This is a genomic window from Pseudomonas sp. GW822-FHT03F08 (assembly GCF_058801265.1).
In genome coordinates this window covers 113,289-170,959 of sequence record NZ_JBXANC010000003.1, presented here as the reverse complement: position 1 = coordinate 170,959, position 57,671 = coordinate 113,289, and the positions used below count along the sequence as shown (strand labels likewise).

The window sequence follows — 57,671 nt, the reverse complement described above, 5'->3', positions numbered from 1 at the left end:
CTTGGCTTGTTTCTGAGCCGCGCCAGCGCCGACCCGGTGCCGGCATCGATGCGCATGACGTTGCACATCCCGGCCCAGGAACTGGCCCGCGCGCTCGATCAGTTCAGTCGCGCCACCGGCATGGCGGTGCTGGTCGACAGCCAGTTGAGTCGCGGTCGACGTTCCTTGGCGGTGGATGGCGAATTCACCGCCGCCGAAGCGTTGCGCCGGATGCTCGGCGGCAGCGGGTTGATGGCCAAGTACAGCCGCGACGACGCGTTCACCTTGCAGGTGGCGCAAGTCGAGGAAGTGCCATTGCCGGCGGAGAAACCAACCCCCGCCAGCGTCGCGGTCAACCGCAGTTACGCCACGGCGGTGCAGGCCGCGATTGAACGCAACCTGTGCCGTTCGCCACTCACCCGGCCCGGCAGTTTTCGCGCGGTGTTGCAGCTGTGGATCGGCCGCGACGGCGTGGTGCAGCACAACCGGTTGGTCACCACCACCGGCGATGTTCGGCGCGATGCAGCGCTGGTAGACAGTTTTCACACGCTCAGGATCGACCGGCCGACACCCGGCGCATTGCGCCAGCCAGTCACCTTGCTGTTGTTACCCGAATCGTCAGGAAAGCGCATGGAATGCACACAATGGGAAGGAGTTTCCGGGGGATGAAAGACGCCGGACAAAGTTCGATGGTCCAGCTGTTCCTGACGTCCTACGAGGACTTTCGGGTGCGCCTGCGACGCCGCCTCGGCTCGGAGGACCTGGCCAACGACGTGCTGCACGAAACCTACCTGCGGGTCGACCGCATGGAAGCGCCGCCAAACCTGCTGCGGCCCAACGCCTACCTCTATCGCATGGCCCTGAACATCGCCGCCGACCGCCGCCAGGCCGATGCGCGGCTGCTCACCGGCAGCGAAGTCGAAGAACTGCTGCAAGTCAGCGACGAAGCGCTGGACCCGATGCGCGTGGTCGGCGGCCAGAAGGAAATCCAGTCCCTGCTCAGCGCCCTCTACGAGCTGCCGGCCCGGCGCCGCCGGATCTTCATCGCCGCACGCCTGGAAGAAGCGCCACACCTGGAAATCTCCCAGCGTTTCGGCATCTCCACGCGCATGGTCGAGAAGGAAATCAAGGCTGCCCTCGGACACTGCGCGGCCAAACTGGAAAGAAAAGTGTTTCAGCGGTTCGGTCGCGGGGCCGGAAAACCGTCTAGTGAATGAAGCTCCCGATCAACCCGTCGAGTACCTGTGCGTTTGAACATCTTCCGTCTGACACCTGCCGAGCCCACGCCTGCCGAGCGTCTGCAAAGCGAAGCCCGCGACTGGCTGATCCTGCTGACCTCCGGCCGCGCCACGGTCGCCGACGCCCGAGCGCTGCGCCAGTGGTGCGCGCAAAGCCCCGAACACGCCCGCGCTTTTGAAGAGTGCAAGGCCTTGTGGCATCTGCTGCAACCGGCGGCCGAAGCGACGCGGGCGCCACGTCGGTTTGGACGTCGGGCGTTTCTCGGCGGCGCGATGGCTGCATCGGCGGCGTTCCTGCTGGTACGCGGCACGATTCCGGGCGGATTCTCCGGGCTCGGAGCGGATTACATCACCGAAGTTGGCCAGCAACGCCGCGTCGAACCGGCCGATGGTCTGAGCCTGGAATTGAACACCCAGACCCGCATCAACCAGCGTTCGGTGGATGAGGGCGTGCAAGGCTTTGAACTGGTCAGCGGCGAAGTCGAAGTGCAGACCGCGCGGTTGCCGATGGCGATGCAGGCCGGTGGCGGCTGGCTGCGGGCGAGCAGGGCGCGGTTCAACCTGCGCAACCTCGATCAGCAGGTTTGTGTGACGTGCCTGGATGGCGCAGTAGAAGTGGAAGTTGAGGGTCGTAGCCTGCGCCTGGAACCGGGTCAGCAACTGACCTACGACGCGCAACAGGTCGGGACGGTGCAAAGCGTCGATACGGCGGCGGTGATGAACTGGCGTCAGCAGGTGCTGGTGTTCAACGGTGCGACCCTGAGTCAGATGATTGATGAGATCAACCGCTATCGTCCGGGGATGTTGCTGCTGCTGAATCGCGATCTTGGCCAGCGCCGGGTGCAGGCGCGGTTCTCTCTCGATCAACTGGCCGGCGTAGGTGCACTGATCCGTGATGCCTACGGCGTCAAATGCACCGAGTTACCGGGCGGCGTCGTCGTCCTCAGCTGATCACTGCAAGGGCCCCATGACCTGCCGGTACTTCTCCGGCCCTTGCGGTGTCTGCCGAGTCAACCGCACCTCCACCCCCAACGGATCCTCCCGCCGATTCCCGCTCAACTGCCGCCACCCCTTATCCGCCTCCCAAACCCGCACCTGCAAATCACTCACCTCACCCAAAACCGCCACCCCTGCAGTCGGCGCCGGCAACGGATAACGACTACGCGCTGGCGCCACCGCGCGATACAGCGTGTCCCCCTTGAGCCACCAGCGCACTCGCTGCAAAGCCCCCGGCTGATCCGCCGCGCTACGAATAATGTCCAGCCGAAACCCCTTGCTGTCACTGCTGCGCACCGTAAGCGCAGGCGGGGCCGTCGCCGGTTCATCCTCCGTGCCGACCTTCTTCGGCTCCGTCAGCTCGATCCCGGCGCGCATCTCCACATCCCGCTGCATCTGATTCAACGCCCGCAACAGGCTGTCACTCTGCTCACCGCTGGCCTGCAAATGGCTGTCGGCGCGGGTGACACTGTCCAGCCCCTTCCAGGCAATCAGACTGACCACCGCCATCAACAGAATCGCGACCATCACCTCGATCAGCGTAAAACCTTGTTGTCTGTTCATTGCACGCTAATCCGGCCCGAAGCATCGCGCAGCACACTCAACCGATTGAGCCCGTCAGACAGCGTCAACTGCAGCGGCGGATTGATCCACTCCGCGTTGAGCACCACCTTCTGCTTCGGCTCCACCCGCACCTCCAGCTTCGGACTCTGCCAGGGACGCGGCCGCAACTGCGGGTCCCGATCGAAATGATCAAAACCCTTGCCACTGTCACTGCGCCGACTGAACCGAAACCCCTTGCCATCGCTCAACCACGCAATCGGCCGGCCATCGGCACGGGCCTCGGCCTGGGCAATCTGCAGCAACTGCGCCACGCGCTCGGCGTCCTTGCGCAGCAACTGCAACGGATCGGGCTTGATACTCAGACTGATCGCCGCACTGGCGATACCGATGATCACCAGCACCACCATCAACTCGATCAGCGTAAAACCCTGCTGCCTGCACCGGTTCATCGAATGCGCACTCCTTTGCGTCCAGCCCCGTCCCAAAAAACCATCCTGCACGGCCAACATGTAAGGCGTGTGAAATAAAACCGTGAGAATTGCCGCGTAGTCTGGTCACCGGGACTAAAAGGAGATTCAGCCCATGAGATTCACCGCACGCTTTTCACCCCCCCAACTCATCCAGGCCGCCGCACTGCTGGCCGCCCTGGTCGGCATCGCCACCTGGTCATCCCTGCTCCTGACCACCGCCGAATCCCACACCCCGGCCGCCACCCCGCAACTGCTCGCGGCGCGTAGCGATAACCCGGCGTTGCAGTGGTTTTCCAACCGCACGGCGCCGGTGGAAATCAAGGTCAGTGGTGTGATGGCGGGGAGTCGGGGGGCGGTGGCGATACTCAGTCTCAACGACGGGCCGCCGAGGAGCTTTTTGCAGGGGGAGCGGGTGAGTCCTGGGGTGAAGTTGGTGGCGGTGGAGGGGGATGGGGTGGTGATTGAGCAGGGTGGGGAGAGGGTGCGGTTGGGGGTGGAGAGGTTGGGGGAGGGGGTGGAGATGCCTAGGTTGGTTAGACCGTGATTTTTTTTGGTGGGAGGTAGTTATTTTGGCCTTTTAGTCGAGTGGCGGCGTACTGATCGTCGGGAATGTACTTGATTGTTTTTGACCAATCAGAGGAAGCATGTCGTAAATGCTTGCCTTCGGTCAGAAGCTGATGTTGGACATTGTGATGGCATATAGTTAGCATCACCGATGTTTTACTTGAATCGTGTCGTCTTTTGGGCAATGTCCTGCTATCGGGCCCACTGGCGACGTATGAGTGCCATACGACGCACTATCACAACAAAACGCAACTATGCGTATCTTCAAATATTATTATGCACTTTGAGACTTATCTGTGGACTTAAAATCATTTATTTTAAAAATTATTGAGATAATTAAAGGCACCCTTATAGGTAAGGTTATTTTAGCCTTGATTACTGGTGGGCTGAGCTTGATTGGCGCCTCTCCTTTTTTTGATAAGTATATATCGGCAATCCTGTTAAAATACTTATCCATTGAGGCTTCAGACCCTTCAGTGCCCATTGGCATATTTCTGATAATTGTTGCAGTTGCCTTAGCCATATGGGAACGTAAAAATCAGGTGCTAATCGAAATTAAAAAACTCGAAACGGCCTCCGACAAAACGCCAAGACCTACTATCGACCTTTGTCACAGAGGGATATCAGTTAAGGAAATTGAGCCACAGAAGATGTTTATTGATATTCCATACTGCTCAGGTAGAAATGCAAACGCTTACAACGTAAAGCTCGAAAGCGCAATTATCACGCCGCGGAAAGACGCTCTCGTCTATACTTCTCGTTTCGGTGATGCTTTTCCTGATGATATCACCCTTTCTTACGAGACAGGCAAGTCCATGCATTACTCTTTGCATCCTTTTTCACTAGAAAGCGCCTTAATCTCTTATGTTGTTGTAAAGGGGAGTTATAGCGATGCTGTTGGAAAAGTTTACAATGTTTTTGATGTGTTTAAATTCAGCAAGCCAACCAATAGCTGGGTGCGCACACTAGGAAGTGAAGACTTAAAAGTCAGAAACTTTGTTCAAGGTAGTGTAAAGTGAATTACTCCGGTGTTTCTAGATAAAACGACTGACTGCTTTTGGCCCGTTAGCCGCCTTCCGCGAAGGGCGGCTAAGGGGCGAGAGCAGTCCTTCGCAACCCGCAGCTTTCAATTCGCGCGACCCATACTAGCCGTTGCCACGCGGTTTCTATCAATTCACTGCGAAGATGCCGCGGAAGGTTCGTGAGTCTCCGGGTCAATTTCCTCCAAACCAATGGAATTGGGAACATCGTCCAAAGTTTCCAAGACATCAATCAATTCATGTTTAGCAGCGTCAGCTGTTAGCAATACCGAATCACTTAACTCAGCATCAACGTTGTGCACAATGATATCTCGAGACAGCTGAAGCTTTATCAACTCTTGGGCAAGTCCCACCGTAATCACAGACTGATTGACAAGTTTGTCGATTATCATCCGCGTAGAAGTCTTATTCTTGATGAGGTCGCGTGCTTGTACATGGTCCAGCGCGTTCATCGCTATTTCAATTAGCAATTGCTGTATTGAAATCCAGATGCCGATCAATTCGGCATGAGTGCTGTTCACCGTAGTGGCTATGTTTTCTGCCACTTCCTCTTTCTGTTCGGCAGACATATGGATGCTATCGAGCTTGTTCAACGCTTCGCTCAGTTTCTCTTTAACCTCGCCTGAAATTTTTAGGATATTTTCAAAATCCTCATGGCCGATAAAATTATTATGAGCCACCAAACAGCGCAGGTCATACAACCTTGCCCATCGAGTCTGCAGGTACTCGCTCTTACAACTAACGATGGGCTGAAAATATCTTTCCCAGTTTGAGGTCGGCACCAACTCCTTGAGCTCTTCTATATTGACATCGCTGGCTGAAAGTGCAGAGCGGAGTTTTTCCAAGAGCTTCGAAGAATTGGCTGTCGAATACGGCCTGAACAAAAAGTCGGAAAGCTGGATAAAGTCGGTCTCGAACAGATAATTATTCCCAGCCGAACTCTTCTTTGTTCGAATCGATTCGGAAACTTCTTTCGGTACAGCTTCTTTGGTCCAACCCAAACCAATTTTTGTGAGCATAAACTTGGTGATGAGCTTACGCATCATGTTCTCAATTTCATGAATAACCGGGTAAGCTGCGTACGACAAACTGCTGCTTACATCGTCCCACAAGACTTCAACCGGCTTTTCGGAAACTTTGGCCAAAATCGTCCGAATCGACTTCAGCAGAGACAGGAAGATGGAGATATCTCTGTCACTAGGACAGCCCAGTCGGACGTGATAAAAAAGATGGCTGTTATTCTGAATCTCCCCTCGCTGCACGTCATAATCAAACCTCAAGCCGTCAAAAATAATGTACTTATTTTTTATATCAACGCTGCCATAGGATTGAATCAAGTTATTAAAAGATGGGGTGGTATTGCAGAATCCTTCTTTGGAATTGATTATTGCGAGGTATTCAACTTTCAGGTTTTCCATGACCAAATATTCCAATTTTTATTGGCTCAATGATATCATTTTGAAATCAGCGTGTCAGTCTCATCTTCTTGGGTGAAAAGAGGGGGCGGGAGCAAAGGGGGCTGATTTATTTCAATCGGTCGCCTTGTTTCTTAACTCATGTCGCCGCTATTTTGCGTCTGAAGACGCATCCGGACATTCATAGGCCCATCGGGTAATCGTCATGTCTTTGAGTCGCTCACCAATGGTGTCGACGCGTAAGCAGGCGCCTTGCTTTAAATAGAACAGGATGCAGCGCGAGCTATCAAAAGAGGAGATCGACGGCGATGCCTGCTGGTCCATGCTTGTCGTTTGTCGCTTGCGAGCCATCGGCGAATAAAGAGAAGGGGACTGATTTATTTCCAAAATATAAATCAGTCCCCTTTTGGTTGCCCCCCCCTTTTTTACTAAAGCAGGAAGCGGTCAGAAGCAGGCGCTTATAGAGTACTGCTTTCGACCTATAGCAACCGCTCGCTGATGATGTATCGTTTAGGAGATCTAGGGATACATGATATAAATTGAGACTGGATCTGCGATTGAAAATTGCTACAGGGGATTAATTTTAGCTTTCATTTCTAGCAAGGATTTGGGTATAGCATACACGCGCATTCCTTCGCGAAGTTTAATTTTTTTTGAAGGCCACTTAAATCCGGCGGGGTCACCTGCAGTTGCGCTATTTACGTCGATGTTATTTACTTGGATTGACTTAATTTCGATCTCTTCAAAATATATGTCTCCCTCCACAGCCAGGTAATCACCTATGTCGACTCCATTTTCGAGGATATGCATACCAAAGACGTCGGTGAATACTTTTGATACGGTTCCGAGGTGCCTGTAATGTGTAGGTATTGCTGCAATTCTTTGGTGGTTATAAAGTAGCGGCTTAACCCAGCTTGATGACCAATCGTTCTTTTGCTTGTTTACTACCAATCGGTACAAGTCGAAAGTCGTTAGCAGTCCAAGTCGAGTCTCCCCCGCAAAATCTAATATTTCTTGGCGAAATGGATATTTATTGTCTCTTTGAAGAGGGGGAAGGTGTCTTTGTTGGTTGATTATCGATAAGCCTTGTATGCTGGTTTTATTAAGCTCTCTCATGTTTATCATCGCATGCTTGTTAGCTTGCATAAGGTCTTCATCGCCTGATTTACCGCCGACACCCTTAATGTCAATTATTAGAGTAGGTTCTTCATCCTCAATTCTTAAGTCCTCTCGACGACTTTTGCCTTCAGCGTCACGAATTTCATCGACATCGATAACTCGCTTAAATCCTAGTTCAGAAAGTGCATTTTTTACAGCATTAACCAGCTCATCACCGGTGCCAGTTATAAGGTCGTGTAGCCACCCGTTCGCAGAACGATGCGTGGCAATTTCTAGTTCGATCTTACTTAACTCCCTTTCTGCTTCAGCGATCACCTTGGATTTTCTAGCTTCTAACTCTATAATGTGTAACAGTTCGTACTCTGGTAAGTGAGTCCATTTTCCCTTTTCGATTTCAGGAAAGAGGCTAGGGGACATTTCAGGCAGCGCTACGTGCAATAGTTCCTCAATAAACATTGATTTGTTGGCAAGCTGTGGAAATATCATGATCAGACCATCGCCATACTCCGTGATTAGCGCTACATCGGAGCCGTATTTGTTGGTGGCCAATGATGTCCAAGTTGCATCGTTACTCCACTTTGGTGAGATGGTGCATGTGAATTCAGCATCATCTAAATATTTTTCTAAAAGCTTTCCTATGGGCGAATTGCTCGATACATTGATTACTGATCCGGACTCTGGAAGAATAATTAGACGATCTATAGGATCAGCTAAGTTCCACACTCCCCCTGAAACTGACCTTCCACCTACAAGCCCACGACTATTAGCTGATGCCCACTGGAACTCCATTGGACTCTCAGGTGCTGCAAATACGATAAGGATGCCTCCGCTATCTACTATTCGATTAAAGTCACTCTTGGCGCACAGAGAGGTCCGCGCTCTCGCGTCAATCCAGCCCTTATCACATTTTCCCCACAAATCTATTTCTTCTTCAGGCGTATGTTTCCCCCCTGTTGAATCCCGAGCCAAATTTTTCGATGAAAGATCAATAATAATTAAATCTGACTCTTCGAACTTGCCAAGTTTTTTATTCTGTATTACAGGTCGCCAGCTGCTGCTAACAGGTACTGAATATGGAGCACCCAGCGTGCCGACACCGATATTTGCCCAGTGCTTTTGAAGGGTTTCATGAACTGCTTTCTCGACATCAATCAAATAAATTTTAGGCTGCTGGTACATCGCTTGCTCCTACGCTCAGATGTGCTTCTAATTTGATGATTGAGTTGTCTTTATGATGGCTTGGCGCCATCAGAAAATTCATATAGTTAGCGCAAATTTTTATGCTGTCAACTGATGTGCTACCGGCGGAGTCCCCGTCTAGGTGTGTAATCATCTCGCGGGATATATAACGGCAGTAGAATCTCAAGGCTCTATAATTTCAGTCCGGTTGAATGAGCGCTTTTGGCCGATACCAGTCGCTGGAAAGGACCGAGCGGCTACCCAAGCTCAGGTTGGTACGAGGGGCATTTTGGTGCTGGAGAGCGGTGAGGTGTACCGCAAAATAGAAAAATGGCCGAGGTCGTCAGCTACAGCAGACAACCTCGGCCATTTTCTTTCCGGCTGTTGAGCTACAGCGCTCAGCCGATCACGTCTTCACCTCAACATGATCCAACGCCTGATTCACCGCCAACCCCGCCACCATAACCACCTGCGCAATACCCAGCGCAGTCTTGCGGTGCGCAGGCTCCAGGATCGCGGCGAAGTTGCTGAGCATTTCGCTGGCGGAATCGAGGGATTCGCTGGCGTTGGCCAACAGGGATTCGCTGTTGTAGGCGGGGTTGGCCAGGAACATGGGGTCGTGTTTGGTGTGGCTGCCCATGATGCGTTGTTGTGGGGTGAGGTAGTGGTCGAGGGCGCGTTCGGCGGCCTCGTTGAGGGTTCGGGAGTCGGGGAATTTGTAGGGGGAAACCGGGTCGGTTTCTGGTGGGTTGGGTGTTGGTTTGATCATTGATGTAACTCCAGTACTGATTAAATTGGAGTCAACCACTCTCGCTACCAAACGAGGGGGTGGCGACCATACGCAGGTTGGTAGACCGGAGCACTGGAACCGGCGCTTCCGAAGAAGCCCTGAGCATGGCCACCATAAATCCAGTCGCACGAATGCAACTGCATGAGGTGACGCAATGCGTCAGCGCTGCGGGCTACCAAACCCGATCACTGTTTTTCAGTGACCATGGAACGATAAGACCCGCGTACTAGACGCACAAGCCGGCGGATTCTGGCGTAGTCGTAGGCAATGACGCAAGGCGTTGTAGCCTTGAGGAAGTAACGGCGAGTGTTTTTAAACAGTATTCAAAAAGTCGATTAAACGGGGGGAGCAAAAGTGCTGAAAACGTGATTTTTTGACCTGCTTTCGGAAAGTGAAGGGGGGAACGCTTATAGGCTAGGGATCGAGCAAATCCCGAGGACTGAACTAAAATAGGTACCCACCACAGCTCATAAAGAAGAAGTTCTATGCTTCCTCCAGACTTCGAGTACATGTCCCTCGAGGAGCGAAGAGAGTTCCTCCGTCACAGTCCAGGCATGATTATCGCTAGGGAAGTAGGTGACATGGTTGATGGAGTGACCAAGCCCCTTACGGCAGAAGATATAGAAACGGCGGTGCCATTGATCAGCCAGGCTGCCCAGGCCATTACACCGATTCCGGGATTTATCTGGAAGCGAATCTTCAAGTGGTGCGCATTGCATTTGCATCCAGGCATTTTCACCATCGCAGCAATTCTTGCTGCCATCCCGCTTCCTATCTGGTTGTATCTCAATGGTCGTGCACTGGCTGATTTTCTTATCAGTCATGGGCTCTTCGATCTATTGGACTGGATTCGCGCATTTTTTTCGTATGGCTGAAGAACACTTCAATTCTGCGTCCGGTAATTACTCTGGCAACCTCGCTCATTCAGTCCTGAGGGCGGCTCAGTAACGTCTCCAGCCTCGCCAGCGGAGGCGCCTCCTGACTCCGATCAAACACCTGCACCCCCACCTTCAACAACCGCCCATTCTCCGCCCCCCCAATCACCTGCTCACACCGCAACAACAACCTCCCTTGATCACACTCCATCGCCTTAACCCCCATCGGCAATCTCCCTTCCAACCGAAGTTCTGCCATCCGACTCTGCGCCGCAATCATCGCAATCGAGCGATCCCGCAAAACCCCGCTGCTCTGCGTCATCAACCCCGCCACACGAACAGCGGCGGACATGGCGACGGCGATGATCGCCAGCGCCACGAGCACTTCAATCAGGGTGAATCCGGCTTGCGGGGAGGGGGTGCGCATCGGGGGCTCGGGCAGTCGGGCAGCCCTTGACGCTAACGCCCGTGCTTGACGGCTTGACGACGAAAACACCCGAGGATTTTCAACATCCCTGACATATCTTCTTGCAACACTGCGCGTCGAATCGAATCAAGCCAGGGAATGACGAGATGGATATCGCGCAATTCAAACAGCCCAGTCGACCGAGCCGGATGCCCCGTGGGCAGCAGGGTTTTACGCTGATCGAGATCATGGTGGTGGTGGTGATTCTCGGGATTCTGGCGGCGATGGTGGTGCCCAAGGTGCTCGACCGGCCGGATCAGGCGCGGGCCACGGCGGCGAAGCAGGACATTGGCGGGTTGATGCAGGCGCTGAAGCTGTATCGCCTCGATCACGGCACTTACCCGAGCCAGAGTCAGGGCCTGAAGGTGCTGGTGGAGCGGCCGGCCGATGCGAAGAACAGCAACTGGCGCTCGTACCTCGAGCGCCTGCCGAATGATCCGTGGGGTCGTCCTTATCAGTACCTCAATCCCGGTGCCAACGGCGAGATCGACATCTTTTCCCTCGGCGCCGACGGCCAGCCTGACGGCGACGGCGTGAATGCCGACATCGGTTCCTGGCAGTTGTAAGGCCGGTCATGAACAGCCAATCGAACCAGCAGGGGATGGCGATCATCAGTGCGCTGCTGATCGCGGCAGTGGTCGCGGTGATCGCCGCCGGCATGCTGACGCGCCAGAGCGTTTCGACCCGGGCGCTGGAAGCCGAGCAACTGCGCGTGCAGGGCCGTTGGCTGTTGCACGGCGGGTTGGAGATCAGCCGGCAATTATTGTGGGACGCGCGGCAGCGCGATCCGCTGACCCGACTCGATCAACCCTGGGCGCAGCTATTGAACACCCAGGGTTTCGAGGGGCGGCTGGAGGACGAGCAGGGCAAGTTCAACCTGCGCAATCTGGTGGCTAACGAGCGGATCGATGATGCGCAGGTGCAGGCGTTCGAGCGTTTGTGCGAGTTGATCGGTGTCAGCAGCGGTTTGAGCCGGCGCATCAGTCAGCGGGTGATCGGTTCTTATCCGCACCTGTTGAATGCCCAAGTGGTGGACAAGCCTGTGGCGAAAAACACTTTCGACAGCGGGCGCGCCACGTCGCCGTCCGCTTCGCGCAAACCGCAATCGCCGACCTTGCCGATGCTGCGCACGCTTGACGATTTGCGCAGTGTCGACGGGGTCAACGATGCGCTGTTGGCGAAACTGGCGCCGTACCTGACGGTGATTCCGGCGACCACCTGGCTCAACGGCAACACGGCCACGGCGCCGGTGCTGGCGGCTTATGTACCGGGGTTGTCGCTGGAGCGGGCGCAGGCGTTGATCAATGAGCGTGACGCCGGGCGCTGGTTCATCAATCGCGGGGATTTCGTCAATCGCCTGCGACTGCCGCAACTGGAGATCACCAGCGTCAAGGTCGGCATCACCAGCGACTGGTTTCGGCTGCGCGGGCAGGCGCGGCGTGATCAGCGGCGGGTCAGCCTCGATGCGTTGCTGCATCGCAGTCAGGATCGGTTGCCGCAAGTGATCTGGTCGCGGGTGGGCGTATGAGCCAGTTGCGCGTGAGTTTGCCGCCGCTGGCGGTGCTGAGTCTCGACAGTGAAGTGGATTGTGCTTGGCTGGATCGACAGGGGCAGGTCACTCGCCAGGAACGCGTGCGGCTTGGCGCGCTGCCGAAGCAACCGCTGGTGTGTTTTCTGCACCCGTCGGACAGCCTGCTGGCGAGCATCGATCTGCCGCCGCTGCCCGCCAATAAAACCGCTGCCGCTGTGCAGTGTGCGGCGCAGGCCTTGATGCTGGGTGACAGCGCCGAGATGCACATCGCCCACAGCACTCGCAATGAAAGCGGCCAGGTGCAGATTGCCTGGGTAGCACGCAAGGATTTGCAGCACCTCGGGCAGTTCGGCCTGAACCTCAAAGGCCTGTACCCGGCGGCCTACAGCTTGCCGGTGATGGCGGGTGGTGTCGGCTGTCTGCACGACGATCATCTGTTGCTGCGCCACGGCCCGAATGCGGCGCAGGTGCAGCCAATGATCGATGAAGCTTGGCTGCTGGAAACCGGTCTGCCGGCGCACTGGATCGGAGACGGCGCGCCCGAGGCTGTGCAATCGATATTGGCCGACACGCAACGCTGCTCCGGCCCGTTGCCGAACTGGGGCCTGCATGGCGGCCTCCAGCAACCGGGCACCGAACATCGCGGTTGGGGCAGGGCGATCGGTTGCTGTGCGCTGGCGCTGGCGGTGTGGGTGATCGGTTTGAACCTCTACGCCGCCCGCGAGGCCGGGCAGGGTCAGCAGCTCAAGGCGCAGATGGCGCAGCGGGTGAAGCAGGCGTTCCCCGAGTTGCCGGTGATCCTCAATCCGCTGCAACAGGCCCGCCAGCAAATCGCGGCGCGCCAGCAAGGCGCGGTGGATGCGCCGGGTCAGGATTTCACACGACTGGTGTCGCAGGCCGGCAGTGGCATGCCGTCCATGGCGGGCACGGTACAGCGTCTGGAATTCGTCGACGGCGCGCTGCAATTGAGTCTGCTGCCCGAGGCCCGGCGTTCAGGCAACGACAAGGACTGGCAAGGCACGCTGGCCCAGGCCGGCATCAGCATCAGCCCGAATGACGACGGCTGGGTCCTGCGCCCGGCCGGCGAGGCGACCGCCGCCACCGACAACGACGACAGCAGCGGAGCCGAAGATGAATAGCCCCTCGCTTGCGAAATACCGCGCCGGTTGGCAGCGCTTCAACGCTCAGTTGCAGGCTCGCTGGCAACCGTTGGCCCTGCGGGAAAAACGCATGGTCGGCGGCATGGCGGCGCTGTTGCTGGGGCTGTTTGTGTGGGTGGCGTTGATTCAGCCACCGCTGAAAAAGATCGCCGCCTCGCAAGTCGAAACGCCAAAACTGCGCGCCCAGGCCGAAGCACTTGAAGTGCTGTTGCGCGACGTCAGCGTGCGCCCGGACGGGCAGAACCTCGAGCAGTCGCTGCAACAGACCTTGCAGGCCAGCGGACTGGGCGGCCATTGCCAATTGGCGGCCGCGTCCGCCGGCTGGCAGTTGACCTTCGACGCGGCACCCGCCGACGCCGTGCTCGACTGGCTGCTGAGCCAACCCCGGAATTTTTCACTGCAAGTGGTCGAGGCTCGTCTGCAACGCACAGACGACGCCGCGACCGATGACACGGCCGGCACTCTGTCGGGCACCGTACGCATGGATCAGGCGCTGGGCGCTAAGGAAGCTTCATGAAGGGGTCAGGATCCAAACGCATGGCGTTGCCGATGCTGTTGATGGCATTGAGCGCGTGCAGCAACACCACACCACCGAATCAACCGCCGCTGCTGGTGGACAGCGAACTCGGCCGGCCGCTGGCCAACACCCAGCGCAGTGGCGACGCGGTGCTCGACCGCGAGCGCGCGCAGGCTCAGGCAAGACCTGCGCCGAAGCAATTGCACAACATCACCGAACGCGCTCGCAGTGGTGGTTCGTCCCGGGGCACGACGTTGCCGGCCAATCCGTTGGGCGATCAACCGGTGACGCTGAATTTTGTCGATGCGGATATTCAAGCGGTGGTGCGCGCATTGTCGCGTTCCACCGGTCAGCAGTTTCTGGTCGATCCTCGGGTCAAGGGCAATCTGACGCTGGTCTCCGAAGGCCAGGTGCCGGCGCATCAGGCTTACGACATGCTGCTGGCGGCGCTGCGCATGCAGGGTTTCAGCGTGGTCGATGTCGGCGGCGTGGCGCAGGTGGTGCCGGAGGCCGACGCCAAGTTGCTCGGCGGGCCGATCTACAGCGCCGACAAACCGGCCGGCAACGGCATGCTCACCCGCACGTTCCGCCTGCAATACGAGAACGCAGTGAACCTGATCCCGGTGCTGCGCCCGATCGTGTCGCCGAACAACCCGATCAACGCCTATCCGGGCAACAACACCATCGTCGTCACCGACTACGCCGAGAACCTTACGCGGGTCGCGCAATTGATCCAGGGCATCGACACCCCGACCGCCATCGACACCGACGTGGTGCAGATCCAGAACGGCATCGCCGCCGACATCGCGCCGATGGTCGCCGACTTGCTCGACGCGCCGGGCAATGATCCAACGCAGAAAATCGCGGTGATCGGCGACCCGCGTTCCAACACCATCATCATCCGCGCCGGCAGCCCGGAGCGCACGGAGCTGGCGCGCAACCTGATCTACAAACTCGACAACGCCCAGAGCAACCCGAGCAACCTGCATGTGGTGTATCTGCGCAACGCCCAGGCCGGCAAACTGGCCCAGGCGCTGCGTGGCCTGTTGACCGGCGAGAGCGACAGCGGCACCAGCGACAGTGCGCGTTCGGTGCTCAGCGCCATGGGCAGCTCTACCAACTCGAGTGGCGGGCAAAACGGCCAGAGCGGTACGCAAACCAACGGCTCGACTTCGACCACCAACAGCGGCAGCACCGGCGGCAGCTACGCCCAGGGCAGCAGCGCCACCAGCGGCAGCAGCAATGCGCAAAGCAGTGAACAGAACGTTGCCTTCAGCGCCGGCGGCGTGACCATTCAGGCGGACGCGACCACCAACACCTTGCTGATTTCCGCACCGGAGCCGCTGTACCGCAACCTGCGCGAAGTCATCGACCTGCTCGACCAGCGTCGCGCGCAAGTGGTGATCGAAAGCCTGATCGTCGAAGTCGGCGAGGACGATGCCAGCGAATTCGGCGTGCAATGGCAGACCGGCAATCTGGCCGGCAACGGCGTGATCGGCGGCGCCAACCTTGGCGGTTCGGGGATCAACGTCAATGGCAAGACCAGTGTTGATGTGCTGCCCAAAGGGCTCAACCTCGGCTACGTCAACGGCACCGTCGATATCCCCGGCATCGGTAAGATTCTCGACCTGAAAGTGCTGGCCCGGGCGCTGAAGAGCAAGGGCGGCACCAACGTGCTGTCGACGCCGAACCTGCTGACCCTGGACAACGAAGCCGCGAGCATTTTTGTCGGTCAGACCATTCCGTTTGTCAGCGGCAGCTACGTCACCGGCGGCGGGGGCACCAGCAACAACCCGTTCCAGACCGTGACCCGTGAAGAAGTCGGTTTGAAGCTCAACGTGCGGCCGCAGATTTCCGAGGGCGGCACGGTGAAGCTCGACATCTATCAGGAAGTCAGCAGCATCGACGAGCGCGCTTCGGCGGCTTCGACTTCGGCGGGGATTGTCACCAGCAAACGCGCGATCGACACCAGTATCTTGCTCGACGACGGCCAGATCATGGTGCTCGGCGGTCTGCTGCAGGACGGCTACAGCCAGAGCAATGACGCGGTGCCGTGGCTCTCGAACATCCCGGGGCTGGGCGCGCTGTTTCGCAACGAACGCCGCTCGATCACCAAGACCAACCTGATGGTGTTCCTGCGCCCGTACATCATTCGCGACAGCGCGGCGGGGCGCAGCATCACGCTTAACCGCTACGATTTCATGCGTCGCGCTCAGGGCGGTCTGCAACCGGAACGCAGCTGGGCGATGCCGGACATGCAGGCGCCGCAATTGCCGACCGCTGCTCAGGGGGTTCCGAGTTCGGTTCCGGCTTCGGGACCCCGCGCAATCATCAAGGCTGTGCCGATTGAAGCAGGCCCGCGGTTATGAGCAGCTTGCCCTACGCCTGGGCCAAGGCGCAGCGGATTCTGCTGCGCGACGGCGTGCTGACGGTGTGCCCGTCGACGCCGGGCTGGTCGATCAGCGAAGTACGCCGGCAGTTCGGACCGGCGAGGCTTGAGCGGGTACGCGATGACGAACTCGACGGCTTGCTCGCCACGGCCTACGCCGATACCGGCAGCGCAGCAGCGGTGGTGGGGGCGGCGGAAAACGAAGTCGACCTCGACCGCCTGATGCAGGACATGCCGGAAATCACCGACCTGCTCGACACCCAGGACGGCGCGCCGGTGATCCGCATGATCAACGCCTTGCTCACGCAAGCGGCGCGGGATGAGGCCAGCGACATTCACATCGAACCGTTCGAAACCCATTCGGTGGTGCGCTACCGGGTCGACGGTACGCTGCGCGACGTGGTCTCGCCGCGCAAGGCGTTGCACGGTGCGCTGGTGTCGCGGATCAAGATCATGGCGCAGCTCGATATCGCCGAAAAACGCTTGCCGCAGGACGGCCGCATTGCGTTGCGGGTAGCGGGGCGGCCGATCGACATTCGAGTTTCCACCGTGCCCACCGGTCATGGCGAGCGGGTGGTAATGCGTCTGTTGGACAAGCAGGCCGGGCGCCTGCATCTCGAAACCCTGGGCATGGACGCGCAGGTGCTGGCCAAACTCGACCACCTGATCCGCCAGCCCCACGGCATCGTACTGGTCACCGGCCCGACCGGTAGCGGCAAAACCACCAGCCTGTATGCGGCACTGGCGCGGCTGGATGCGAGCACCAGCAACATCCTCACCGTGGAAGACCCGGTGGAATATGACCTGCCGGGCATCAGCCAGATTCAGGTCAACGCCAAGATCGACATGACGTTTGCCTTGGCGCTGCGGGCGATTCTTCGGCAAGACCCGGACATCATCATGATCGGTGAAATCCGTGACCTCGAAACCGCGCAGATCGCGGTGCAGGCTTCGCTGACCGGTCACCTGGTGCTCGCGACCCTGCACACCAACGACGCGGTGTCGGCGGTCAACCGCTTGGTCGACATGGGCGTCGAACCGTTTCTGCTGGCCTCGTCGATGCTCGGCGTGTTGGCCCAGCGCCTGGTGCGGCGGTTGTGCAATCAGTGCAAACAGGAAGACCCGGCGACGCCCGGCACCTGGCGCCCAGTGGGTTGTGCGGCGTGCAATCACACCGGTTACAGCGGCCGTACCGGCATTCATGAATTGTTCTGCATCGATGACGACATCCGCACCCTGATACACCAAGGGGCAGGGGAACAGGCGTTGCGTGCGGCGGCGAGCAAGGCCGGGATGTTCAGCCTGCGCGAGGACGGCGAGCGCTGGATTCGCAGCGGTGCCACGGCGCCGGAAGAAATCCTTCGTGTGACACGGGACGCCTGATGAATCGCTATCGTTTTGAGGCCGCCGATGCCAGCGGCAAGATCGAATCCGGGCATCTGGAAGCGGAGAGTCAGGGCGCCGCGTTTGGCGTGCTGCGCGGTCGAGGTTTGACGGCGTTGTCGGTGGAGAAGGAAAGCAACGTCTCCCAGCATGGCGGCGGTGGATTGTTCAGTGCACGGCTGTCGGACAACGATCTGGCTTGGGCCACGCGACAGCTGTCGAGTCTGTTGGGCGCCAGCTTGCCGCTGGAGGCTGCACTGAGCGCCACGGTCGAACAGGCCGAGAAAAAGCACATCGCTCACACCCTCAGCGCCGTACGTGCCGACGTGCGCAGCGGCATGCGTCTGGCCGAAGCGCTGGCGGCGCGGCCACGGGATTTTCCGGAAATCTACCGGGCACTGATTGCGGCGGGCGAGGAGTCTGGTGATCTGGCGCAGGTGATGGAACGACTGGCGGATTACATCGAGGAGCGCAACAACCTGCGCGGCAAGATTCTTACCGCGTTCATCTATCCGGGCGTGGTCGGGCTGGTGTCGATCGGCATCGTGATTTTTCTGCTCAGCTACGTGGTGCCGCAGGTGGTCAGTGCGTTTTCCCAGGCGCGGCAGGATCTGCCGGGGCTGACGCTGGCGATGCTCAATGCCAGTGATTTCATCCGTGCGTGGGGCTGGTTGTGCGCCGGCGTCATGGCCGGTGCGTTCTGGAGCTGGCGCCTGTATCTGCGCAATCCGGCGGCGCGCTTGAGTTGGCATCATCGGGTGCTGAAGTTGCCGCTGATCGGGCGGTTTGTGCTGGGGCTGAACACCGCACGGTTCGCCTCGACCCTGGCGATTCTCGGTGGCGCCGGGGTGCCGTTGTTGCGCGCGTTGGAAGCGGCGCGGCAGACGCTGTCGAATGATCGTCTGAGCCTGAGCGTCAATGAGGCCACCGCCAAGGTGCGCGAGGGCGTCAACCTGGCGGCAGCGCTGAAAGTGGAGAACGTGTTCCCGCCGGTGCTGATTCACCTGATCGCCAGCGGCGAGAAAACCGGTGCGCTGCCACCGATGCTGGAACGTGCGGCGCAAACCCTGTCCCGTGATATCGAGCGCCGGGCGATGGGCATGACTGCGTTGCTGGAGCCGTTGATGATCGTGGTGATGGGCGGGGTGGTTTTGGTGATTGTGATGGCGGTGCTGTTGCCGATCATCGAGATCAACCAACTCGTGCAGTAGTTTTCTCAACTTTTTTTACCGGCGCCGGATCTCACCCGAGCGCCAAAAACAGCATCCTCGGGTTCTCCTTTCTGTCATCTGCAACGGCCCTTCAAGGGCTGTGGCCGATTCCCTCGAAAAGCTTGTCTTAGACACTCCGGATAACCACCAGAACACCCGAGAAAATCCCTCGATAATCAGCCTGCACCTCCCGAGGTTTTTTCCTTTATCTGTCACCGGAAACTGCGAATTTCTCAGTGCGACTTAACCACGGACCCCGCTTGCGAAGGTCAGCGGTGAGTCCTCCCAGTGTCATGCAAGCAATCCGAAAACCTGTGTTCCCAACCTAGTTGAAAAGGAGATTCTTCATGTTCAAGCGCACTCTGATCGCAGCTTCCCTGACCGTCGCTGCCCTGGCTTCCGCCCAGGCCATGGCCGCCAACGTAACCGGTGGTGGCGCGACTCTGCCTGCCGCTCTGTACAAAGGTTCTGCCAACAGCATCCTGCCAGCCAACTTCAGCTACCTGGGCACAGGCAGCGGCGTGGGTAAAGTGGCTTTCCTGACCAACGATTCGACGCAGTTCAAAACCACTGGTACGGTTCACTTCGCTGGCAGCGACTCGGTGCTCAGCGCTACCGAAATCGGTAACTACAACACCGCTTACAGCACCACTTACGGCCCGCTGATCCAACTGCCTTCGGTCGCCACTTCGGTTGCCATTCCTTACAAAAAGACCGGCCAGACCGCTCTGAACCTGACCAGCGCTCAGCTGTGCGACGTGTTCTCGGGCACTGCCACCAAGTGGGGCGACCTGCTGAACAACTCTGACGCCACCCCGATTCGCGTTGTGTATCGCTCCACTTCCAGCGGCACTTCGGAAATCCTCACTCGCCACCTGAACGCGGTTTGCCCAACCAAGTTCGCCGTCACCACCACGTTCGCCAACACCCTGAAGCCAGCCGGCACTCCACTGCCAACCACTTTCGTAGGCGTGGTTAACACCTCTGATGTCGCTGCTGCCGTGAACGCTGTTGACGGTTCCATCGGCTACGTGGGTCCGGATGGCGTGAATGCCAACAGCAATGCCGTCGTTTCGCGCGTCAACGGTGTTCAGCCGACCACCGCAAACGTCACTACCGCATTGTCTTCGGCCACACTGCCAGTCAACCCGGCTGATCCAGCTCAGTGGGCTCCGGTTGTTGCCAACCCAGCCACCGGTTACCCAATTGCTGCCTACACCAACTTCATCTTCGGCCAGTGCTACAAGGATGCATCCGTGGCTGCTGACGTGAAGGCCTTCCTGACCACTCACTACAGCGTTCCAGGCAACACCGTTGCGACCGTGGCTCACGGCTTCAGCGTGGTTCCGACCAACTGGAAAAACGCTGTGACCGCCAACTTCATCACCAACTCCACCGGCAACAACCTGGACATCAACAACGCCAGCGTCTGCAACACTGTTGGCCGTCCTCTGTAAGGTTTCACTTCAAGTCAGCGGTTTGAATGGCAGCCCCTTTTGGGGCTGCCATTTTTTTTGCCGGAACCGCGCGCAATTACTCCCCCAACATGAAGTTTGTGTGACATCCGTTCGGTCGTGCCCCTTGCCAACCGCCTATGTCCTAACAGCAGGTGGTTGCCGACCTGCAGCTCTTAAAAGGATCTCGTAGTGATGCTCGCTCGCCCATCCCGTCGTCGTACCAACGTCCAGTCTTTCAAGCGTGATGCCATGGACCCGGCATTGTGGCTGCTCAAGCCGCTGGCTCAGGCGGTGGCGTTGTGTCTGGTGGCAGGCAGTGCGCACGCGCAAACGGCGTTCAGCTCGGGCTGGTTTGCCGCCAAGGGCGCCGCCCAGCAAGCCGCCGCTGCAAGGCCCGGCACCGGTGGGTTACCGGGAATGACGCCGCCATTGGCGCAGCAACAGAAAGCCAATCAGCAATTGCAACGTTCGATTCAGACGTTGAACAACACCGTGGCCGCGATTGCCGCGCAGCAAGCGGCTCAGGCTGCCGGGCGTTCGGCGGCGTTGGGTACGGTGCAGTTTGTGCCGGATGGTCTGGGCGAGGGCGGGTTGAAGGTCGATAACAGCCTTGCCCAGGGTTGGCAGAATGCCAAAGGCCCGCAGCAGTCCCAGGCCGATGGCAAGACTACGGTGAAGATCGAACAGACCGCCGACAAGGCGATTCTCAACTGGGAAACCTTCAACGTCGGCCGCAACACCACGGTCGAGTTTGCCCAGCAATCGAATTGGGCAGTGCTCAACCGGGTCAATGATCCGAGCGCACGCGCCAGTCAGATTCAGGGGCAGATAAAGGGCGACGGCACGGTGATGCTGATCAACCGCAACGGCATCGTGTTCAGCGGCAGCAGCCAGGTCAACGTGCGTAACCTGGTGGCCGCTGCCGCCAATATCACCGACATCCAGTTCCGTGACCGCGGCTTGTACTTCGACAGCAACGCCAGTCAGCCGACCTTTACCGACGCTGCCGGCAAGGTACTGGTAGAGCGCGGCGCGGCGATTGCAACCCACGCGCCCGCGACGTCCACCGATGCCGGCGGCTATGCCTTGCTGCTGGGCAACGAGGTGCAGAACGACGGCAGCATCAACACCGCCAAAGGCCAGACCGTGCTCGGCGCCGGCGATCGTTTCTATATCCGCAAAGGCTCGGGTACCGAAGGCAACGGCTTCTCCACGACGTTCGGCAGTGAAGTCGTTCCGGGCTTCAAGGCTGGCAGCAGTGCCGGCAAGGTCAGCAACAGCGGTTTGATTCAGGCCGCCACGGGCGACATCACCCTGACCGGCCATGAGGTGCAGCAAAACGGTGTGCTGCTGGCCAGCACTTCGGTGGCAACGCGCGGCACCATCCACTTGCTTAACCCGGCCACCGACACCAACGGCAGCGTCACCCTGGGGCAGGGCAGCGCCACGGCGATCTTGCTCGACAGCAGCGATCTGACGGCACTCGACAGTCAGCACAAAGCCGCGCTGACCGGTGTCAACGCCAACAACAAGGTGCGCGGCGACCAGTCGCGTATCGAGGTGCAGAGCGGCGGCAGCGTCGAGTTCCAGAACGGCTCGATCACGCTTGCCACAGGCGGTCAGGTCGCCGTGACGGCAGGGCGTCGCAGCCTGGTGCGTGACGGCGCGATGATCGATGTGTCCGGCGCCATCGGCGTAAAAGTCGCGATGGAATCCAACAACATCAAAATCAACGTACAGGGCAACGAGCAGCGTGATGCGTCGGTCAACCGCGAGAGCGGTGCGCTGAACAGCAATGACGTGTGGGTCGATGTGCGCGAACTGGTGTATGTCCCCGCCGGCACCAACGGCTATGCCACGGACCGCTGGTACACCGCCGGCGGCTTGCTCGAAGTCGGCGGCTATCTGGGCACGCAGAACCACAGCATCGGTGAGTGGATGGCGCAAGGCGGCCGGGTCAGTTTCGCCGGCAATGATGTGGTCACCGAGCAAGGTTCGTTGATCAATCTGTCCGGCGGTACGCTGGATGTACAGAGCGGCGAGATTCGCCAGAGCTGGCTGCGCGGTGCCGACGGGCGTCTGTATGAAATCTCTCGAGCGCCGGGAGATATTCTTTACAGCGGTTTGTACAAAGGCTACGAGGACAGCAGCAAGCGCTGGGGCCAGACGAATTATTACTACAGCCCGCTGATCGCGCCGACCAAACGTGTCGAGTCGGGCTACACCGTGGGCCGCGATGCCGGGCAACTGGTGATTGCGACCAGCAGCGCCGTGCTCAACGGGCAAATGCTCGGCGAGGTGTATCAGGGTGAGCGCCAGACCCAGTCACCGCGTGCTGTACTGGACGGTTATGAACAGTCTCAGACAGCCGTGGCGCGGCGTGCGCAACTGATCGTCGGCAGTTATGACCCGGCCTATGTCGCCTCCGCTGGCGGCCTGTTGTACGGCCTCAATCCAACGTTCGACCAGGTACGTATTGGCGGTGAGAAACCGGCCGATGGCAATGACCAGAATCTGCTCGCTTCAGTGTCCGAGGCGCGCAAAGGCAAACTGTTTCTCGATGCCGATCAACTCAACGGTTTCAGGCTGGGCGCTCTGAAAGTGTCTGCCAAAGACCTGATCGACGTTAACGATGCGCTCAAGGTCGATGCCGGCGGCGACATCACGCTATACGCGCCGGATGTGCAGATCGATGCCGATCTCACGGCCCGCGGTGGCAGTGTGCGTTTGGGTAACGTGCTCAATCAGCTGCAGCTCAACAAGGTCGCTGACACGAAGATTTCTGCCGCGACAGGGCACGCAACCCGCGTCACTGTGGCTGACGGTGTGCAACTGGATACGCGCGGTCTGTGGAGCAATCTGGGCACCAACCCGGATGACGGCAGCCACCTTGCGTATTTGAACGGTGGCCTGATTTCGATCCGCAGCAGTGGCGATATCGACGTCCAGGCCGGGAGCTTGCTGGATGTTTCGTCTGGCGCCGCTGTGCTGGCGAACGGCAAGACTCGCGGCGGGAAGGGCGGCAGTGTGACGCTGGAGTCCAGCGCCAACGCCGCGCCAGGTAACACACAGCTCATCCTTGATGGTGATGTGCGCGGATACGGTGTCACCGGGGGCGGCACGCTGCTGGTACAGGCCAACAAGGTCATGATCGGACAGACCGACCAGACGCTGGCCGAACGCACCTTGCAACTGGCACCGAACCTGTTCGGCAAGGGCTTCTCGGCGTACAGCATTATTGGTTTGAACGGCCTGGAGGTCGCCGACAACAGCGTGCTCGACGTCACGATGCCGGTCTATCGTTTCGCTGAAGCGGCGTCGAAACAGGTCAGCGGCGTCGATCCGCAGACGGCACTGGAGTTGTGGACGCCGACGCTGTTCCAGGAAAACCCGACCAAGGCTGTGTTGACTCAACGAGGTGGCGCCAGCCTGTCGTTGCAGGCTGGATCGAGCGAGGCCGGCCTGATCGATCCGCTCAAGTCCGCGTTGACGCTTGGCGCGGGTTCACGCATCAGCGTCGATCCCGGGCAACGGATCGGTCTGCGCGGGCCGGGGCAGATCACGGTGAATGGCGAACTGAACGCGTGGGGCGGCACCCTTGATATTCGCCAGCAGCAGTTCGGCTTGAGCGATCCGGCCGAGAATGCCCTGGAAGCCGCCAATCAAGCCCATAACCGTTCGATCTGGATTGGCGAACGCGCCGTGCTGGATGTGGCCGGTCGCGCGACCACGGCAGTCGATGCACTGGGACGCGTCTACGGCCAGGTCGGCAAGGGCGGCAGCATCATCATCGGCGGTGAAATAGATGCGAAGAAGGCCACCGCCACGTCGGCCGACGCTTATGTCATCGTGCGCAACGGTGCACGTCTTGACGCTTCTGGCACTCAGGCGGTGCTGGACATCGCCGGTCAGGGGCCGACCACGGTTGCCACGGATGGCGGCAAGATTTCCCTGAGTTCCTACAACGGCCTGTTTATCGACGGCGATCTGCGGGCGGCGGCGGGCGGTGCAGGTGCTGCCGGTGGTCGACTGGACATCGCACTGGAAACGCCGATCTACAATCCCAACCTGGCCACCAACGAGGTACGCCTGCCAAGGGAACTGATCATTGGCCAGGGTAAGGGCGAGCCGCTGTTGCCGGCGGATCTTGAGCCCGGTGAGGCAGACCGGCAGTTGGTCTACGGTCGCACGCGGCTGAGTGCCGATGCATTGATGACAGGCGGTTTCGATCATCTTGGCCTGTTGAGCAACGGCTTGATTTCCTTCGACGGCGATGTCGACCTGCATCTGAATCAGAGCTTGAGCCTGTATGCCGGCGCCGTGTCGCTGGCCGAAAACTCGAAAGGCACCGCGCGAATCAATCTGTCTGCGCCTTACCTGCGAATGCTGGGCACGGGCGTCTATTACAGCTCCAACGCCGTCATCCGCCCAAGGGTCATGAATGCGCCGACACCGAACCTGTCGGCGGCGCAGTTCGTCGCCACGTCGAACCTGCTGGACATCGGCAACAGTCTGTCATTCGGTACGTCGGGTTCGATTGCGCAACTCAATGGCCCGGCCCGGCAGGTTGGTCGCCGTGGCTTCGCCCAGGTTTCTCTCGCCAGTTCGGGTGACATGCGGTTTCTTGCCTCCACCACTGGAACACAGTCCGAACTCTGGGCGGCGGGTGACTTGAGCCTCAGCGCGGCTCAGATCTACCCGGTGACTGGGGCGAGTGCCAGGGTGCGTGCCGGTTTTCAGCAGGAGACGTCACCCTCTGAAGGTACTCTGCGCATTCTCTCCAACGGCGCGGTGCCGACTGCGCTGCCTTACTCGGTGTTCGGCAATCTGACGCTCGCTGCCAGCCGCATCGAGCAAGGTGGTGTGCTACGGGCGCCGCTCGGTTCGATCATGCTGGGCGAGAACACCAAGTCAGTGCTGACCCGTGAAGTCCAGCTATTGCCCGGCAGTCTCACGTCCGTCAGCGCTGCCGGGTTGGTCATGCCTTACGGCGGTACAACCGATGGCATCGACTATCGCTACAACGGCAGCCCTGTAGCGCTCAAAGGGATTGTCGGCGCTTCGACGGGAGTGACCCTGCTGTCGCAATACATCGACGTCGCGCCAGGTGCCGTGATTGATCTTTCGGGTGGCGGCGACTTGCGTGGCGCAGGCTTTGTCTCCGGCCGTGGCGGTTCGACCGATGCGCGTTTCAACCCGTTGGTACGCAATGCCAATGACGGCACCTTCAGCCTGCCGGGGCTGGCGAGCAATCCGGTTTATGCCATCGTGCCGGGTAATCAGAGTGTTTATGCGCCGGTGCTCGCCGAGGCGGGGGCGGTCGATCCGCGTATCGGCCAGCAAATTACCATCGCCGCCGGTGTGCCGGGGCTGGCGGCCGGCACTTATACCTTGCTGCCGTCGACATTCGCCTTGTTGCCCGGTGCATTTCGCGTCGAGGTCAACGGTCAGGTCATGGGCGGGCAGACCGGTGCTGCGTTGCAGATGCGCAACGGTTCATGGACCAGCAACGGGCAGATGTCGATCGCCAACAGCGGTGTACGCGACAGTCTCTCCAGCGCGCTGATTCTGACCTCGGCCGATGTACTGCGGCGTTATTCGCAATACAACGAAACCGGCTTCACCCAGTTCATCAAAAACGATGCGGCGCGCCTGGGCGTGTCACGGGCGCTGGCGCCGATGGATGGCAAGTTGCTGGAGCTGCGTTTCAACAGTGGCGGGGACCGTGACATTGCCCTGGACTTCAACGGACAGGTGCTGTTCAAGCCGACCGAGGGCGGTGTGGCGGGTACCGCCGTTGTGCGTTCAGTCGATGGCACCATCGAGGTGTTGGGTGCGGGTCGACAGCGTACACAGGGTTTCACGGGTATTTCTCTGTACGCCGACAGCCTGAATCAAATGAATGCCGGGAGGCTGGCGATTGGCGCCTTGCCAACGGTGGACTACGGCAGTGGGGGCAATATTGTCACCTTCGCCAACAACATCGGCTCCGACAACATCACGGTGCGCGAAGGTGCCGTGCTTTCTGCGCCGGAAGTGGTTCTGCGGACTCGCAAGATCGACGGCACCATCACCCTTGAGGCCGGCGCGGGTATCAACACGCTGGGACGTGGTGACGCCCCGTTCGATTCAACCGACGGGTTTGTCTACGACCCCGGCAATGCCAGCCTGCTGCTGGTTTCCAATGGCTGGAACAGCGTGCTGGCACCGGCGAAGGCCGTGGGTATCAATGGAGCGGGCAGTATCCGTATCGGCAGCTGTTCGCTTGAGCCGTGCAGCAACCCGGCGATACTTTACTCCAACGGCAGCATCACCGCGGCGACCGACAATCAGTTTGAGCTGAGCGACGCGGTGCGTTTCGGCACACGCCACCTGGGGCTTGCGGTGGGTGCGATCAATGTCGGTAATGCGCAGGCGCTGACGGGTGCAGAAGGGCGCGTGCCAGTCGGCCTCACGCTGAGCCAGAACGTGCTTGATCGTCTGCTGCGGGGCGATACGCAATTCGGTGCTCCGGCGCTGGAGTCCTTGAGCCTGACAGCCCGTGACGCCTTCAACTTTTTCGGCAGTGTCTCGCTCGATACGCTGGACCCGCAAACCGGTCGCAGCAATTTGCAAAACCTGATCCTGACCACACCGGCGATCTACGGACAGGGTGATGCCCGGGATGTCGCAACCATCCGTACCGCCAACCTGATCTGGAATGGTGCCCCGCAAGAGCCGGGTGCAGTGGTCAAGGGCGGGGCCGGCAGCGGTCACGGGACCCTCGACATCCAGGCGCAGCGGATCGAATTGGGCTATGGGCCAAGTCCGCAACCGAGTGGACTGGATCAGAACGATCGCCTGGCGTTGGGTTTCGCCAACGTCAATCTCACGGCCAGTGAGCGCATTACCGCCAACCACAAAGGCAGCCTGTCGGTGTACCAGGAACAGGGCGCGTATGACCCGGTCAAGGGCTACACCTACAGCGGCGGCAACCTTACGCTGCTGACGCCGTTGCTGACGGGCGAAGCAGCATCGGTCAACGCATTGAAGGCGGGCAACAATTTGACGCTCACCGGTACCGGTGGCGCTGCATTGGCCGATGCGCTGGGCGCAGAGCTGAGTCTTGAAGCGCGCAACGTCGTACTCGACGGCCGTATCGTGCTGGCCAGCGGCAAGCTGCAGGTCAAGGCAGAAGGCGACCTGAGCCTGACCGGCAACGCGCAACTGGATCTGGCCGGGCGCACCTTGCCGTTCAATGACGTGAAGAAATACAGCTGGGGCGGAGACGTGTCGCTCTATAGCCACAACGGCAACATTCGCCAGGCGGCGGGCTCACGTATCGACTTGTCGGCGCAGAACAATCAGGCCGGCAATCTCAGTGCTGTGGCACTGGCGGTGAATGCGGGGGAGGTCGATCTGCAAGGTGAAATCCTCGGTGCCAGCAGCGGCTATTACGATGCCGGCGGTACGCTGGTGCCGTACAAGGCCGCCGGTATGGACATCCGTGCGCAACGGCTGGGTGGCGATTTGAATGAACAGTTCGCCGCACTCAATCAGCGCTTGAACGCCGGGCAGGTGTTCGGCAGTCGCAGCTTCCAGTTCAAACAGGGTGACCTGCTGATCGGCGACGGGCTCAAGGCCGGCGAAGTCAATGTGGCGGTGGACAATGGCAGCCTCACCATTGGCGGTCGTGTCGATGCCAGTGGTGAGCGGGTCGGCAGCATTCGCCTGTCCGGCAAAAACGGCCTGACCCTCTCCGGTAATGCCGTGCTCGATGCCCATGGTCGTGTGTTGCGGGTCGACAGCTACGGCAAGATCATCGACGCGCCGAACCGCGCCATGGTCGAACTCAATTCCGGTGATGGCTTGCTCACATTGGCCTCCGGTGCACGGATCGATCTGCGTCATGGCACCGATGCAGTCAATGGCAAGCTGCCAGGGCAAAACGACGGGATGCCGCGCGGTACGCTGGAGTTGAACGCGCCACGGCTTGGCGTCGGTGATATCGCCATTGATGCCAGCGGTACGCTGACCATTGAAGGGGCGCGCTCCATCGGCCTCAATGGCGTGCGACGTTACGCGGATGCCCGCGATGGTGTCGATCCGGCCGCCAGCGGCCGGCCGTATCAGGTGATCGATCAGGCCATGTTCGTTCGTATCGACGGTGACAACACCACGTTCATCGATGCGGCGCTGGCCAACAATGATCTGCTGCAACGCAAGCTCGCCGGGCTCAACAATGCGTCCTACGCCGATGCGTTCCATCTGCGACCCGGTGTCGAGATCGTCAGCAAGACGGCCGATGGCGATCTGGTGGTAGAAGGTGATATCGACCTGTCGCATTACCGCTACGCCAGCCTCAACCCGAACTCGCAGAAGACGCCGGTCTATGGCTCTGGTGAGTCCGGCAGCCTGGTGATTCGTGCCGGCGGCAATCTGGATATCTACGGCAGCATCAACGACGGTTTCGCCAAGCCCCTGGAAACCGTCGATGATGCTGGCTGGAAACTGCTGCCGGGTGTCCAGCCGTTTGGCGGCGACCTGATTGTACCGGGCAGCGGCGTGACTCTGGCCGAAGGCACTCTGTTTCCGGCGGGCACCACGCTCAATTACGACTTGCCGATTCAAGCGGCCACGCTGGCGGGCGGTACGTTGCTGCCGACCGAAGGCATTCTGGTCAACGCCTATACGATCAGCGCCGGCACGGTATTGTCAGGCGCCGTGCATGATGCATCGGGCAACCTGTTGTACGCCGCCGGCACCTTGCTCAATGACCGCGTGACATTGCCGGCAGGCAGTCGGCTGGGGGCTGGCACTCGATTGAACGATGCCACCAGCCTGCTTGCCATGCTCTGGCCAAAAGATGTGCCGCTGCCTCGTGCGATCGGGGCGGATAACAACGCTGTGGGCGTTAAATTGCGCGGCCCGCTGGCGTTGTTGCGCGGCTCGCTGATTCCGTCCATGACCGACGTCGTGCTTGCTGATGGCACCGCATTCATTGAGCTGCGCGGTTACTCAAGCACAACGCAGCAGGGCAGCAACTGGGCCATCGCGAGCATGCTGGCACCGGGCAGCACGTCGTGGTCGATGCGCGTAGTGGCCGGCGCCGACCTTGAGTCCGCCGACAGCCGTGCGTTGAAGCCGCTGACGGCTGACGGCAATCTGCGTCTGGCGGATACCCATTACGGGTTGAAAGTGACCGAGAAAAAGCTCGACACCAAATGGGCTGAAGGCAACTCCAAGAACCGCCCGGCCGGTTCGGTCGTGACCGATGCCGATCTGCATTTCTGCGATGAAAATCCGGCGGACTGTGTCGCTCCCGCCAAGTTCCTGTGGGCCGAAGGCAACTGGTTGGGCAAGGAGCCGGGTACACCGATCAGTGAAGAGGATCTGTACTGGTGCGACATCGATCCGGGTGGCTGCATGCCGAACAAGGGTGGCATCGCTGTCACCACTCACTCGCAAATGTTCAGCGTGCTGCGCACCGGTACCGGCGATCTCGATCTGTTGGCGGCCGGCAACCTGAGCATGGATTCACCTTACGGTGTGTACACGGCCGGCACTCAGTCCAGCGACATCGATCAGCGATATAACCAGCCACGTGGACGTTTGACCGACGACAACTCGGTGTTGGGCAGTAAAGGGGCGGACTACGAAAAATGGGTCAATGGCGGTACCGAAAGTCTTTATCAGGCCTGGTACCCGACATTGGGTGGCAACCTGACGATCAATGCCGGCGGCTCGGTGTCCGGTGATGCGGTCGGACGTCGTGGGCCGAGCAACACGGCGGTCTATCGAGAGCAGGTGGCCAGCGCATCGGTGGGCAACTGGCTCTGGCGTCAGGGCACGGGCAACAGCAATGTGCCGACGGCGTGGTGGATCAACTTCGGCAGCTATGCTACCCAGCCGCTGCCTGGCGCGGGCAGTGATACCGCCCCTTACCTGGTGGGCTTTACCGGTTTCGGCGCACTCGGCGGCGGCAACGTCAGCCTGCGAGCCGGAGGCGATGCCGGTATGCTCAAGCCGCTGGGCGACAGCGTGACCAACCCACGCAGTCAGGGTCTGATCGTTGCAGTGGGCAGTACCGGGCGAGTGGGCAGTGATGGCAGCCTGCAATTGACCGGTGGCGGCGACATGGACATTCGCATTGGCGGCATGCTGAACCCGTCATTGCAGGCACGTGCCGGGCAAACCGGTACTGCCACGCCACGCCACGATTTGCAGGGTGCGTTGATCAACCTGCGCGGAGCGGCACAAATGTCGGCTGGCGCATCGGGTGCGATCAAGCTGCAGTATGGTGCTTACGCAACCTATCAGGACCCGCGCGAAACCCGGGCTTTCGATCCGTTTACCTCGACTCTGGGCAGTGCTTCCGGTGGGCTGGTGCTGATACCCGGCGACTCGGGCATGCGCTTGAGCACCCGTGGTGATCTGGTCCTCGGTGGCGCAGCCGACCCTGGGCGGGTCCAACTGCAGAACTCCACGCCGTTCACAGATGCAAACGGTGTTGTTCACGCAGGAGGCGGCTTGTCGGCTTTCTCGTTGTGGACCGATCACACGGCTATCGACCTGTTTTCGGCGGGGGGCAACCTGACGCCAAGTACCCAATTGGCCGAAACCGACTCGCAGGGGACTGTCCCGAATCTCAACACGTCCCCCACTGACGGACGCTTCGTGTATCCGTCGATTTTGCGTGCCGTGGCAGGGCAAGGTTCCATCTATGCCGGTGCTTCGGCCACGTTCAGTGAAAACGGGACGCCTGCCGCAACGAACTATTCACTCTTGCTGGCGCCTTCAAGGGTGGGGCAACTGGAAATGCTGGCCGGTGACTCGATCTACGCCGGTGGCTACGCGATCAATCAGTCCGGCGCCAGCCTGTTGGCCATTGCAACGCCGTTTGCCCCTGCGTTCACGGGGTATGCGCAATACACCGACAGCAGGCCGACAACGAGTAACTACAGCAACGATGGCATAGCACCGCGTCTGAACTCGCGTTATCCATTGTTCGCTTTTGGTGCCGACACCTACTCGGGATTGAGCGGCGTACAGGCACCGGCTCGTTTTTATGCATTGTCCGGTGATCTGGTGGGTGTGCGCAGCGGCGAAACCCTGTCTTTTGCAACCACACTGCGCACCTGGTACGAAGCGGCAGCACCGGTATGGATGCTGGCGGGGCGCGATATCGTGGCGTCGGGTGCCAATCTGGGCCAGCCGACAAGGGCGCCGAAGGAAATGGGGAATAACGAAGCCATCAGTTCTTCGGGCAACCTGTTCATTCACAACAGTGCGCATGACGTGTCACGGGTTTCCGCCGGCCGCGACATCCTCTACAGCAGCTTCGACATCGCCGGTCCTGGTCTGCTGGATATGAGTGCCGGGCGCAACATCCTGATGGAGGATCGTGCCGGCATCAGCAGTATCGGGCCGCTAGTGGCAGGGGATAACCGGCCTGGCGCCAGTGTGGTCATGCAGGCGGGTGCGGGCGCGCAGGGCGTGGATTATTCGCGGTTCATTGCGCATTACCTGAACTCGCAGAACCTTGCCAATCCTGATGTGCCCCTCAGTGGTCAACCGGGCAAGGTGGTCAAAACCTACCTCGACGAACTGCAGAGCTGGCTGACCCTCGGCTACGGCTTCAGCGGCAACGCAGAACAGGCGCAAGCCTTCTTCGCCGCCCTGCCGAGCGCCGAGCAGGCGATCTTCGCCCGTCAGGTGTACTTCGCCGAACTGCGTGCCGGCGGCCTGGAATACAACGACGCCGATGGCCCACGCAAAGGCAGTTATCTGCGCGGTCGCAATGCCATTGCCTCGTTGTTCCCGACCACCGATGTGTCCGGCAACCCGATCCGTTACGACGGCGATATCACGCTTTATGGCGGCGCCGGGGTCAAGACGCTGTTCGGTGGCGACATCCAGATGCTTACGCCGGGCGGTGGTCAGGTGTTCGGCATCGAGGGCGCGGCGCCGCCATCCACGGCGGGCATCATCACCCAGGGCTCGGGCAACATTCAGCTCTACTCCCAGGGCAGCATTCTGCTGGGGCAGAGCCGGATCATGACCACGTTTGGTGGCTCGATCCTCGGCTGGTCCGCCGAGGGTGACATCAACGCCGGTCGCGGCTCGAAAACCACCGTGGTCTACACACCGCCGAAACGTGTTTACGACACCTGGGGCAACGTGACCCTGTCGCCATCGGTGCCGAGCACCGGTGCCGGTATCGCCACGCTCAATCCGATTGCCGAAGTGGCGCCCGGGGACATCGACCTGATCGCGCCGCTTGGCACCATCGATGCGGGCGAGGCGGGGATTCGCGTCTCGGGCAACGTCAACATCGCCGCGCTGACGGTGGTCAACGCCGCCAACATTGCGGTGCAGGGCAAGGCGACCGGTGTACCGGTGGTCTCGGCGGTCAACACCGGGGCGATCACCTCGGCCAGCTCGGCTGCGTCGTCGGCGACCCAGGCAGCGGAAGACGTCGCCCGTCAGCAGCAAGCCGCCTCGCGCCAGAACCAGGCCTCGGTGTTCACCGTGCAGGTGCTGAGCTTCGGCAACGAACAACTGGCCCCGACCCGCGATGGCGCCAGCCGCGCACCGACACCGGGCTACAACCCCAACAGCCCGGTGCAGGTGCTGGGCGCCGGGGCGCTGGATGAACAGGCGAAACAGCAGCTGACGGAGGAGGAGCGGGGGCAGCTGACGTTGTAAAAGGACTCTCGTGTAGTACGCTTCGGGCGGCCATTTGGCCGCCCTTTTTTTATGTTGCTGAAGTTGAAGGGTATTTTTGTCGGGCGTGAAGCACCCTCAGTATTTTGATGTGGCCATTCACTCGATAGACCAGCAGATAGTTCGGATGAATCACCATTTCGCGAGTGCCAGGTACTCGGCCAGGTCGGTAGCCATAAGGTATTGATGAAAGTCGCTGTGCTGCTGCACCCACCTTGTGTCTTAGCGAAATTGAAGCATTGGTATTGTGTTGCTCGATGTATTTGAAGATGTCAGCCAGTTGACGCGAGGACTTGCTGCTCCATTCAAGCTGCAGCGCGGCGCTTCCTGCGTATCTCTTCCAGCATCTGGTCGAGCATTGCCATAACTTCATCATGAGGAATACCAGGACTAGGATCATCCAGTGCATCCTGTACCTCTGCACGAAACCAGCGATCGTAGCTCTCTGCCTCTTCTTCGGATTCGAAGTCAGAGTAAAACGGGGAATGCAATATGCTCATAGTGATCTCCGTGATCAATTTCAGCAGTCTAAGGGGGGATTGGCCCATTGTCGTCACTGGCAGACGATGCACTCCATGAGCCCTTGAAGAACCATGAAGCTGCGGGATCCAGTATCTGCAAACACCCCCTTTGAAATCTGCCGGACGTTTCTCTCCGTTGTCCGGCAATCTCGACCGCCGCTGTAGGCCTATTCCTCCTCTTTGTTTTTCAGGTTTCCAGCCTACAAATCTGCGCGCGCCTTCCTACAAATGCACTCAGAACGCATACGGAATACTCACTTTCGCCCACAACATTTCCCCCTCCGGCCGGTTCTCCACGTCGAATTCCTTGGCCCAGCGAATCTCCGCGCTGGCGTACTTGAGGAAGGTGAAGTGCAGCGCCGGGCCGATGGCGAACACCTTGCCGCGTACGCCGTCATCAACGTCCTGGCCGGCGAACTGCACGGTGTGACCGAACTGTTTGTCGTCGGTGGTTTGCTTGAGGTAGTAGCCGTTGATGCCGAGCATCAGGTCGTCGGTGATCTTGTAGCTGGCCGAGTAATCGAAATGGAAGATCTGCCCGGATTTGTAGTCGGTGTCCTTGTTCTTCTCGTTGAAGCTGTAGGTGGTCTTCATCGAGACTTCGGTCTTGTCTGTCGGCAGCCAGGTGAAGGAGAACAGCGGTTTGTAGGTGTAGAAATTGTTGCTGGTGTTGGCCAGGCGATCGACGCTGTATTCACCGGTGGGCACGGTGATTTCCAGGGCGGCGCCGAGGGTCAGGTTCTTGCCCATGTCCCACAGGATGATCGGCGCGATGGTGGTATCGCCCATGCCTTCGCGGGTGTCGCTCAGGCCGAACACTGACACTTCCTGCTTCAGCCACGGCTGGGCGATGTAACCGGCGAGGCGTCCGCCGAACACCCGTACCGGGCTCAGGTAGTCGATACGCGGGATGACGGCGGTGGATTCGATTTCGACATTCGGCACCTTGCCGCCGAACGAGCTGATGTTGAGCTTGGTCGCCTTGTAGTGGTTGTAGTAGAGGTTGAAGGCAACCATGTTCTCGGGAAGGCTGTCGACTTCCAGCGGCAGCATGAAGAAGCCGTCGGTGCCGGTGCCGATGTTGTCGACACCGGCTTCGGTGGCCAGCGCCGGCAGGGTCACGGCGCAGCCGAGCAGGCTCAGCGCCAGTCGCACAGGGAATGTCGCGCGGTTCGGGGTCATGTCCGTCCTCATTATTATTGTGTTTGGGCGCACCGCCGGCGCGCAGGACGCCCGGCCACTATAGAAATAAGCCCTTGGCGCACAGCGGGGCAGGGTATTGGCGGACACAGAAGGGGACTTCTGCGGACAGTCCGCCAACCCTGTGCTAACTTCCTTCGACATAACCGGTTACAAAAATAACAATTCAGCGTGATCCGGAATGTCAGCCCCCATGAACGCAAAACTCCAAGACCCCACCTTCGATCTGGCGCTGGTGTCGCCGTTTCTGCTGCAGACCCTGGCCGAAGTTGCGGCCAACAAGGGTATTGAGGCCGAAAGCCTGTGCCGTGGCCTCGGTTTCACTTTCGAAGACCTGCAGGATCCTTCGCAGCGGATCTCCTACCGCCAGGCCGTGGCCATGATTCAGCGAGCGCTGAAAGCTTTGCCCAATCAGGGGCTCGGGCTGTGGGTCGGTGCGCAGAACGTGCTCGGTACCCTCGGTCTGCTCGGGCATGTGCTGTCGCTGTGCAAGAACCTGCGCGATGCGTTCGAACTGGGGATTCGTCATCAGCACACGTCCGGCGGGATTGTCGTTTCCAGCGTCGATGTCGTGGGCGAGCAGGTGTACCTGGACGTGGAATGCCGCTTGCCGTTCGCCGAAGTGCAGGTGTTTGCGGTCGAAGAGTTTTTCGCCAGCCTCTTGGTCTACGGCCGGGCGCTGGTGGGCGAGACGTTCAAGCCGATTGCCGTGGAGTTCATGCACGCGGCGCCGGATTACGTTGATGAATACCGGCGGCTTTTGGGGCCGGACGTACGCTTCGGTTGTCTGCACAATCGCATGCTGATCGATGTGCAGTGGCTGGATGTGAACCTGCCCAATCATCATTCGCTGGCGCTGCGTCAGGCGGTCACACTGCTGGAGCTGGAAGCCGCGCAGGTGCATCAGAAACTCGATCTGATCCAGGCCGTGGAGCGTGCCATTGCCCGGGACCTGAGTCGGGGCAGCCACATCGAAAAGATCGCTGGCGACCTGAACATGAGCAGCCGCACCTTGCGCCGGCGGCTGACCGAGCACTCGCTGACCTTCGAGGCGCTGCTGGAGCAAGTGCGCCAGGCACGCACGATGAGTCTGCTGGCCAATCCCGACATGCCCATCGAGCGCATCACCGAAGAAGTTGGCTACAGCGACGTGCGCAGTTTTCGCCGGGCGTTCAAGCGCTGGACGGGCAAGAGCCCGAGCGCGTGGCGCAACGAGTGCGTCATCTGATCCCACACAAACCCTCCGGCTACAGTTAAACTCCGCGCTCTTTCCCAAGGAGTTCACATGAGTTACTACCAGCCGGGCATCCTCGCCACCCCTGTTCCGCCGCAAGCACGTCACCTGTTTTTCGCCCTCGAATCGGTGGAAGCACTGCCGCAGGCGATCGACAACCTGCTGAACCTGGTGGACAGCAAGTCGGCGGTGGTCGGTTTCGGTGAATCCCTGGCCAAGGCCCTGAATGTGAACATCGACGGCCTGCGCAGCTTCCCGGCGCTGACCGGCGTTGGCGTGGAAAACCCGTCGACCCAGCACGCCCTGTGGGTCTGGCTGCACGGCGTCGACCGTGGCGAGTTGCTCAACCGCAGCACCGCGCTTGAGGCCGCACTGGCCCCGGCGCTGCGTCTGGTACAGATGCAGGAAGCCTTCCGCCACAAGGACGGTCATGACCTCACCGGTTATGAAGACGGCACCGAAAACCCTCACGACGAAGCCGCCATCGCCGCCGCACTGCAAAGTGAAGGCGCCGAAGGTCTGGTGGGTGGCAGCTTTGCCGCGATCCAGCAATGGCAGCACGACCTCAAGGGTTTCCATGCACTGTCCGCCGAGGACAAGGACAACATCATGGGCCGTCGCCTGAGCGACAACGAAGAGATCGACGACGCCCCGGTGTCCGCCCACGTCAAGCGCACCGCTCAGGAAAGCTTCGCTCCGGAAGCCTTCGTCGTGCGCCGTTCGATGCCGTGGATCGAAGGCGACCGCGCGGGCCTGATGTTCCTGGCGTTCGGTTTCTCCCTCGACGCGTTCGAAGCGCAACTGCGCCGCATGAGCGGTCTGGAAGACGGCATCACCGACGGTTTGTACCGCATCAGCCGGCCGATCACCGGCGGTTACTACTGGTGCCCGCCGCTCAAGGACGGCCACCTCGACCTGCGCGCCTTGCGCATCGGCTAAGACACAAGGAAGAGCAATGAACGTGGTGCGCTGGGGCATGATCGGTTGCGGCAGTGTCGCTGAACGCAAGAGCGGGCCGGCCTTCTACAAGGCGCCCGGCTCGGCGTTGGTGGCAGTGATGGGGCGACGCCTCGAAGCCGTGACCGATTACGCCACGCGCCACGGCATCGCCCGGACTTACACCGACGTCGATGAGCTGATCAACGACCCCGAAGTGGACGCGGTGTACATCGCCACGCCACCCGACAGCCACCATGCCTACAGCCTGAAAGTCGCCGCCGCCGGCAAGCATTGCTGCGTGGAAAAACCCATGGCACTCAACGCCGGGCAAAGCCGCGAAATGCAGCAGGTGTTTGCCGATGCCGGTCTGCACCTGTTCGTCTCCTATTACCGTCGTTCGTTACCGCGTTTCCAGCAGGTTCGACAATGGTTGGAGCAGGGCCGCATTGGCGAAGTGCGGCACTTGAGCTGGACGCTGACCAAGGCGCCATCACCGAAGGATCTGGACGGCAGCGCCAACTGGCGCACCGATCCGACGGTGGCGGGTGGCGGGTATTTCGCGGATCTGGCCAGCCATGGTTTTGACCTGTTCCAGTACCTGCTCGGCGATATCGTTGAAGTCGCCGGATTCACGGCGCGTCAGGCCGGGTTGTACGCGGCGGAGGATGCGGTCAGCGCCAGTTGGCGGTTTGCCTCGGGCGCGTTGGGCATGGGCTGCTGGAGCTTTGTCGCGGATCGGCGTGAGGATCGGGTCGAGATCATCGGCAGCCAAGGGCGAATCGGTTTTTCGGTGTTCGATGAGCATCCGGTCGAGTTGCACGCGGAAGAAGATATCAGCCTGGAAATCCCCCATCATGAACACATCCAGTGGCATCACGTCCTCGGCATGAACGCGCAGATTCGCGGTGAGTCCCGGCACCCGGCAGTCGCCGCCGAAGCCCTGAAGACCGATTGGGTCATGGATCAAATCCTCAAGCGCCACTGAAGGCGCGTCTAAGGTTATGCCCAAACAATATTTCTCAAGCTTGTCATAACGTCTCTAAGATCACGTCATAACTCGTTATGACAAGTGATCCCGTGATGACCGATAACGTTCTCTCCCTGGGCAGCGTCCCGCTGCACACCCAACTGCGCGACGTGCTGCGCGCCCGGATTCTCGACGGCGAATACCCGCAAGACAGCCAGATGCCGTCCGAAAGCGAGCTCGGCACGCTGTTCAAAGTCAGCCGCATCACCGTGCGCCAGGCCCTGGGTGATCTGCAGAAAGAAGGGCTGATCTTCAAGATCCATGGCAAAGGCACCTTCGTCGCCAAACCCAAGACCTTCCAGAACGTCAGCACCCTGCAAGGCCTCGCCGAGTCCATGACCGGCCGTGGCTACGAGGTGATCAACCGCCTGCGCAGCTTCAAATTCATCGCCGCCGACAAACTGGTGGCCGAGCGTTTGCAGGTCGCCGAAGGCGAGATCGTCGCCCAGATCAAACGCGTACGCCTGATCAACCGCGAGCCGATTTCGCTGGAAATCACCTACCTGCCCAAAACGGTTGGCGAACGGCTGGAGAAGGCCGATCTGGTCACCCGCGACATCTTCCTGATTCTGGAAAACGACTGCGGCATTGCCCTCGGCCACGCGGATCTGGCCATCGACGCGGTGCTGGCCGACAGCGACCTGACCCAGGCGCTGAACGTCGAGGCCGGCTCGCCGATCATGCGCATCGAGCGTCTGACCCACGACGCGAACGGCCAGCCGCTGGACTTCGAACACCTTTACTACCGTGGCGATGCGTTCCAGTACCGCCTGCGGATCGACCGGCAAAAAGGGGCGTGACATGACCCGCAATACCTTAGAGCAGGAATACGACATCGTCGTGATCGGCGGTGGCACCGCTGGCCCGATGGCGGCGATCAAGGCCAAGGAAAATAACAAGGAGCTGCGCGTGTTGCTGGTCGACAAGGCCAACGTCAAGCGCAGCGGCGCGATCAGCATGGGCATGGACGGCCTGAACAACGCGATCATCCCCGGGCACTCGACGCCGGAGCAGTACACCAAGGAAATCACCATCGCCAACGACGGCATCGTCAATCAGGCGGCGGTGTACGCCTATGCCACCCACAGCTTTGAAACCATCGAGCAGCTCGACCGCTGGGGCGTGAAGTTCGAGAAGGACGAAACCGGCGATTACGCGGTGAAGAAAGTCCACCACATGGGCGCCTACGTGCTGCCGATGCCGGAAGGGCACGACATCAAGAAAGTCCTGTATCGCCAGTTGAAGCGGGCGCGGGTGAGCATTACCAATCGTCTCGTCTGCACCCGTTTGTTGACCGACGAGGAGGGCGCCGTCAACGGTGTGATGGGGTTTGACTGCCGCACCGCCGATTTCCACGTGATCAAGGCCAAGGCGGTGATCCTCGCTTGCGGCGCGGCCGGGCGTCTCGGTCTGCCATCCTCGGGTTACCTGATGGGCACCTATGAAAACCCGACCAACGCTGGCGACGGTTATGCGATGGCGTATCACGCCGGGGCGGAACTGGCGAACCTCGAGTGCTTCCAGATCAACCCGCTGATCAAGGACTACAACGGCCCGGCCTGCGCCTACGTCACTGGCCCGCTGGGTGGCTACACCGCCAACAACAAGGGCGAACGCTTCATCGAGTGCGATTACTGGAGCGGGCAGATGATGTGGGAATTCCACCAGGAACTGGAAAGCGGCAACGGCCCGGTATTCCTCAAACTCGATCACCTGGCCGAGGAAACCATCCAGAACATCGAGGAAATCCTGCACAGCAACGAGCGCCCGAGTCGCGGCCAGTTCCACGCCAATCGAGGCACCGACTACCGCACGCAGATGGTCGAGATGCACATCTCGGAAATCGGTTTTTGCAGCGGTCACTCGGCGTCCGGTGTGTGGGTCAACGAGCGGGCCGAGACGTCGGTGAAAGGTCTGTACTCGGCCGGTGACATGGCCGCCGTGCCGCACAACTACATGCTCGGCGCGTTCACCTATGGCTGGTTCGCGGGTAACAACGCGGCGGAGTTTGTTGCCGGGCGCGAGTTCTCCACTTTGGATGCCGAGCAGATCGAGAAGGAAAAGGCCCGGGTCTACGCACCACTGGATCGCGAGCACGGTCTGCCGCCGGCCCAGGTCGAGTACAAGCTGCGGCGCTTCGTCAACGACTACCTGCAACCGCCGAAAGTGACCAAGAAAATGGAAATCGGCCTGCAGCGCTTCAGCGACATCGAACGCGATCTCAACGAGATCAAGGCCAACAACGCCCACGAACTGATGCGCGCCATGGAAACCAGCGTGATTCGCGACTGCGCCGAAATGGCCGCCCGGGCCTCGCTGTTCCGCGCTGAAAGCCGCTGGGGCTTGTACCACTACCGCGTCGATCACCCGCAACGGGACGACCGCGAATGGTTCTGCCATTGCCACCTGAAGAAGGGCGAAGACGGGCGCATGACCAGTTTCAAGAAAGCCGTCGAGCCTTACATCATCCCGCTCGATGCCGAGGAAATGCAGGCTTACGACCGCTTGCGGGTCGGCGCTTTCGCCGCTTGAGGCATCACTAGAGAGAGTCCGAACCATGGCCTACCAAGCCCAGGAAATCTTCTTCCGCTCCAACGCCCCCGTCACCGTGGACGAGGATAAATGCATCGCCGAAAAGGGCTGCACCGTGTGCGTCGACGTCTGCCCGATGGACCTGCTGGCGATCAACCCGGCCACGCAAAAGGCCTATATGGCTTTCGACGAATGCTGGTACTGCATGCCGTGCGAAAAGGACTGCCCGACCGGTGCGGTGAAAGTCGAAATCCCGTATCTGCTCCGCTAAAACGCTATCCGGCAACACCGGACGCCTGATTCAAGACACCCCTCGTTTCCCACCGCGCCCTGATCGCGGCGGAGACGAACATCCTATAAATGATTCGAGGGGATTCAACCATGTTGCGTGCAGCAATCGCCGGTCTGGTACTGGCTTCGTTCACCTTGTCGGCCTCGGCCGAAACCATCCGCATTGCCATCGGCACTCAGGACACCACCATCAACTGCGCCGCCGGCGGCCTGTTGATTCGCGAGCTGGGCCTGCTCGACAAATACCTGCCTCACGACGGCGCCTACAAGGACGCCAAATACGACGTGCAGTGGAAGAACTTCACCAGCGGCGCGCCGCTGACCAACGAGATGGTCGCCGGCAAACTCGACTTTGGCGCCATGGCCGATTTCCCGGGTGCGTTCAATGGTGTGGCGTTCGAAACCGCCGGCAAACACAGCCTGTTCATCAGCGTGTTGTCGGGCAGCATCAAGGGCAGCGGCAATGGCATCGTGGTGCCGAGCGCGTCTGGTGTGCAGTCGCTGAGCGAACTCAAGGGCAAGACCATTTCCGTGCCGTTCGCTTCCACCGCCCACGGCATGTTGCTGCGCGCCGTGGCGGAGCAGGGCTGGGACCCGCTGAAGGATGTGAACATCATCGCCCAGCCGCCAGAGGTCGCAGGCTCGGCGTTGCAGGCCGGCAAGATCGACGCCCACGCTGATTTTGTACCGTTCGCCGAACTGTTTCCGAGTCGTGGTTTCGCCCGCAAGATCTACGACGGCGCCCAGGCCAATGCGCCGACCTTCCACGGTGCGCTGGTCGATCAGGCCTATGCCAAGAAGTACCCGGAAATCGTCGTCGCCTACCTGCGCGCAAGCATCGAAGCCAATCAGTTGCTGGCCGCCGAACCCGAGAAATACAGCGAGTTGATCGCCAAAGTCACCGGCGTCGATGCCGAGGTCAATTACCTGTTCCACGGCCCGCTCGGCGTGCAGACCCGCGACCTGAGCTGGAAACCGGAATATCGCCAGGCCGTGGGCACGGCCATCGACACGCTGAAGCTGCTGAAGAAGGCGGATCGCGGGCTCGATCTGAACACCTTTATCGATGACCAGTACATCCGCGCGGCGTTCAAGGCCTCGAATCTGGATTACACCGCGCAACTGGCCAATTACGCGCAGACGCCGTTGAAGTCTGTCGATGCGGTGACTGGGAAAGCTATTTCTGATTTCAGCCATGTTGCGGAAATCTGGGTGCGGGGTGAGGACAAAGTCCGGCGTTATGCCTCGGCTGAAGAGGCGTTTACCGCACTGGCCGGCCTGAAGTCGGAAGGCAAGAACATCCGGGCGGTGTATGCGCAGGCGAGTGACAGCGGGATCAAGTTGCTGGCGGAGCAGGCGTGGTTTGCCAGTGATGGGAAGGGGCGGTTGAGTGCGTTTTTGCTCAAAGGGCAGGCTCAGCAATACGCGTCGGCGCAGGGCGGAAAAGTCCTCGACTTCACCGACGCCACCGCGCAGGCCGTTGCCACCCGCTGATTTACAGATCGTTCCCACGCAGAGCGTGGGAACGATCAGAGGTGATATATGTTTTCACGCTGGATCCCCCGAGCCGCCTCACTGCTGCTCTGCCTGCTCTTCTGGCAACTCGCCGCCAGCCATCACTGGAACCTCGGCCTCGTCACCTTCGCCAACGTCCCAACCCCGCTGGCCGTCATCGAAGCCGCCCTCGGCTTGGGCGACTCCGGCAAGCTCATCCAGCACCTGAGCGCCAGCCTCGGCCGAGTCTTCGCCGGCTACCTCGCCGCGCTGGTGATCGGCATCGCCCTGGGCCTGGCCATCGGCCGGTCGAAATGGGCCGAAGACCTGCTGCTGCCTCCACTGGAAGTGCTGCGCCCAATCCCCGCCGTCGCATGGATTCCGCTGGCCATCCTGATGTTCCCGTCGTCGGAGCTGTCGATGGTGTTCATCACCTTCACCGGCGCGCTGTTCCCGATCCTGCTCAACACCGTGCATGGCGTCGAAGGTGTCGACCCGCGCCTGATCGCCTCGGCCAGAAGCCTCGGGGCCGGACGCCGGGCGATCCTGCTGGAAGTGATCCTGCCGGGCGCTGCGCCGAGCATCATCACCGGGTTGGCGATCGGCATGGGCACCTCATGGTTCTGTCTGGTGACCGCCGAAATGATCTCCGGCCAGTTCGGCATCGGTTACTACACCTGGGAGTCCTACACCATTCAGAACTATGCGGACATCGTGGTCGGCATGTTGCTGATCGGCGTGTTGGGCATGGGCAGCAGCCTGCTGATCAAACGCCTTGGCGGTCTGTTCACGCCCTGGCACCGACCGCGAGGAAAAGCCTGATGAGCGTGATGCAAACCCCGGAAGGGCGGATCGACATCCGCCAGTTATCCATCGTCCTCGGCGAGGGCCGGCAAGCGTTTGAAGCGGTGCAGGGGCTGGATTGCCAGATCGAACCCGGCCAGTTCGTGTGCATTCTTGGCCCGTCCGGTTGCGGCAAGTCGACTTTGCTCGGCGCGCTGGCCGGGCATCTGCAACCCCATGGCGGGCAGTTGAAAGTCGACGGCGCCGAGGTGTCCGGCCCGTCGCCACAGCGCGGCATGGTGTTCCAGCATCACACCCTGTTCCCGTGGCGCACGGTGCGCGACAACGTCGCCTTCGGGCTGAAGATGCGCGGCATTGGCAAGACCGAACGCCATCGCGCCGCTGATGAAATCCTCAAACTGGTCGGCCTTGAAGGCTTCGCCGAACGCTGGCCGGATCAACTCTCCGGCGGCATGCAGCAACGGGTGGAAATCGCCCGGGTGCTGGTCAACCGGCCACGGCTGTTGCTGATGGATGAACCCTTCGGCGCGCTGGATGCGCTGACCCGACTGAACATGCAGGAACTGCTGCTGGACATCTGGACGCGGATTCGCACCACGGTGGTGTTCGTCACCCATGACATCGACGAAGCGCTGTTTCTCGCCGACCGTTTGCTGGTGATGAGCGCACGGCCGGGGCGAATCATCGATGACCTGCGCCTGGACTTTCCGCGCCCCCGCACCACCGAACTGGTCACCAGCCACGAGTTTTCGCGCCTCAAGCGCCACTGCCTCGACCTGCTGCGCCACGACAACGACCGACCGCTGCCGCGCCTCAATCCGCTCGGTTTGCCTCCTGAAAACGCCTTGCCGAGATTTGCCCTGTGACCTCATTTTTTGCTGTGACCGATAACGACGACATTCTTGCCCTGCAACCGCGCCTGACTGCTGATGACGCCGGAGTGCGCCGGATTGCCCTGATCGACCTGGCTGACCTCGAAGAGCCGGACGGTCTGCTCTGGTTGGTCGAGCGGCTGGCCGAAGACCCGGCCGAAGAGGTGCGTGCCGAAGCGGCACGACTGCTGGAGGCGTGGGAAGACGAACCGGTGGTAGAAGCGCTGTGCCAGGCGCTGACCGATCCGTCGCCAGCAGTGCAGGCTGCCGCTGCGCAGAGTCTGAGCCTGCTCAAAACCGAAGCGGCGGGCAGGGTGATTCTGCCGTGGACCGCCCATGCCGAAACCGGCGTGCGGATTGCCGCGTTCCGGGCGTTGCGCGAGTTGCGGTTCCCCGGCGCCGCACCCGCCGCGATTCAAGCGCTGAACGATGCCGACGCCAGTGTCCGCCGCGAAGCCGTCGGCGTGCTCGGTTGGCTTAAACAGCTGGATGCCTTGCCGGCGCTGGCACGTTTGGCCAGCAATGATCCGGACACCGAAGTGCGCCGCGCCGCCACCGGCGCCCTGGGCTTGGCAAGTGACGCCGAGGTGCTGCCCGCATTGCGTCAGGCCCTGCTGGATCAGGCCTGGCAAGTACGCGAAGAAGCCGCGACCACCCTCGGCAAGGTCGGCCACACCGACGCAGGTCCGGCGCTGATCGAAGCCTTGGCCGACGATTACTGGCAGGTGCGTCTGCGCGCCACCCGCAGCCTCGGTCGTTTGCGTTATGTGCCGGCTCTCGACGCCCTGATCGACACCCTCGGTCATCGCATCAGCAACCTGCGCAAGGAAGCGGCGCTGGCGCTGGGCGAGTTGAATGATCGCGGGGCCGTGGCGGCGTTGCAGGCCGCGCAGGATGACGGCGACCCGGAAGTGCGCAAGGCCGTGCGGATTGCCTTGAGTCAGCTGCAATGAATCCGCTGGCGATCGGCAATTCCCAAAGTGAACACCGGTTGCGGCTGAGCTGGCCGGATGGCCGCGAGCAGTTGCTCGACCATGCCGAACTGCGCCGCCAGTGCCCGTGTTCGCAGTGCCGGGCGTTTCGCCTGCGAGGTTCGATTCCGCTGGTGGATGATCGAGTGCGTGTGATCGAACTCAACCCCCAGGGTTACGGCCTGCAACTGGTGTTCAGCGATGGTCATCAGCGCGGGATCTACCCGTGGCAGTACCTGGCGCAACTCACACCTTAGGTTCGCCGCATTCAACCGGGGTTCAGAAGGATTTGCTGACGCTGGCCACCACCGTCGCCGTGCACACATCCTTGAAGCCCCAGTTGCTCAGGCACTGGTTCTGCGACAGGTCAGTGTCGATGTAACTCAGGCCCAGCACCACGCCGGCCAGGTTGTGGGTCAGTTTGACTTCCCACTCCCGGTAGGACTCTTCGCTGTGACCGGATGCCGAATACATATGCGGGTCCTTGAAGTCCATGTTGCCGTAGCGCAGCTTCAGCCCGGAATCGAACGGCAATTCGGTTTCATAGCCGATGTAGCTGTAGAGCGAACTCTGTTTGCTGTCGATGCCCGGCGCATCACTGGAGTAGTACGCCGCCAGCTTCACGCCGTAGACGCCGAGAATCCCGTAGACCTCGGTCTGATTGAACTGGCTTTCCCTTGGGTAGGCGTAGCGAATGGTGCCGAGGTCCAGGCTCACCTGCTCGGTGGCCTGCCACAGCCAGCCGGCGTAGTAATCGACCTCCTGACGGGTTTTCAGGCCGCCGCCGAAATCGACGTTCGAACTCCACGCGCCGAGGTACAGACCGCTGCTGTGGGCCAGGGTCAGACCGGCCTGCACGGCCGGGTCGTTCTGGGTCTGGGAGATGCCGCGAGTGCGGTAGTCGCTGGCCAGGGTCAGGTCGACCAGCACGGCGAAATCATCGTTCAAGGGGATCGCGTGGCTGCTCAAGGGCAGCAGGCTCAAGGAAGTGAGGGCGAGCAGGGGCATGGCTTTCATGTAAAGTCCCGATGTTGTGATTGTTATGGGCAGGAAGCAGGCAAGGCTGCGCCGGACCCCGGCGGTTGGCGCGGGGTCGGGCAGGGGTACGGCGATTGTTATTAGAGGGTCGGTGCGTAGACCTGGCGGCCGGCGAACCAGGTTTGCAGAACCCGGGTGTCATGCAGGGCCTTGTCATCGACGCTGAACACGTCGCGATCGAGCACGATGAAATCGGCCTGTTTGCCGGGGCTCAGGGAACCGATCTGTTGCTCCAGGCCGATGGTGCGCGCCGCGTTGACGGTGTAGGCGTAGAACATGGTTTCGCGGTCCAGGCGTTCGTCGGCGTTGAGCACGCCCAGCGGCCCGGTGCGGGTGATGGCCTGGGCCATGGCGTTCCACGGGTTCGGTGAGGACACCGGCCAGTCGCTGGCGCCGGCAATCGTCGCGCCTTGCTTGAGCAGTGAGTGCGCCGGGTATTGATAGCGGAAGGCGAGGGCGCTGACGTAAGGCTTGATCATGTCGGTGGTGTAGTCGTCGGCGCTGGCCCACAGCAGTTGCATCGAGGCAATCACGTTCAGCGGCTTGAAGCGGGCGAATTCCTTCGGGTTGACCATTTGCAGGTGGGTGATCGAATGCGTCACGCCACTCTGCCGATCTTTGCGTGCCTGGGCGATGCCGTTCAGTGATTCGCGCACCGCGCGGTCACCGATGGCGTGGATGTGCACCAGCCAGCCGCGCTGGTCGATGGCGCTGACCAGTTCGCCGAAGTGCTGCGGGTCGATCAGCAACTCACCCTGTTTGTGCGAGTTGCTGTAGGGATCGATCATCGCCGCGCTCTGGGCCGGGTATTCGATCACGCCGTCAGCGAAGATCTTGATCCCCGGCAGCGTCAGGTTGGGGATGCCCTGGAACTGCTGGCGCACCTTGTCGAGGGTGTCGAGATCGGCCGGGACGCTTTTTGGGTTGGCCACCAGCAGCGCGGCGACGTGGGCGGTCATGCCGCCGCTTTCCGACAAGGCTTTGTAGGCCGGCAGCACGCCGACGGTTTTCTCGGTGGGCTTGAGGGCAAACACCGGCTCGCCCGGCGCGGCGTTGGCGGCGGGGTCCATCCACGCGGTGATGCCGAGGCTGTTGTTGAAGCGCACCGCCGATTGCGCGGCCTTGAGCATATCGGCAGGGCTCGGCACCGGCATTTTCGAGGCGACGCGATCCCAACCGGCGTCGACCACAAAGCCGTTCGGCTCACCGCTGGCCAGTTTGCCAATGGTGTCTTTTTCCGCGTCCGGCAAGTTTTTCAGCAGTGCGGCGTCGATGCCCGCGCGCTTGAGCATGACGTTGTTGGCCCACGCCGTGTGGTGATCGCTGCCGGTGAAAACCACGGGTACTTCAGCCCATTCGCCGTGGTTGAAGATTTTGCCCAGGGCCTCAGCTTTGGCCCAGTACGCCGAACTCATGCCGGCCACGCTCAACACATCGCCATGCCGGGCCTTGCCGTCGTCACGCCAACCGCGCAGGCGTTTCTCCAGTTCATCAAGACCGATCACGTCGTCTTCCATGTTCGCCGAGACCATTTCCAGCCCGCCGAAAATCGCGTGGGAATGGCTGTCGATCAGGCCGGGCATCAGCGTCTGGCCTTTGAGGTCGATCACTTGGGTGCCGGGCTCGATCAAGGCTTTGATCTGCGCATCGGTGCCGACTTTAAGCACCTTGCCGTTCTCCACGGCCAGCGCCTGAACCTGCGGTTGAGTGCGATCAGCGGTGAAAATCTTGCCATTGAGCAGCACCAGATCGGTGGCGGCCATGGCTTCCATCGAGGCAAAACTCACAGCGGCGATCAAGACATTTTTGGTGAAAAGCGGGATGAATCTTTTCATTGAACATTTCCTTGTTATTGCGTCTGATGGCCAGATTAGTGGCTGCCAACGCCCGACAGAACGCCTCCCTCACGAAAAACGTTTTTGCCTGAATGGAAAAAGCATGGACAAGCTGGGTGCACTGAAAATGTTCGTGGTCACCGCGCAGCTCGGCAGTTTCAGCCGCGCTGCCGAGCAACTGGGCAAGACCCCGTCGGCCCTGACCAAAGCGGTCAATCATCTGGAGTCCGAACTTGGTGCGCGGCTCTTCGAGCGCAGCACGCGTCGGATTCTGCTGACCGAAATCGGCCGGCTCTATCTGGAAACCGCACGACAGGTGTTGCAGCGCCTCGATGAGGCCAGCGAGGAAATCGAGCAGTTGCAGCACGGCCTGCGCGGCAGCCTGAAAATCACCGCGCCGCTGGCTTACGGGCGGGCGTTTCTCGATCAGGTGTGTGACGGCTTTTTGCAGCAATACCCGCAGATCAGCCTGCAAGTGGATTTGTGCGACGAATTCGTCAATCTGCTGGAAAGTGGCTACGACCTGGCACTGCGCGAGGGGCATGACGACTTGCCGGGGCTGATTGCCCGGGTGGTCGGCAGCAATCGTCTGGCGCTGTGCGGCAGCCCCGAATACCTGGCGCGCAAGGGGTTGCCGGTCACGCCGCAAACTCTTGATCAACATGAATGGCTGTTGTACCGGCATCCGTTGCTCAGCCGCGAATTCTGGTGGGCCGAACGCGACGGCCAGCGCCTGAGCCTGGCGCAACCGGCGGCGCCGCTGTTGCGCAGCGACAATTACGATTTGCTGCTGGCCAGCGCTTTGGCTGGGCGCGGTTTGCTGCACACACCGCTGTGGAGCGCCGCGCCGTACATCGCCGACGGGCGACTGGTGCGGGTCATGGCTGATTACGACATCGACCCGGACAGCTTCGGCCCGCATATCCTGGCGGTGTACCCGAGCCATCGGCGGGCGACGGCCAAGGTTGTGGCGTTTATCGATTACATCGCGGAGTTTCTGGCGGAGCGCGGTTTGAGCTGACTGGCGGTGCTTGTCAGGAAATTCCCACAGGAGTACAAATGTACTCCATGACGACTCTGACTCCCCGCCGTACCGCCATCCTGACCTTTATCCGCGAACGCATCGCCGAACACGGTCAGCCCCCAAGCCTCGCTGAAATCAGCGAGGCTTTTGGTTTTGCCTCCCGCAGCGTGGCGCGCAAGCATGTGCTGGCGCTGACCGAAGCCGGGTTTATCGAGGTCAATCCGCATCAGGCCCGGGGCATTCGTTTGCTCGGGCAACCGGCGCGACCGGAGCTGCTCGAAGTCCCGGTACTCGGCCGGGTGGCCGCCGGTGCGCCCATTGGCGCCGATGCCGACATCCACAATCGGTTGATGCTCGATCCCGCGCTGTTCTCCCGCACGCCCGACTACATGCTGCGGGTGCAGGGTGATTCGATGATCGAGGACGGGATTCTCGACGGCGATCTGGTCGGCGTACGCCGCAACCCAGAGGCGCTCAACGGCCAGATCGTGGTGGCGCGGCTCGATGGCGAGGTCACCATCAAACGTTTCGAGCGGGTCGGCGATGAGGTTCGTCTGTTGCCGCGCAACCCGGCGTACCAGCCGATTGTCGTGCGGGCCGATCAGGACCTAGCCATCGAAGGGGTGTTCTGCGGTCTGGTGAGGCAAGGCTGATGGGGGCCGTCGTCGCGCTGGATACGCTGTTCAATGGCGGCCAGGTCTGGAAGGGCCGGCCTGCGCCACCGGCCGCCAGCCCGCAACCCACCGGGCACGCGGCGCTGGATGCCGCCTTGCCCAGTGGCGGCTGGCCGGAAGCGGCGCTGAGCGAAATCCTTCTGGCCGGGCCTGGTGTCGGCGAACTGCAACTGGTGTGGCCGACCCTGGCGCGGCTGTCGGCGGCGGGCGAGCGCATCGTGCTGGTGGCGCCGCCGTTCGTGCCGTATCCGCAGGCCTGGGCCAATGCCGGGGTCGATCTGCGGCAGTTGTCGGTGATCCAGGCCAGCGAGCGCGATGCGTTGTGGGCGGCGGAACAATGCCTGCGTTCGGGCAGTTGCGGTGCAGTGCTGTGCTGGCCGCACAAGGCCGATGACCGCGCCTTGCGCCGTTTGCAGGTGGCGGCGGAAACCGGCCAGACCCTGGCGTTCGCTTGGCGGCCCTTGAGCGAAGCGGTCAATCCGTCGCCGGCCGCATTGCGCATTGCCATCGATGCCCGTCCGGCGCAATTGCGCGTACTCAAATGCCGGGGCGGACTGGCGCGCAGTGCACCGATTGCCTTCGCCGTGGGGCACTGAGGTCGCCATGCGCTGGGTTTGCATTCTGTTCCCGCAATTGGCCCTCGACGCCGTGCTGCGTCAGCGCCCCGATCCCGACCAACCGTTGGCGCTGCTCAGCGGCCCGGCCCAGCGCCGGGTGCTGCAAGCGGTCAACCCGGCGGCGCGGGCGCTGGGCTTGCGTCCGGGGCAGTCGATGACCGCCGCGCAGGCCATGAGCAAAGGTTTCGCCACCGTCGATTACGATGCGGCCGAGGTCGAGCACTGGCAGCAGTTTCTCGCGGCTTGGGCCTATCGTTTCAGCGCCCAGGTCAGCGTGCATTACCCGCGTACCGTGGTGTTCGAGATCGAGTCGAGCCTCGGGCTGTTCGGTTCCTGGTCGCAGTTCGAAGCACGGTTACGCACGGAACTGACGGACTTGGGCTTTCGTCACCGCATCGTCGCCGCGCCCAACCCGGTGGCGGCGCGGGTGTTGGCCAACGCCTATGACGGCCTGGTGGTGCCCGACGGTGAAGCCCTGCGTCATCACCTCGGGCAACTGCCGGTCGACCGCGTCGGGCTTGAGCCGAGCGTGGCCACGGCGCTGTCGCGCATGGGGCTGCGCAACCTTCATCAGGTGCAGAGCCTGCCGCGTCAGGCCCTGGCCCGGCGTTTCGAGGCACCGATGCTCAAACATCTGGACACGCTGTTCGGCGCACGGCCATTGGCGCTGGCCTTCTACCTGCCGCCGGATCGCTTCGATGTGCGGATCGAACTCAATTTCGACGTGCAGTCCCATCAAGCGCTGCTGTTTCCATTACGCCGCCTGACGTCCGATCTGTCGGCGTTTTTGTGCGGGCGCGACAGTGGCGTACAGCGCTTCGATCTGCATCTGGAACATGCGGGGCTGCCGGACACGCTGATCAAGGTCGGCCTGCTCAGCGCCGAGCGCGATCCGGCGATGCTCTTTGAATTGGCCCGTGGTCGATTGGAGCAAGTGCAGGTCGAGGCCCCGGTGCGCGGTTTTCGTCTGCGCGCCGAGGATCTGCCGAGTTTCGTGCCGCAGTTCCAGGAACTGTTCGACGACCGCCCGCAACAGACCTTGCCCTGGGAGCAATTGCGCGAACGCTTGCGGGCACGGCTGGGGGATGAGGCGGTGCAGGGCCTGCGCTTTCAGGCCGATCATCGCCCGGAGTGCGCGTGGCAGAACGCCGATGACAAACAGCGTTGCCCTGCATTGCCGGGCGTGCAGCGTCCGGGCTGGTTGTTGGGCGAGCCGCAGACTGTGCCCGAAGGTTCGGCGCGCATCCTCATGGGCCCGGAACGGATCGAATCCGGCTGGTGGGACGGTGACGACGTGCGCCGCGACTATTACCTGATCCAAAACCGCGCCGGCCAGCAAGGCTGGGCGTACCGGGCGGTGGGTGAGGGCGGCCCGTTATGGCTGCAGGGCTGGTTTGCGTGAATCAGGGTTATGCCGAGCTGCACTGCCTGTCGAACTTCAGTTTCCAGCGCGGTGCCTCCAGTGCGCTGGAGCTGTTCCAACGGGCGAAAAAACACGGCTATCAGGCGCTGGCGATCACCGATGAGTGCACCCTCGCCGGAATTGTCCGTGCCTGGCAGGCGGCCAAGTTCGTGGAGCTGCCGCTGATCATCGGCAGCGAAATCCGCATCGAGAACGGCCCGAAACTGGTGTTGCTGGTAGAAAACATCGAGGGTTATCAGGCGCTGTGCGGCTTGATTACCCAGGCTCGACGGCGTACGCAGAAAGGCCAGTATCAAGTGCTGCGCGAGGACTTCAGCGAACCGTTGCCGGGGTTGCTGGTGTTGTGGGTGCCGGAGGCGGTCGACGACGTGGAAGAGGGCCGCTGGCTGAAACAGACCTTCGGCGAACGTTTGTGGCTGGCGGTGCAGTTGCATCGCGGGCAGAACGATCAACAGCGGCTGGCCGCGCTGCTGAGTCTGGCGGGTGAGTTGCAGATTCCAGCGGTGGCCAGCGGTGATGTGCACATGCATGCCCGTGGCCGGCGGGCCTTGCAGGACACCATGACAGCGATCCGTCACCACGTCCCGGTGGCCGAGGCCGGATTGCGTCTACACCCCAACGGCGAGCGGCATCTGCGCAGTCTCGATGTGTTGCGCGAGTTGTATCCGCAGACCTTGCTGGACGAATCGGTGAGGCTGGCCCGCCGCTGCACGTTCGACCTCGGCCAGTTGCGCTATCAATACCCCAAAGAGCTGGTGCCCGAGGAACACGACGCCAGTTCCTGGCTGCGTCATTTGACCGAAGAAGGCATCGCCTGGCGCTGGCCACAAGGCGCGCAACCCAAGGTGCTCAAACAGATCGACGATGAGCTGGAGCTGATTGCCGAGCTCGGCTACGAAAGCTACTTCCTCACTGTGCATGACGTGGTGCGTTACGCCCGGAAGCAGAAAATCCTCTGCCAGGGCCGGGGTTCGGCGGCCAACTCGGCGGTGTGTTTTGCCTTGGGCATCACCGAGATCGACCCGGATCGCACCACGCTGCTGTTCGAGCGCTTCATGTCGAGGGAGCGTAACGAACCGCCGGACATCGACGTGGATTTCGAGCACGAGCGCCGGGAAGAAGTCCTGCAATACGTGTTCCGTCGTTATGGCCGCCGTCGTGCGGCGCTGACGGCGGTGGTCAGCACCTATCATGCCGCCGGCGCGGTCCGCGACGTGGCCAAGGCGCTGGGCCTGCCGCCGGACCAGATCAATGCGCTGGCCGACTGCTGCGGCCACTGGAGCGATGAAACGCCGCCCGTGGAACGCCTGCGCGAAAGTGGCTTCGACCCGGACAGCCCGATCCTGCACCGGGTGCTGAGCCTGACCGGGCAACTGATCGGCTTCCCCCGGCACCTGTCACAGCACCCCGGCGGTTTCGTGATTTCCGAGCAACCGCTGGACACCCTGGTGCCGGTGGAAAATGCCGCCATGGCCGACCGCACCATCATCCAGTGGGACAAGGATGACCTCGACGCGGTCGGGCTGCTCAAGGTGGATATCCTTGCCCTGGGCATGCTCAGCGCGATCCGCCGCTGTTTCGACCTGCTGCGCCGTCATCGCTATCAGGACCTGAGCCTGGCCACGATCCCGCCTGACGATCGCCCGACCTACGACATGATCAGCCGCGCCGACACCATCGGCGTGTTCCAGATCGAGTCCCGGGCGCAGATGTCGATGCTGCCGCGCCTGCGCCCACAGAACTTCTACGACCTGGTGATCGAGGTGGCCATCGTCCGGCCGGGGCCGATCCAGGGCGGGATGGTGCATCCGTACCTGCGCCGCCGGAACAAGGAGGAAAAGACAACCTATCCGTCACCGGAGCTGGAAGTGGTGCTCAAACGCACCCTCGGCGTGCCGCTGTTTCAGGAACAGGTGATGCAGATCGCCATCGTCGCCGCCGACTACAGCCCCGGCGAGGCCGATCAGTTGCGCCGCTCCATGGCCGCGTGGAAGCGCCATGGCGGGCTGGAACCGCACAAGGAGCGGCTGGCTGCCGGCATGAAGAAAAACGGCTACACCCCGGAATTCGCCGCGCAGATCTTCGAACAGATCAAAGGCTTTGGCAGTTACGGTTTTCCCGAGTCCCACGCCGCCAGTTTTGCCTTGCTGACCTATGCCAGTTGCTGGCTCAAGTGCCATGAACCGGCGGCGTTCGCCTGTGCGCTGATCAACAGTTGGCCGATGGGTTTCTACAGCCCGGATCAGATTCTTCAGGACGCCCGTCGGCATCATTTGCAGATCCGCCCGGTGGACGTGCGCGCCAGTGACTGGGATTGCAGCCTGGAGCCGATTGCCGGCGAGCAACCGGCGATTCGCATGGGCCTGCGCATGATCAAGGGTTTTCGCGAAGAGGATGCGCGGAGCATTGAAAGCGCTCGGGCGAGGGGCGCGTTTGCCGATGTCGCCGATCTGGGCGAACGGGCCGGGCTCGACAGTCGAGCCCAGGCATTGCTGGCGGATGCCGGGGCCTTGCGTGACCTGGCCGGTCACCGCCATCGGGCGCGCTGGGAAGTGGCCGGGGTGCAGAAACAGCTTGGACTGTTTGCCGGGTTGCCGAGTCAGGAAGAACCGGATGTGTTGCTACCCAAACCGAGTGTCAGCGAAGACCTGTTCACCGACTACGCCACCCTCGGAACCACGCTGGGGCCGCATCCGCTGACGTTGTTGCGCGACGAGTTGCGGGCGCGGCGCTGTCGCAGTTCCCGGGAGTTGCTGGAGGTCGAGCACGGGCGACCGGTCAGCGTGGCCGGGCTGGTGACCGGCCGCCAACGACCGGCCACCGCCAGCGGCGTGACCTTCGTGACGCTGGAGGACGAGTTCGGCAACGTCAACGTGGTGGTCTGGCGCGATCTGGCCGAGCGCCAGCGTCAGGTGCTGGTCGGCTCGCAATTGCTCAAGGTCGATGGCCGCTGGGAGCGTGAAGGCGAAGTCCGGCATCTGATTGCCGGACGCTTGAGTGACCTCAGCCCGTTGCTCAACGGGATTCGGGTGCAGAGCCGCGATTTCCACTGACGGCTGCTGGGTGATCCGAAAGCCAATTTGCTGGCGTCAAAAAAACCTGTCCTCAATGGTGGCACTTTGGCATAATGCCGCCCCTTTCCCGATCCCCCACGACTTTGCGGTGCCGGGACACATCATTTTTCAGAAGGAATGCACAGTGAGAATGATCTCCCGGATGTTGGTCTCGGGCGTTGCGATTGCCGTCCTCGGCACCCTGGCCGGCTCGCTTTCCGGTTGCGCCACCGAAAGCTCCCGCGCACTGCCGGTGGCCAAGGTGGAAAGTGCCTCTCAGGCCTGGTCCGGTGTCCGTATCCCGATGGCCGTGGGCAAGTTCGACAACCGTTCGAGCTACATGCGCGGGATCTTCTCCGACGGCGTTGACCGCCTCGGCGGTCAGGCCAAGACCATCCTGATCACTCACTTGCAGCAGACCAACCGTTTCTCCGTACTCGATCGCGACAACATGGGCGAAATCCAGCAGGAAGCGGCGATCAAGGGTCAGGCCCAGCGTCTGAAAGGCGCCGATTACGTGGTGACCGGTGACGTCACCGAGTTCGGCCGCAAAGAGACCGGCGATCATCAACTGTTCGGCATTCTCGGCCGTGGCAAGACCCAGGTCGCCTACGCCAAGGTCAACCTGAACATCGTCAACATCAGCACCTCCGAAGTGGTGTATTCGACCCAGGGCGCCGGCGAATACGCCTTGTCCAACCGCGAAATCATCGGCTTCGGCGGCACTGCTGCCTACGACTCCACCCTCAACGGCAAAGTCCTCGATCTGGCCATGCGCGAGGCGATCAATCGCCTGGTCGACGGCATGAACGCCGGTGCCTGGAAACCGGGCAACTGATAGACGCCCATCGCAAGGAGCAACACACCATGAATCTGTCCCTGTCCCGGCCGTTGATGGCCTTGACACTGACCGCCAGCGCCTTGCTGGCTGGTTGCAGCAGCCCGCAAACCCTGTACCAGTGGGAAGGCTACCAGCCACAAGTCTACGAATACTTCAAAAGCGAAACGCCGAAAGAGGCCCAGGCCGAAGCGCTGGAAGCCGATCTGCAAAAGATCCGCGCCAGTGGCAAGCCCGTCCCGCCGGGTTACCACGCACACCTCGGTCTGCTGTACCTGAGCATGGGCAAGGACGATCAGATGGTGCAGCAACTGCGCACCGAGAAGACCCTGTTCCCCGAGTCCGGCACGTACATGGATTTTCTGCTTAAAAACGCCAAGACCGGGGACGCCAAATGATCGCGCGCGCCCTGAAACTGCTGGCCGCGGGCCTGGCGCTGACCGTTCTCGGCGGCTGCGTTGCCCCGAAGGCCGTGGACTATTCGGCGTACAAGCAAGCGCGCCCGAAATCCATTCTGGTGCTGCCACCGCTGAACACCTCGCCGGACGTCAAGGCGTCCTACAGCCTGTTGTCGCAAGTGACGTTCCCGCTGGCCGAAGCCGGTTACTACGTATTGCCGATCACGCTGGTCGACGAGACGTTCCGCCAGAACGGCCTGACCACGCCGGATGACATCCATCAGGCGCCGGCCAACAAACTGCAGGAAATCTTCGGCGCCGACGCGGCGCTGTACATCACCGTCAGTGAGTACGGCACACGTTACATGGTGATCAGCAGCGAAACCGCCGTGACCGCCAGCGCCAAACTGGTCGACCTGAAAACCGGCACCACCCTGTGGACCGGTTCGGCCCGGGCGTCGAGCGAAGAGGGCGGCAACAACAGTGGCGGCGGCCTGATCGGCGCACTGATCACCGCTGCGGTGAAACAGATCGTCAACAGCTCCACCGATGCCGGCTACCCGATTGCCGGTGTGGCCAGCAATCGTCTGCTGTCGGCCGGTCATCCGGCAGGCCTGCTGTACGGGCCACGGTCGCCGAAGTACGGCACTGACTGATCGACCTGTAACGGCGGCCCACCTCGGTGAGCCGCCGTTTTATTTGGCGGGCCAGAACCGCTCGCCACCCCCCGGTGCCTCCGTCCACGCTTGCAACGAGCGGGTCGGCAAATCGAAGTAATCCCGGGTCCGTGCATAACCATGGCCGCCCATGCGCCCGATCGCATCCAGCCCCAATTGATCGATGTACAGGGTTTTCGGGTCGATCAACTCGTCGCGCACATGCGCCATCAACACCTCGCCAAAAATGATCTCCCGCGACTGACCGATGTTCAGCGCCATCATCCGCCGACACTCCAGCGCCACTGGTGCTTCGCCGATGCGTGGGCATTTGACCGAAGTGCCGGGGATTGCCGTCAGGCCGGCAGCGGTCAACTCATCGAAACCCGGCGCGAACGGTACGGCGCAGACGTTCATGGCTTCCACCAGCGCGTCGTTGACGATGTTGACGGTGAATTCCTGGTTCATCTGAATGTTGCGGGTGGTGTCCTTGGGGCTCTGGTCGCCGTAGTTCTCCACGCCGAGCGCGAGAATGGGCGGGTCCGCCGACAGCGCATTAAAGAAGCTGAACGGCGCGGCATTGACCCGGCCTTCGCCGTCGATGGTGGTGACCAGGGCAATCGGGCGCGGCACCACGCTGCCGATCAGAATCTTGTACTTTTCCCGTGGGCTCAGTTGGCTGAAATCGAAGCTGTGCATGGCAGTGTTCTCTAAAGAAGTGGATCGATGGCGCTCAACGGCGCTTCGGCGCTGTAGTCATCGGCGAACGGAATGGCCGGCTGGAACAGGGTTTTCCAGTCCGGTCGGCCAGTGGCCCGGTCGCTGTGGCTGCGCATCAGTTTTTCGTATTGGCGTTGCGCCTGGCGTTGCAGAGTGGGGTAATTGACGCCGTTGACCTGACCGTCGTGCATCACGCAACGACCGTCGATGTAGCTGGCAATGCAGTCGTCGCCGCGCCCGGCCAGCAGCAGGTTTTTCAGTGGGTCGAACAACGGGCCCAGATGCAGGCCGCGCAGGCTGAATACGGTGATGTCGGCCTTGGCGCCCGGCGCCAGCCGACCGAGGTCGTCTCGGCCCAGTGCCTTGGCGCCTCCAAGGGTGGCGGCGTTGTACAGATCGAGGCTGCTTGTCAGCGCCGGGCCGCCCTCCATCAACCGTGCGATGTTCAAACCGTGACGCATG

The 57,671-nt window shown here is 60.9% G+C and carries 47 protein-coding genes (2 of these 47 cut by a window edge); 34 read left to right on the top strand and 13 right to left on the bottom strand.

The annotated features are described in order from the left end of the window. The 3 genes in view from AC1RME_RS07910 to AC1RME_RS07900 are tightly spaced (at most 33 nt apart) and all read left to right on the top strand, a layout consistent with a single transcriptional unit that may run on beyond the window. Positions 1–648 carry the 3' portion of an STN domain-containing protein gene (locus AC1RME_RS07910; protein ID WP_176504831.1) on the top strand. It extends 27 nt beyond the left edge of the window, so the window shows 648 of its 675 coding nt (coding positions 28–675); the start codon falls outside the window, past its left edge; its stop codon occupies positions 646–648. Further along, complete coding sequence (locus tag AC1RME_RS07905) at positions 645–1,196, top strand: RNA polymerase sigma factor (protein ID WP_011334580.1); 552 nt, start codon at positions 645–647, stop codon at positions 1,194–1,196. The genes AC1RME_RS07910 and AC1RME_RS07905 overlap by 4 nt, the downstream gene beginning before the upstream one ends. 33 nt (positions 1,197–1,229) lie before the next feature. After that, positions 1,230–2,168, top strand: a complete 939-nt coding sequence (locus tag AC1RME_RS07900; protein WP_096820228.1) for a FecR family protein — start codon at positions 1,230–1,232, stop codon at positions 2,166–2,168. Here AC1RME_RS07900 and AC1RME_RS07895 read toward each other — a convergent pair whose 3' ends face one another. Continuing rightward, positions 2,169–2,777, bottom strand: coding sequence for a type II secretion system protein GspJ (locus AC1RME_RS07895; RefSeq protein ID WP_096820024.1), 609 nt, complete (start codon positions 2,775–2,777; stop codon positions 2,169–2,171). After that, complete coding sequence (gene gspH / locus AC1RME_RS07890; protein ID WP_011334577.1) at positions 2,774–3,226, bottom strand: type II secretion system minor pseudopilin GspH; 453 nt, start codon at positions 3,224–3,226, stop codon at positions 2,774–2,776. The genes AC1RME_RS07895 and gspH overlap by 4 nt, the downstream gene beginning before the upstream one ends. Positions 3,227–3,359: 133 nt before the next feature. Between gspH and AC1RME_RS07885 the strand changes: the two genes are divergently transcribed. After that, on the top strand, positions 3,360–3,791 hold the full coding sequence (locus AC1RME_RS07885; RefSeq protein ID WP_096820023.1) for a type II secretion system protein N: 432 nt from the start codon (positions 3,360–3,362) through the stop codon (positions 3,789–3,791). 316 nt (positions 3,792–4,107) lie between these two features. Continuing rightward, positions 4,108–4,830, top strand: a complete 723-nt coding sequence (locus tag AC1RME_RS07880; RefSeq protein WP_096820022.1) for a hypothetical protein — start codon at positions 4,108–4,110, stop codon at positions 4,828–4,830. Between the two features lie 155 nt (positions 4,831–4,985). On the opposite strand, the gene AC1RME_RS07875 is transcribed toward AC1RME_RS07880, so the two are convergent. From AC1RME_RS07875 to AC1RME_RS07865, 3 genes are all read right to left on the bottom strand, one after another. Then, positions 4,986–6,269 (bottom strand): HEPN domain-containing protein, encoded by a 1,284-nt coding sequence (locus tag AC1RME_RS07875; RefSeq protein ID WP_096820021.1) that lies wholly within the window; start codon positions 6,267–6,269, stop codon positions 4,986–4,988. A 564-nt stretch (positions 6,270–6,833) separates the two neighbouring features. Then, positions 6,834–8,564 carry a hypothetical protein gene (locus AC1RME_RS07870; protein WP_493090936.1) on the bottom strand — a complete coding sequence of 577 codons (1,731 nt, stop codon included), beginning with the start codon at positions 8,562–8,564 and terminating at the stop codon, positions 6,834–6,836. Between the two features lie 406 nt (positions 8,565–8,970). Continuing rightward, entirely contained in the window at positions 8,971–9,333 is a 363-nt protein-coding gene (locus tag AC1RME_RS07865; RefSeq protein WP_096820019.1) for a DUF6124 family protein, read from the bottom strand. A gap of 602 nt (positions 9,334–9,935) precedes the next feature. Here AC1RME_RS07865 and AC1RME_RS07860 point away from each other — a divergent pair. Next, entirely contained in the window at positions 9,936–10,229 is a 294-nt protein-coding gene (locus AC1RME_RS07860) for a hypothetical protein (RefSeq protein ID WP_141401768.1), read from the top strand. Between the two features lie 49 nt (positions 10,230–10,278). Here AC1RME_RS07860 and gspI read toward each other — a convergent pair whose 3' ends face one another. Continuing rightward, positions 10,279–10,656, bottom strand: a complete 378-nt coding sequence (gene gspI / locus AC1RME_RS07855; RefSeq protein ID WP_493090933.1) for a type II secretion system minor pseudopilin GspI — start codon at positions 10,654–10,656, stop codon at positions 10,279–10,281. Between the two features lie 146 nt (positions 10,657–10,802). On the opposite strand from gspI, the gene gspG reads away from it, so the two are divergent. The 9 genes from gspG (at position 10,803) to AC1RME_RS07810 (ending at position 33,030) form a co-directional block, all read left to right on the top strand. Further along, positions 10,803–11,261, top strand: a complete 459-nt coding sequence (gene gspG / locus AC1RME_RS07850) for a type II secretion system major pseudopilin GspG (RefSeq protein WP_011334561.1) — start codon at positions 10,803–10,805, stop codon at positions 11,259–11,261. Positions 11,262–11,269: 8 nt separating this feature from the next. Next, positions 11,270–12,223, top strand: coding sequence for a type II secretion system minor pseudopilin GspK (gspK, locus tag AC1RME_RS07845; RefSeq protein WP_493090930.1), 954 nt, complete (start codon positions 11,270–11,272; stop codon positions 12,221–12,223). Beyond that, positions 12,220–13,365, top strand: coding sequence for a type II secretion system protein GspL (gspL, locus tag AC1RME_RS07840; protein ID WP_493090928.1), 1,146 nt, complete (start codon positions 12,220–12,222; stop codon positions 13,363–13,365). Before gspK ends, gspL begins: the two co-directional genes overlap by 4 nt. Continuing rightward, the gene (locus AC1RME_RS07835; protein ID WP_493090926.1) at positions 13,358–13,903 is read left to right on the top strand and encodes a type II secretion system protein M; all 546 of its coding nucleotides are present in this window, start codon (positions 13,358–13,360) and stop codon (positions 13,901–13,903) included. The genes gspL and AC1RME_RS07835 overlap by 8 nt, the downstream gene beginning before the upstream one ends. Next, entirely contained in the window at positions 13,900–16,272 is a 2,373-nt protein-coding gene (gene gspD, locus AC1RME_RS07830) for a type II secretion system secretin GspD (RefSeq protein ID WP_493090924.1), read from the top strand. Before AC1RME_RS07835 ends, gspD begins: the two co-directional genes overlap by 4 nt. Continuing rightward, positions 16,269–17,675, top strand: coding sequence for a type II secretion system ATPase GspE (gene gspE, locus AC1RME_RS07825; protein WP_493090922.1), 1,407 nt, complete (start codon positions 16,269–16,271; stop codon positions 17,673–17,675). Before gspD ends, gspE begins: the two co-directional genes overlap by 4 nt. Then, entirely contained in the window at positions 17,675–18,886 is a 1,212-nt protein-coding gene (gene gspF, locus AC1RME_RS07820) for a type II secretion system inner membrane protein GspF (protein ID WP_085654186.1), read from the top strand. Before gspE ends, gspF begins: the two co-directional genes overlap by 1 nt. A 347-nt stretch (positions 18,887–19,233) precedes the next feature. Then, on the top strand, positions 19,234–20,343 hold the full coding sequence (locus tag AC1RME_RS07815; protein ID WP_102621803.1) for a substrate-binding domain-containing protein: 1,110 nt from the start codon (positions 19,234–19,236) through the stop codon (positions 20,341–20,343). 192 nt (positions 20,344–20,535) lie between these two features. Next, a complete protein-coding gene (locus AC1RME_RS07810; RefSeq protein ID WP_493090920.1) occupies positions 20,536–33,030 on the top strand; it encodes a filamentous hemagglutinin family protein in 12,495 nt (4,164 codons plus the stop codon). 49 nt (positions 33,031–33,079) lie between these two features. Here AC1RME_RS07810 and AC1RME_RS07805 read toward each other — a convergent pair whose 3' ends face one another. The 3 genes from AC1RME_RS07805 to AC1RME_RS07795 all read right to left on the bottom strand — a co-directional run bounded on the left by AC1RME_RS07805 (position 33,080) and on the right by AC1RME_RS07795 (position 34,751). Continuing rightward, positions 33,080–33,421 carry a type II toxin-antitoxin system RelE/ParE family toxin gene (locus tag AC1RME_RS07805; RefSeq protein WP_096820007.1) on the bottom strand — a complete coding sequence of 114 codons (342 nt, stop codon included), beginning with the start codon at positions 33,419–33,421 and terminating at the stop codon, positions 33,080–33,082. Further along, positions 33,354–33,548 carry a type II toxin-antitoxin system RelB family antitoxin gene (gene relB, locus AC1RME_RS07800; RefSeq protein WP_096820227.1) on the bottom strand — a complete coding sequence of 65 codons (195 nt, stop codon included), beginning with the start codon at positions 33,546–33,548 and terminating at the stop codon, positions 33,354–33,356. The genes AC1RME_RS07805 and relB overlap by 68 nt, the downstream gene beginning before the upstream one ends. Before the next feature lie 255 nt (positions 33,549–33,803). Continuing rightward, on the bottom strand, positions 33,804–34,751 hold the full coding sequence (locus tag AC1RME_RS07795; protein ID WP_096820006.1) for a SphA family protein: 948 nt from the start codon (positions 34,749–34,751) through the stop codon (positions 33,804–33,806). 211 nt (positions 34,752–34,962) lie between these two features. Here AC1RME_RS07795 and AC1RME_RS07790 point away from each other — a divergent pair, with 211 nt between their 5' ends. The 11 genes from AC1RME_RS07790 to AC1RME_RS07740 all read left to right on the top strand — a co-directional run bounded on the left by AC1RME_RS07790 (position 34,963) and on the right by AC1RME_RS07740 (position 45,190). Further along, complete coding sequence (locus AC1RME_RS07790) at positions 34,963–35,997, top strand: AraC family transcriptional regulator (RefSeq protein ID WP_096820005.1); 1,035 nt, start codon at positions 34,963–34,965, stop codon at positions 35,995–35,997. Positions 35,998–36,054: 57 nt separating this feature from the next. After that, positions 36,055–36,942, top strand: a complete 888-nt coding sequence (locus tag AC1RME_RS07785) for a Dyp-type peroxidase (RefSeq protein ID WP_096820004.1) — start codon at positions 36,055–36,057, stop codon at positions 36,940–36,942. Positions 36,943–36,958: 16 nt separating this feature from the next. After that, positions 36,959–37,927: a Gfo/Idh/MocA family protein gene (locus AC1RME_RS07780; protein ID WP_096820003.1), complete on the top strand. Its 969-nt coding sequence runs from the start codon at positions 36,959–36,961 to the stop codon at positions 37,925–37,927. 95 nt (positions 37,928–38,022) lie between these two features. After that, positions 38,023–38,769 carry a GntR family transcriptional regulator gene (locus AC1RME_RS07775; protein WP_096820002.1) on the top strand — a complete coding sequence of 249 codons (747 nt, stop codon included), beginning with the start codon at positions 38,023–38,025 and terminating at the stop codon, positions 38,767–38,769. Position 38,770: 1 nt separating this feature from the next. Then, positions 38,771–40,501, top strand: coding sequence for a fumarate reductase/succinate dehydrogenase flavoprotein subunit (locus tag AC1RME_RS07770; RefSeq protein ID WP_096820001.1), 1,731 nt, complete (start codon positions 38,771–38,773; stop codon positions 40,499–40,501). A gap of 25 nt (positions 40,502–40,526) precedes the next feature. Then, on the top strand, positions 40,527–40,772 hold the full coding sequence (locus AC1RME_RS07765) for a 4Fe-4S dicluster domain-containing protein (protein ID WP_007959413.1): 246 nt from the start codon (positions 40,527–40,529) through the stop codon (positions 40,770–40,772). 110 nt (positions 40,773–40,882) lie between these two features. Next, the gene (locus AC1RME_RS07760) at positions 40,883–42,286 is read left to right on the top strand and encodes an ABC transporter substrate-binding protein (protein WP_096820000.1); all 1,404 of its coding nucleotides are present in this window, start codon (positions 40,883–40,885) and stop codon (positions 42,284–42,286) included. A 48-nt stretch (positions 42,287–42,334) separates the two neighbouring features. Then, positions 42,335–43,108, top strand: coding sequence for an ABC transporter permease (locus tag AC1RME_RS07755; protein WP_273539264.1), 774 nt, complete (start codon positions 42,335–42,337; stop codon positions 43,106–43,108). Further along, positions 43,108–43,956 (top strand): ABC transporter ATP-binding protein, encoded by an 849-nt coding sequence (locus tag AC1RME_RS07750; RefSeq protein WP_096819998.1) that lies wholly within the window; start codon positions 43,108–43,110, stop codon positions 43,954–43,956. The genes AC1RME_RS07755 and AC1RME_RS07750 overlap by 1 nt, the downstream gene beginning before the upstream one ends. Then, positions 43,953–44,915: a HEAT repeat domain-containing protein gene (locus AC1RME_RS07745; RefSeq protein ID WP_096819997.1), complete on the top strand. Its 963-nt coding sequence runs from the start codon at positions 43,953–43,955 to the stop codon at positions 44,913–44,915. Before AC1RME_RS07750 ends, AC1RME_RS07745 begins: the two co-directional genes overlap by 4 nt. Continuing rightward, entirely contained in the window at positions 44,912–45,190 is a 279-nt protein-coding gene (locus tag AC1RME_RS07740) for a DUF971 domain-containing protein (RefSeq protein WP_096819996.1), read from the top strand. Before AC1RME_RS07745 ends, AC1RME_RS07740 begins: the two co-directional genes overlap by 4 nt. 22 nt (positions 45,191–45,212) lie before the next feature. On the opposite strand, the gene AC1RME_RS07735 is transcribed toward AC1RME_RS07740, so the two are convergent. Together AC1RME_RS07735 and AC1RME_RS07730 are read right to left on the bottom strand one after the other, a co-directional pair. Continuing rightward, positions 45,213–45,950 (bottom strand): TorF family putative porin, encoded by a 738-nt coding sequence (locus AC1RME_RS07735; protein WP_096819995.1) that lies wholly within the window; start codon positions 45,948–45,950, stop codon positions 45,213–45,215. A gap of 101 nt (positions 45,951–46,051) precedes the next feature. Further along, the gene (locus AC1RME_RS07730) at positions 46,052–47,806 is read right to left on the bottom strand and encodes an amidohydrolase (RefSeq protein ID WP_096819994.1); all 1,755 of its coding nucleotides are present in this window, start codon (positions 47,804–47,806) and stop codon (positions 46,052–46,054) included. Positions 47,807–47,909: 103 nt separating this feature from the next. On the opposite strand from AC1RME_RS07730, the gene AC1RME_RS07725 reads away from it, so the two are divergent. The 8 genes from AC1RME_RS07725 to AC1RME_RS07690 all read left to right on the top strand — a co-directional run bounded on the left by AC1RME_RS07725 (position 47,910) and on the right by AC1RME_RS07690 (position 56,489). After that, positions 47,910–48,827: a LysR family transcriptional regulator gene (locus tag AC1RME_RS07725; RefSeq protein ID WP_096819993.1), complete on the top strand. Its 918-nt coding sequence runs from the start codon at positions 47,910–47,912 to the stop codon at positions 48,825–48,827. Positions 48,828–48,865: 38 nt separating this feature from the next. Further along, entirely contained in the window at positions 48,866–49,483 is a 618-nt protein-coding gene (gene lexA, locus AC1RME_RS07720; RefSeq protein WP_096819992.1) for a transcriptional repressor LexA, read from the top strand. Beyond that, on the top strand, positions 49,483–50,100 hold the full coding sequence (imuA, locus tag AC1RME_RS07715; protein WP_007959433.1) for a translesion DNA synthesis-associated protein ImuA: 618 nt from the start codon (positions 49,483–49,485) through the stop codon (positions 50,098–50,100). Before lexA ends, imuA begins: the two co-directional genes overlap by 1 nt. A 7-nt stretch (positions 50,101–50,107) precedes the next feature. Then, on the top strand, positions 50,108–51,523 hold the full coding sequence (locus tag AC1RME_RS07710) for a Y-family DNA polymerase (RefSeq protein ID WP_096819991.1): 1,416 nt from the start codon (positions 50,108–50,110) through the stop codon (positions 51,521–51,523). Beyond that, positions 51,499–54,597, top strand: coding sequence for an error-prone DNA polymerase (locus AC1RME_RS07705; protein WP_217993303.1), 3,099 nt, complete (start codon positions 51,499–51,501; stop codon positions 54,595–54,597). The genes AC1RME_RS07710 and AC1RME_RS07705 overlap by 25 nt, the downstream gene beginning before the upstream one ends. Before the next feature lie 151 nt (positions 54,598–54,748). After that, on the top strand, positions 54,749–55,435 hold the full coding sequence (locus AC1RME_RS07700) for a CsgG/HfaB family protein (RefSeq protein ID WP_162130490.1): 687 nt from the start codon (positions 54,749–54,751) through the stop codon (positions 55,433–55,435). A gap of 29 nt (positions 55,436–55,464) precedes the next feature. Next, positions 55,465–55,833: a DUF4810 domain-containing protein gene (locus tag AC1RME_RS07695; RefSeq protein ID WP_096819990.1), complete on the top strand. Its 369-nt coding sequence runs from the start codon at positions 55,465–55,467 to the stop codon at positions 55,831–55,833. Next, positions 55,830–56,489, top strand: a complete 660-nt coding sequence (locus AC1RME_RS07690; RefSeq protein ID WP_096819989.1) for a DUF799 domain-containing protein — start codon at positions 55,830–55,832, stop codon at positions 56,487–56,489. The genes AC1RME_RS07695 and AC1RME_RS07690 overlap by 4 nt, the downstream gene beginning before the upstream one ends. Positions 56,490–56,528: 39 nt before the next feature. On the opposite strand, the gene AC1RME_RS07685 is transcribed toward AC1RME_RS07690, so the two are convergent. Next, the gene (locus tag AC1RME_RS07685; RefSeq protein WP_085730718.1) at positions 56,529–57,188 is read right to left on the bottom strand and encodes a flavin reductase family protein; all 660 of its coding nucleotides are present in this window, start codon (positions 57,186–57,188) and stop codon (positions 56,529–56,531) included. 11 nt (positions 57,189–57,199) lie between these two features. Beyond that, a protein-coding gene (locus AC1RME_RS07680) for an amidohydrolase family protein (protein WP_096819988.1) crosses the window boundary here: on the bottom strand, positions 57,200–57,671 show its final stretch. The gene runs 1,016 nt beyond the window's last position; the window shows 472 of its 1,488 coding nt (coding positions 1,017–1,488); its start codon lies beyond the right edge, outside the window; its stop codon occupies positions 57,200–57,202.

Excerpts from the sequence above, each read along its gene's own strand:
- AC1RME_RS07905 (WP_011334580.1), top strand. The coding sequence starts at position 645 with ATGAAAGACGCCGGACAAAGTTCGATGGTCCAGCTGTTCCTGACGTCC.
- AC1RME_RS07895 (WP_096820024.1), bottom strand. The coding sequence starts at position 2,777 with ATGAACAGACAACAAGGTTTTACGCTGATCGAGGTGATGGTCGCGATT.
- gspH (WP_011334577.1), bottom strand. The coding sequence starts at position 3,226 with ATGAACCGGTGCAGGCAGCAGGGTTTTACGCTGATCGAGTTGATGGTG.
- AC1RME_RS07885 (WP_096820023.1), top strand. The coding sequence starts at position 3,360 with ATGAGATTCACCGCACGCTTTTCACCCCCCCAACTCATCCAGGCCGCC.
- AC1RME_RS07875 (WP_096820021.1), bottom strand. The coding sequence starts at position 6,269 with ATGGAAAACCTGAAAGTTGAATACCTCGCAATAATCAATTCCAAAGAA.
- AC1RME_RS07870 (WP_493090936.1), bottom strand. The coding sequence starts at position 8,564 with ATGTACCAGCAGCCTAAAATTTATTTGATTGATGTCGAGAAAGCAGTT.
- AC1RME_RS07865 (WP_096820019.1), bottom strand. The coding sequence starts at position 9,333 with ATGATCAAACCAACACCCAACCCACCAGAAACCGACCCGGTTTCCCCC.
- AC1RME_RS07860 (WP_141401768.1), top strand. The coding sequence starts at position 9,936 with ATGGTTGATGGAGTGACCAAGCCCCTTACGGCAGAAGATATAGAAACG.
- gspI (WP_493090933.1), bottom strand. The coding sequence starts at position 10,656 with ATGCGCACCCCCTCCCCGCAAGCCGGATTCACCCTGATTGAAGTGCTC.
- gspG (WP_011334561.1), top strand. The coding sequence starts at position 10,803 with ATGGATATCGCGCAATTCAAACAGCCCAGTCGACCGAGCCGGATGCCC.
- gspK (WP_493090930.1), top strand. The coding sequence starts at position 11,270 with ATGAACAGCCAATCGAACCAGCAGGGGATGGCGATCATCAGTGCGCTG.
- gspL (WP_493090928.1), top strand. The coding sequence starts at position 12,220 with ATGAGCCAGTTGCGCGTGAGTTTGCCGCCGCTGGCGGTGCTGAGTCTC.
- AC1RME_RS07835 (WP_493090926.1), top strand. The coding sequence starts at position 13,358 with ATGAATAGCCCCTCGCTTGCGAAATACCGCGCCGGTTGGCAGCGCTTC.
- gspD (WP_493090924.1), top strand. The coding sequence starts at position 13,900 with ATGAAGGGGTCAGGATCCAAACGCATGGCGTTGCCGATGCTGTTGATG.
- gspE (WP_493090922.1), top strand. The coding sequence starts at position 16,269 with ATGAGCAGCTTGCCCTACGCCTGGGCCAAGGCGCAGCGGATTCTGCTG.
- gspF (WP_085654186.1), top strand. The coding sequence starts at position 17,675 with ATGAATCGCTATCGTTTTGAGGCCGCCGATGCCAGCGGCAAGATCGAA.
- AC1RME_RS07815 (WP_102621803.1), top strand. The coding sequence starts at position 19,234 with ATGTTCAAGCGCACTCTGATCGCAGCTTCCCTGACCGTCGCTGCCCTG.
- AC1RME_RS07810 (WP_493090920.1), top strand. The coding sequence starts at position 20,536 with ATGCTCGCTCGCCCATCCCGTCGTCGTACCAACGTCCAGTCTTTCAAG.
- AC1RME_RS07805 (WP_096820007.1), bottom strand. The coding sequence starts at position 33,421 with ATGAAGTTATGGCAATGCTCGACCAGATGCTGGAAGAGATACGCAGGA.
- relB (WP_096820227.1), bottom strand. The coding sequence starts at position 33,548 with ATGAGCATATTGCATTCCCCGTTTTACTCTGACTTCGAATCCGAAGAA.
- AC1RME_RS07795 (WP_096820006.1), bottom strand. The coding sequence starts at position 34,751 with ATGACCCCGAACCGCGCGACATTCCCTGTGCGACTGGCGCTGAGCCTG.
- AC1RME_RS07790 (WP_096820005.1), top strand. The coding sequence starts at position 34,963 with ATGAACGCAAAACTCCAAGACCCCACCTTCGATCTGGCGCTGGTGTCG.
- AC1RME_RS07785 (WP_096820004.1), top strand. The coding sequence starts at position 36,055 with ATGAGTTACTACCAGCCGGGCATCCTCGCCACCCCTGTTCCGCCGCAA.
- AC1RME_RS07780 (WP_096820003.1), top strand. The coding sequence starts at position 36,959 with ATGAACGTGGTGCGCTGGGGCATGATCGGTTGCGGCAGTGTCGCTGAA.
- AC1RME_RS07775 (WP_096820002.1), top strand. The coding sequence starts at position 38,023 with ATGACCGATAACGTTCTCTCCCTGGGCAGCGTCCCGCTGCACACCCAA.
- AC1RME_RS07770 (WP_096820001.1), top strand. The coding sequence starts at position 38,771 with ATGACCCGCAATACCTTAGAGCAGGAATACGACATCGTCGTGATCGGC.
- AC1RME_RS07765 (WP_007959413.1), top strand. The coding sequence starts at position 40,527 with ATGGCCTACCAAGCCCAGGAAATCTTCTTCCGCTCCAACGCCCCCGTC.
- AC1RME_RS07760 (WP_096820000.1), top strand. The coding sequence starts at position 40,883 with ATGTTGCGTGCAGCAATCGCCGGTCTGGTACTGGCTTCGTTCACCTTG.
- AC1RME_RS07755 (WP_273539264.1), top strand. The coding sequence starts at position 42,335 with ATGTTTTCACGCTGGATCCCCCGAGCCGCCTCACTGCTGCTCTGCCTG.
- AC1RME_RS07750 (WP_096819998.1), top strand. The coding sequence starts at position 43,108 with ATGAGCGTGATGCAAACCCCGGAAGGGCGGATCGACATCCGCCAGTTA.
- AC1RME_RS07740 (WP_096819996.1), top strand. The coding sequence starts at position 44,912 with ATGAATCCGCTGGCGATCGGCAATTCCCAAAGTGAACACCGGTTGCGG.
- AC1RME_RS07735 (WP_096819995.1), bottom strand. The coding sequence starts at position 45,950 with ATGAAAGCCATGCCCCTGCTCGCCCTCACTTCCTTGAGCCTGCTGCCC.
- AC1RME_RS07730 (WP_096819994.1), bottom strand. The coding sequence starts at position 47,806 with ATGAAAAGATTCATCCCGCTTTTCACCAAAAATGTCTTGATCGCCGCT.
- AC1RME_RS07725 (WP_096819993.1), top strand. The coding sequence starts at position 47,910 with ATGGACAAGCTGGGTGCACTGAAAATGTTCGTGGTCACCGCGCAGCTC.
- lexA (WP_096819992.1), top strand. The coding sequence starts at position 48,866 with ATGTACTCCATGACGACTCTGACTCCCCGCCGTACCGCCATCCTGACC.
- imuA (WP_007959433.1), top strand. The coding sequence starts at position 49,483 with ATGGGGGCCGTCGTCGCGCTGGATACGCTGTTCAATGGCGGCCAGGTC.
- AC1RME_RS07710 (WP_096819991.1), top strand. The coding sequence starts at position 50,108 with ATGCGCTGGGTTTGCATTCTGTTCCCGCAATTGGCCCTCGACGCCGTG.
- AC1RME_RS07705 (WP_217993303.1), top strand. The coding sequence starts at position 51,499 with ATGGCTGCAGGGCTGGTTTGCGTGAATCAGGGTTATGCCGAGCTGCAC.
- AC1RME_RS07700 (WP_162130490.1), top strand. The coding sequence starts at position 54,749 with ATGATCTCCCGGATGTTGGTCTCGGGCGTTGCGATTGCCGTCCTCGGC.
- AC1RME_RS07695 (WP_096819990.1), top strand. The coding sequence starts at position 55,465 with ATGAATCTGTCCCTGTCCCGGCCGTTGATGGCCTTGACACTGACCGCC.
- AC1RME_RS07690 (WP_096819989.1), top strand. The coding sequence starts at position 55,830 with ATGATCGCGCGCGCCCTGAAACTGCTGGCCGCGGGCCTGGCGCTGACC.
- AC1RME_RS07685 (WP_085730718.1), bottom strand. The coding sequence starts at position 57,188 with ATGCACAGCTTCGATTTCAGCCAACTGAGCCCACGGGAAAAGTACAAG.